The organism is Enterococcus florum (genome assembly GCF_004309355.1).
Taxonomy (GTDB): domain Bacteria; phylum Bacillota; class Bacilli; order Lactobacillales; family Enterococcaceae; genus Enterococcus_A; species Enterococcus_A florum.
This window is the reverse complement of sequence record NZ_BJCC01000014.1, coordinates 114,568-158,140: the sequence shown is the minus strand read 5'-3', so window position 1 is coordinate 158,140 and position 43,573 is coordinate 114,568. Positions and strand designations below refer to the sequence as shown.

General features: G+C 41.5%; 40 protein-coding genes (1 of these 40 cut by a window edge). 27 read left to right on the top strand and 13 right to left on the bottom strand.

The window, feature by feature from the left end:
* Positions 1 to 40: 40 nt before the first annotated feature.
* The gene (locus tag NRIC_RS09640) at positions 41 to 247 is read left to right on the top strand and encodes a hypothetical protein (protein ID WP_146622493.1); all 207 of its coding nucleotides are present in this window, start codon (positions 41 to 43) and stop codon (positions 245 to 247) included.
* A gap of 43 nt (positions 248 to 290) precedes the next feature.
* Here the strand turns inward: NRIC_RS09640 and NRIC_RS09635 are convergent, their stop codons facing one another.
* The 4 genes from NRIC_RS09635 to NRIC_RS09620 are packed head-to-tail and all read right to left on the bottom strand — an operon-like array spanning position 291 to position 2,629.
* Positions 291 to 767 carry an MGMT family protein gene (locus tag NRIC_RS09635; protein WP_146622492.1) on the bottom strand — a complete coding sequence of 159 codons (477 nt, stop codon included), beginning with the start codon at positions 765 to 767 and terminating at the stop codon, positions 291 to 293.
* 57 nt (positions 768 to 824) lie between these two features.
* Entirely contained in the window at positions 825 to 1,361 is a 537-nt protein-coding gene (locus NRIC_RS09630) for a CDP-alcohol phosphatidyltransferase family protein (protein ID WP_146622491.1), read from the bottom strand.
* Between the two features lie 55 nt (positions 1,362 to 1,416).
* A complete protein-coding gene (locus NRIC_RS09625) occupies positions 1,417 to 2,340 on the bottom strand; it encodes a LacI family DNA-binding transcriptional regulator (protein WP_146622490.1) in 924 nt (307 codons plus the stop codon).
* Entirely contained in the window at positions 2,315 to 2,629 is a 315-nt protein-coding gene (locus NRIC_RS09620) for a hypothetical protein (RefSeq protein ID WP_146622489.1), read from the bottom strand. Before NRIC_RS09620 ends, NRIC_RS09625 begins: the two co-directional genes overlap by 26 nt.
* 406 nt (positions 2,630 to 3,035) lie before the next feature.
* Here NRIC_RS09620 and NRIC_RS09615 point away from each other — a divergent pair, with 406 nt between their 5' ends.
* From NRIC_RS09615 to NRIC_RS09605, 3 genes are all read left to right on the top strand, one after another.
* The gene (locus tag NRIC_RS09615) at positions 3,036 to 3,887 is read left to right on the top strand and encodes a DUF368 domain-containing protein (RefSeq protein ID WP_146622488.1); all 852 of its coding nucleotides are present in this window, start codon (positions 3,036 to 3,038) and stop codon (positions 3,885 to 3,887) included.
* A 314-nt stretch (positions 3,888 to 4,201) separates the two neighbouring features.
* Positions 4,202 to 5,641: a proline--tRNA ligase gene (gene proS, locus NRIC_RS09610; protein WP_146622487.1), complete on the top strand. Its 1,440-nt coding sequence runs from the start codon at positions 4,202 to 4,204 to the stop codon at positions 5,639 to 5,641.
* Between the two features lie 238 nt (positions 5,642 to 5,879).
* Positions 5,880 to 6,851, top strand: a complete 972-nt coding sequence (locus NRIC_RS09605; protein ID WP_146622486.1) for a D-2-hydroxyacid dehydrogenase — start codon at positions 5,880 to 5,882, stop codon at positions 6,849 to 6,851.
* A gap of 45 nt (positions 6,852 to 6,896) precedes the next feature.
* Here NRIC_RS09605 and NRIC_RS09600 read toward each other — a convergent pair whose 3' ends face one another.
* Together NRIC_RS09600 and NRIC_RS09595 are read right to left on the bottom strand one after the other, a co-directional pair.
* Positions 6,897 to 7,832, bottom strand: coding sequence for an aldo/keto reductase (locus NRIC_RS09600; protein ID WP_146622485.1), 936 nt, complete (start codon positions 7,830 to 7,832; stop codon positions 6,897 to 6,899).
* 176 nt (positions 7,833 to 8,008) lie between these two features.
* Positions 8,009 to 8,950, bottom strand: coding sequence for an aldo/keto reductase (locus NRIC_RS09595; RefSeq protein WP_146622484.1), 942 nt, complete (start codon positions 8,948 to 8,950; stop codon positions 8,009 to 8,011).
* A gap of 427 nt (positions 8,951 to 9,377) precedes the next feature.
* Here NRIC_RS09595 and hisS point away from each other — a divergent pair, with 427 nt between their 5' ends.
* The 3 genes from hisS to NRIC_RS09580 all read left to right on the top strand — a co-directional run bounded on the left by hisS (position 9,378) and on the right by NRIC_RS09580 (position 13,460).
* Complete coding sequence (gene hisS, locus NRIC_RS09590) at positions 9,378 to 10,676, top strand: histidine--tRNA ligase (RefSeq protein WP_146622483.1); 1,299 nt, start codon at positions 9,378 to 9,380, stop codon at positions 10,674 to 10,676.
* A gap of 29 nt (positions 10,677 to 10,705) precedes the next feature.
* Complete coding sequence (aspS, locus tag NRIC_RS09585) at positions 10,706 to 12,478, top strand: aspartate--tRNA ligase (protein WP_146622482.1); 1,773 nt, start codon at positions 10,706 to 10,708, stop codon at positions 12,476 to 12,478.
* Between the two features lie 103 nt (positions 12,479 to 12,581).
* Positions 12,582 to 13,460: a YitT family protein gene (locus NRIC_RS09580; RefSeq protein WP_146622481.1), complete on the top strand. Its 879-nt coding sequence runs from the start codon at positions 12,582 to 12,584 to the stop codon at positions 13,458 to 13,460.
* A 42-nt stretch (positions 13,461 to 13,502) separates the two neighbouring features.
* Here the strand turns inward: NRIC_RS09580 and NRIC_RS09575 are convergent, their stop codons facing one another.
* Positions 13,503 to 14,339: a Cof-type HAD-IIB family hydrolase gene (locus NRIC_RS09575; protein ID WP_146622480.1), complete on the bottom strand. Its 837-nt coding sequence runs from the start codon at positions 14,337 to 14,339 to the stop codon at positions 13,503 to 13,505.
* 199 nt (positions 14,340 to 14,538) lie between these two features.
* Between NRIC_RS09575 and NRIC_RS09570 the strand changes: the two genes are divergently transcribed.
* Positions 14,539 to 16,380, top strand: a complete 1,842-nt coding sequence (locus NRIC_RS09570) for an acyltransferase family protein (RefSeq protein ID WP_146622479.1) — start codon at positions 14,539 to 14,541, stop codon at positions 16,378 to 16,380.
* Positions 16,381 to 16,401: 21 nt separating this feature from the next.
* Here the strand turns inward: NRIC_RS09570 and NRIC_RS09565 are convergent, their stop codons facing one another.
* Positions 16,402 to 16,677 carry a GIY-YIG nuclease family protein gene (locus tag NRIC_RS09565; protein ID WP_146622478.1) on the bottom strand — a complete coding sequence of 92 codons (276 nt, stop codon included), beginning with the start codon at positions 16,675 to 16,677 and terminating at the stop codon, positions 16,402 to 16,404.
* Positions 16,667 to 17,401 (bottom strand): tRNA1(Val) (adenine(37)-N6)-methyltransferase, encoded by a 735-nt coding sequence (locus tag NRIC_RS09560; RefSeq protein ID WP_146622477.1) that lies wholly within the window; start codon positions 17,399 to 17,401, stop codon positions 16,667 to 16,669. Before NRIC_RS09560 ends, NRIC_RS09565 begins: the two co-directional genes overlap by 11 nt.
* A gap of 80 nt (positions 17,402 to 17,481) precedes the next feature.
* Here NRIC_RS09560 and NRIC_RS09555 point away from each other — a divergent pair, with 80 nt between their 5' ends.
* Positions 17,482 to 18,117: a lysophospholipid acyltransferase family protein gene (locus NRIC_RS09555; protein ID WP_146622476.1), complete on the top strand. Its 636-nt coding sequence runs from the start codon at positions 17,482 to 17,484 to the stop codon at positions 18,115 to 18,117.
* A 23-nt stretch (positions 18,118 to 18,140) separates the two neighbouring features.
* Here NRIC_RS09555 and NRIC_RS09550 read toward each other — a convergent pair whose 3' ends face one another.
* Positions 18,141 to 18,869: a DUF554 domain-containing protein gene (locus NRIC_RS09550; protein WP_146622475.1), complete on the bottom strand. Its 729-nt coding sequence runs from the start codon at positions 18,867 to 18,869 to the stop codon at positions 18,141 to 18,143.
* A gap of 202 nt (positions 18,870 to 19,071) precedes the next feature.
* On the opposite strand from NRIC_RS09550, the gene NRIC_RS09545 reads away from it, so the two are divergent.
* From NRIC_RS09545 to NRIC_RS09505, 9 genes are all read left to right on the top strand, one after another.
* Positions 19,072 to 20,211 (top strand): exonuclease SbcCD subunit D, encoded by a 1,140-nt coding sequence (locus tag NRIC_RS09545; protein ID WP_146622500.1) that lies wholly within the window; start codon positions 19,072 to 19,074, stop codon positions 20,209 to 20,211.
* Positions 20,208 to 23,336, top strand: a complete 3,129-nt coding sequence (locus NRIC_RS09540) for an AAA family ATPase (RefSeq protein ID WP_146622474.1) — start codon at positions 20,208 to 20,210, stop codon at positions 23,334 to 23,336. The genes NRIC_RS09545 and NRIC_RS09540 overlap by 4 nt, the downstream gene beginning before the upstream one ends.
* A complete protein-coding gene (locus tag NRIC_RS09535; RefSeq protein WP_146622473.1) occupies positions 23,333 to 26,512 on the top strand; it encodes a DEAD/DEAH box helicase in 3,180 nt (1,059 codons plus the stop codon). Before NRIC_RS09540 ends, NRIC_RS09535 begins: the two co-directional genes overlap by 4 nt.
* Positions 26,513 to 27,766: 1,254 nt before the next feature.
* Positions 27,767 to 28,165 carry a transcriptional regulator SpxA gene (spxA, locus tag NRIC_RS09530; RefSeq protein ID WP_146622472.1) on the top strand — a complete coding sequence of 133 codons (399 nt, stop codon included), beginning with the start codon at positions 27,767 to 27,769 and terminating at the stop codon, positions 28,163 to 28,165.
* Between the two features lie 209 nt (positions 28,166 to 28,374).
* A complete protein-coding gene (locus NRIC_RS09525) occupies positions 28,375 to 29,019 on the top strand; it encodes an adaptor protein MecA (RefSeq protein WP_146622471.1) in 645 nt (214 codons plus the stop codon).
* Positions 29,020 to 29,074: 55 nt separating this feature from the next.
* Positions 29,075 to 30,070: a competence protein CoiA gene (locus NRIC_RS09520; RefSeq protein WP_175580051.1), complete on the top strand. Its 996-nt coding sequence runs from the start codon at positions 29,075 to 29,077 to the stop codon at positions 30,068 to 30,070.
* A 62-nt stretch (positions 30,071 to 30,132) separates the two neighbouring features.
* On the top strand, positions 30,133 to 31,950 hold the full coding sequence (gene pepF, locus NRIC_RS09515; protein ID WP_146622469.1) for an oligoendopeptidase F: 1,818 nt from the start codon (positions 30,133 to 30,135) through the stop codon (positions 31,948 to 31,950).
* Between the two features lie 180 nt (positions 31,951 to 32,130).
* Positions 32,131 to 33,339, top strand: a complete 1,209-nt coding sequence (locus tag NRIC_RS09510) for a class C sortase (RefSeq protein ID WP_146622468.1) — start codon at positions 32,131 to 32,133, stop codon at positions 33,337 to 33,339.
* Entirely contained in the window at positions 33,332 to 34,510 is a 1,179-nt protein-coding gene (locus tag NRIC_RS09505; RefSeq protein ID WP_146622467.1) for a class C sortase, read from the top strand. The genes NRIC_RS09510 and NRIC_RS09505 overlap by 8 nt, the downstream gene beginning before the upstream one ends.
* A 62-nt stretch (positions 34,511 to 34,572) precedes the next feature.
* Here NRIC_RS09505 and NRIC_RS09500 read toward each other — a convergent pair whose 3' ends face one another.
* Positions 34,573 to 35,223 carry a DsbA family protein gene (locus tag NRIC_RS09500; RefSeq protein ID WP_146622466.1) on the bottom strand — a complete coding sequence of 217 codons (651 nt, stop codon included), beginning with the start codon at positions 35,221 to 35,223 and terminating at the stop codon, positions 34,573 to 34,575.
* A complete protein-coding gene (locus NRIC_RS09495) occupies positions 35,220 to 35,822 on the bottom strand; it encodes a CYTH domain-containing protein (protein ID WP_146622465.1) in 603 nt (200 codons plus the stop codon). Before NRIC_RS09495 ends, NRIC_RS09500 begins: the two co-directional genes overlap by 4 nt.
* Positions 35,823 to 36,027: 205 nt before the next feature.
* Between NRIC_RS09495 and yjbM the strand changes: the two genes are divergently transcribed.
* From yjbM to NRIC_RS09470, 5 genes are all read left to right on the top strand, one after another.
* Positions 36,028 to 36,699, top strand: coding sequence for a GTP diphosphokinase (gene yjbM / locus NRIC_RS09490; RefSeq protein ID WP_146622464.1), 672 nt, complete (start codon positions 36,028 to 36,030; stop codon positions 36,697 to 36,699).
* Positions 36,674 to 37,471, top strand: coding sequence for an NAD kinase (locus tag NRIC_RS09485; RefSeq protein WP_175580053.1), 798 nt, complete (start codon positions 36,674 to 36,676; stop codon positions 37,469 to 37,471). The genes yjbM and NRIC_RS09485 overlap by 26 nt, the downstream gene beginning before the upstream one ends.
* A gap of 2 nt (positions 37,472 to 37,473) precedes the next feature.
* Entirely contained in the window at positions 37,474 to 38,367 is an 894-nt protein-coding gene (locus NRIC_RS09480) for an RluA family pseudouridine synthase (RefSeq protein ID WP_146622462.1), read from the top strand.
* Positions 38,368 to 38,377: 10 nt separating this feature from the next.
* Positions 38,378 to 39,745 carry a magnesium transporter gene (gene mgtE, locus NRIC_RS09475; RefSeq protein WP_146622461.1) on the top strand — a complete coding sequence of 456 codons (1,368 nt, stop codon included), beginning with the start codon at positions 38,378 to 38,380 and terminating at the stop codon, positions 39,743 to 39,745.
* Positions 39,746 to 39,821: 76 nt separating this feature from the next.
* Positions 39,822 to 40,262, top strand: coding sequence for an NUDIX domain-containing protein (locus NRIC_RS09470; RefSeq protein WP_146622460.1), 441 nt, complete (start codon positions 39,822 to 39,824; stop codon positions 40,260 to 40,262).
* A gap of 49 nt (positions 40,263 to 40,311) precedes the next feature.
* On the opposite strand, the gene NRIC_RS09465 is transcribed toward NRIC_RS09470, so the two are convergent.
* Positions 40,312 to 40,947: a copper homeostasis protein CutC gene (locus NRIC_RS09465; protein ID WP_146622459.1), complete on the bottom strand. Its 636-nt coding sequence runs from the start codon at positions 40,945 to 40,947 to the stop codon at positions 40,312 to 40,314.
* 93 nt (positions 40,948 to 41,040) lie between these two features.
* On the opposite strand from NRIC_RS09465, the gene NRIC_RS09460 reads away from it, so the two are divergent.
* The 4 genes from NRIC_RS09460 to recD2 form a co-directional block, all read left to right on the top strand.
* A complete protein-coding gene (locus NRIC_RS09460; protein ID WP_146622458.1) occupies positions 41,041 to 41,886 on the top strand; it encodes a methyltransferase domain-containing protein in 846 nt (281 codons plus the stop codon).
* A 300-nt stretch (positions 41,887 to 42,186) separates the two neighbouring features.
* Positions 42,187 to 42,693, top strand: a complete 507-nt coding sequence (gene trmL, locus NRIC_RS09455; protein ID WP_146622457.1) for a tRNA (uridine(34)/cytosine(34)/5-carboxymethylaminomethyluridine(34)-2'-O)-methyltransferase TrmL — start codon at positions 42,187 to 42,189, stop codon at positions 42,691 to 42,693.
* Between the two features lie 23 nt (positions 42,694 to 42,716).
* Entirely contained in the window at positions 42,717 to 43,373 is a 657-nt protein-coding gene (locus NRIC_RS09450) for a histidine phosphatase family protein (RefSeq protein ID WP_146622456.1), read from the top strand.
* Between the two features lie 15 nt (positions 43,374 to 43,388).
* Positions 43,389 to 43,573 carry the beginning of an SF1B family DNA helicase RecD2 gene (gene recD2 / locus NRIC_RS09445; protein WP_146622455.1) on the top strand. Its footprint extends 2,215 nt past the window's final position, so only the first 185 of its 2,400 coding nucleotides appear in the window; the start codon lies at positions 43,389 to 43,391; its stop codon lies off the right edge, out of view.

Below are 43,573 nucleotides of genomic sequence, written 5' to 3'. Positions count from 1 at the left end.
GTGTGCTTTGAAAACATTGATATAACAAGGGCTGATAATTATGAAATTAGCTCAGCTATTGAAAAGAGAACAAATGATCAACCATCCTAACTGTCAAGAAGCACTTGCGTTACTGCAGAGCAAAGGGGATGGACAACTGAACTATAGTGCAGAAAAAATATTTATGAAAAGCTCTTGGGTGTGCTTCGATCCGCTTCGTGCGAAGGGGGATTGGATCACTGATGAAATTCAATGGCTTTTAATGTAACCCAGCGGCCTTTCCACCATGTAAAGGAAAGGCCGCTGCTGAATTAAGTGAGGGGATAGAGACTCTTCTGATAATCATCTACGTAATAGCGTAAATTTTTTCGTCCTCGGCAAATGACTGTGTGTCCCTCGGCCTCTAGCTTAGCTTTTTGAGCATCAATTCCACCAGGGTACTTGGGATTCAGCTCCCCCTTAGTTTTTAAGGTTCGCCAGTAAGGCGTAGGGTCTTTTCTACGCTGTTCACTGGCCCAAGCAGCGATCGAAACAAAAATACCTGCAGTCAACGGCTCTGTAAAATCAGCATGGTTTTGTTTGGCTAGATAAGTTCGTATATCTGCGACCGTAATCAATTTACCACTGGGGATTTTTTTCATCACCTGATCATACATGATCGGCGGGGCGAAAAACATTTTGGCTCCGCCGTATTTTTGAATCGTTGCTTCATCTGTAAGAATTTGGGTTTTAGGCATGTCACGAGAATCATTCAGCATGGCATTAAAATCTTTTTTACTTTCGTTCATAGGATCAGACCTCCTGTTTTAAGCAGACCTCCTTGGATAAAGAGAGGGTTGTAATATTCAATGTTTGCATTTGTGTTTAAGAGAAGCTAACGACCCAATGTTTTTATTTAAATCAGTCGTCAAGAAAACGATCAAAAGCTCTTCAAATGACGCCCATAAAGCGACTAAGAAAACCAATACCAGCCAGCGGGGACTAAAAAAGAAGGGGAACAAGAAAAGCAGCAACCCAGTTAACTTGTTGCTCCACGTGTGCAAGCTGGCAAATTGGCGAAATCGGCAGGCTCCGATGATATAGCTGACACAGCGAATCAACAAAATAGCACCCAGACACCAGAAAAACCAGGCAGGTAAAAAAAGAATAGGGATCAATGTTGTACTAGCAGCTGCGAAAAAAATCAAGTCGGCAAGACTATCCAGCCAGATACCTAAACTGCTGCTCCAATTGTATTTTCGTGCAATTGGACCATCCAGCATATCACTTATTCCGCAAAGACTATAGCTGAATAAAAAGGACCGGCTGAGAGGCTCAGTGAACAGCAATAAGATAGCGAAAAAGATTCGAGCAACGCTCAGCAGGTTTGGAATTTGTTTCATAAAGATCTCCTTCAACTAAAAAAACAGGCATCCTCGATAGAGGCTCCTGTTTATTTTACCGCTTGATTAGGGTATAAGGCAATTTGATTCGAGTGATTTCTTTGGTGTAAAACAATTGAAAAGCTTTTCGTCCACAAGCATCCAGATGATGATCAATCGTAGAAAAGTTCATGACCTCACTAATCAACAGATTTTCCCGTCCAACAATCATTGGGCGAAGAGCATCTGAATAATGTTGAAGGATGACTGCGGCAACCTCATCTCCAATCGTTAAAATCCCATCGACTTCTTTTTCCACGAAAAAAGCAGCGGCCTGCACCCCATCTTCGCGAACAAAGCAATCCCAGAAAATATTGTTGGGATCAAAATCAGGAAAAATCTCTTTGCAGGATTTCTGAATCAATTTAGAGTTGCGGCTGATTCGTTTACTTCGTCCAAGAGTAACCCCAAGATTTTTGACACCTTGTTCTTTCATAAAATGCAAGGCCTCTGGGATCGAGGAGGCTAAATCGATATACACACTGCCAACATTATCCAGTGAGACATTCTGACAAAAAACGATTGTCCCATACGTCAGATAGGGCTTAAAAACATCACTGGGGTTTGCCTTAGTCGTCACGATCAACCCGTCAAATTCTTTTGCTGCAAATTGCTCTAAATAAATTTTCTCCAATTCCTGATCATAGTTCGTAGGCAGCAAAGTGATTTTATAAGAATGTAGAAACGCTTCACGAATAATCCCATTCAACAGCTGATCGAAATAGGGATGGTTCGTGAAGGGAATAATCACACCAATGTTTTTCGTTTCACCGTGGCTCAAATTTTGAGCCGTTTTATTCGGAATATAATTTAACTCGTCCATGACTTTCAAAACATGCTGCCGTTTTTCTTCCTTGACATAAGGGTAATTATTGATTACCCGCGAAATTGTTGAGACAGAATAGCCAGTAGCCTTAGCTACATCTCGGATATTTGCCATAGTCTTGTACCTCGCTTATCAGAGATAATTGATGGCACAACTCCTCAATTACAGCCAATCCATTTTGGAACACCGCATATTGCTCTTCTCCATAAGAAAAAACAATTCTTCTAGCACCAAAGTAGTGGTCTTCACCTAAATAATCGACCTTTCGCATATCGATGATTCGACGGAAGGATCGGAAAGCACCGATTGTACAAGTAAGGATCAAATGATGTTCTTGAAGCTGAATATTGGCATAGTAATAGTTTGTTTGTCCATCTCTTTGAATTTTAACATAGGTTTCCATAATGATTCCTCCTTGGATTGTCTTGTTCTGAAAAGTATTGCAGCTCTCTCTTTTTAGTTCTTGTAATGAGTGTAAAGTATGAAACGAGTTTCAACGCAAGCGTTTTATCATTTTTTTTTCAAAAAAAGTTGATGAGAACAAAATTTTTGGTAAAAAAGAGAAAGGGGGATATAGCGCTCAAGGGATGATGCTCAGAAGCGTCAAAAGGAGGTGATTGATATAATCTGTTGCAAACTAATGTTTTTTCCGAGTAAAATACTCTATTTTACAGCAGGGTTTTTCGCATCTATATTAATGCAAAAAAATCCTAAGAAATTCCGAAACCTAGTAAATTTTCTTGCAACCTTTTTTCTTTATCGGTACACTGAGTGAGGAATAATTGTGAAAAAGAAGGAGAAAATAGTTGATGGAAAATGAAAAAATAACGCCGTCTATGAAAAATGACTGGTTTTTACGCTTTATAAAAGGGATGTTTATTGGTTCAGGCTTCATTTTACCTGGTGTTAGCGGTGGGGCTTTAGCAGCTGTTTTTGGCATTTATGAGCGGATCATTTCGTTTTTAGCCCATATCACTAAGAATTTTAAGGAAAATGTTTTGTTTTTTATTCCCGTTGGATTAGGTGGGTTGACAGGGGTCTTCCTGCTGTCTTTTGCCGTTAGTTTTTTATTGGGAGAATTTGAAACGATCATCCTTTGGTTCTTCGTAGGCTGCATTATCGGAACCGTTCCTGCGTTATGGAAAGAGGCTGGAAAAAAAGGAAGATCCACCAAGGATTTAATTATTTTAGGTGTCAGCTTCGTCTTGGGATTTCTATTTTTGTGGCAGGGATCAGGCTTGTTTGGTGAAGTAGATCAGAACTTCTTTACTTGGATGATCGCTGGCGGATTGATTGGGTTGGGATTGATTGTACCAGGCTTGAGTCCATCTAATTTTTTGGTTTATATGGGCATGTATAAATCAATGGCTGACGGGTTCAAAACATTAGATCTTGGTGTGCTGGTTCCTATTGCGATCGGTGGATTAGTTACTGTACTGAGCTTGTCAAAATTGATGGATTGGGTCTTCAGTCGTTATTTTGCTCCCATGTTCCATTTTATTCTGGGAATCGTTTTTGCTTCGACGATCATGATTATCCCTACGAACTACAGTGGAATCGGGATTTTAGGCTTTATTGGTTGTGCAGTGTTATGCTTCCTCGGCGCTGCTTTGGGCTGGTGGATGAGTCGCCTAGAAGAGCGTTACGTACCGGAAGATTAAAAAAATTGAAATTTATGCTTGCTTTTTTTTAAATAACCCTTTACGATATTAGTAAGCATTTGGATCAGTAATAAATGTTCAAGGCATCAGAGAGTTGATTCACCGGCTGAAAGATCAACATGCCCGCTGAGATTTATGAACCTACCAAAGAAGACTGCTGTGAAAACGGCACGTGACTCCAGCGTTAATGGAGCTGAAAGTTGGACCAGCATCGACTGGTCAAGCAAGGTGGTACCGCGAAATGATCCGTTTCGTCCTTACATTGTTGTAGGGACGGAACGGTTTTTTTTATTATTTTTTAGGGGGAAGCGTAGATGACGGAATTACAGAAAGAAGATTTTTCAAAATGGTACTTACAAACGATTCAAAAAGCTGATTTGATGGACTATTCTCCTGTTCGAGGATGTATCGTTTTTAAACCAGACGGATTCGAGCTTTGGGAACATATTCAAGAAGATTTCAACAAATGGCTGCGAACACAGGATATTCGTAATGTGTACTTCCCAATGTTGATCCCTAAACACTTCTTGGAAAAAGAAGAAGAACACGTAGAAGGCTTCGCACCAGAATTGCCTTGGTTGACCAAGGTCGGTGATGAAGAATTAGAAGAGCCTTACGCCCTTCGTCCAACTTCTGAGACATTGATCGGAGATGCCTTCTCAAACTGGGTAAACTCTTACCGTGATCTTCCTTTAGAGATCAATCAGTGGGCCAACGTATTCCGTTGGGAGAAGAAAACGATGCCTTTCTTGCGGACTTCTGAATTTTTATGGCAGGAAGGACATACCGCTCACGAGAATGAAGAAAATGCTCGTGAACGTACGATGAGTGCTTTAGAGGCTTATGCGGATTTGATCGAAAATACATTGGCAATCCCGGTTTATCGTGGCCAAAAAACACCTTCAGAGCGATTTGCTGGTGCGGTGGACACTTATTCTGTCGAGGCAATGATGCGTGACGGGAAAGCCGTCCAAGCAGGAACGTCTCATTACCTTGGTCAGAATTTTGCGGAAGCTTTTGATATCAAGTTCTTGAACCGTAACAATGAGCATGAACATGTGTATACGACCTCTTGGGGTATTTCTACCCGATTGATTGGTTCGTTGATCATGGTCCATGGAGATGAGCAGGGGTTGGTATTGCCGCCGAAAGTGGCACCTACACAAGTTATTTTGATTCCAGTTGGTCCTTGGCAAAAGAATCCAGCGATCCTTGACCGATTGAAGGAATTGAAAGCATCTTTGACAGAAAAAGGGTTGCGGGTGCGCATCGACGAAACAGACAATACACCAGGGTTCAAATTTAATGAATGGGAACTAAAAGGTGCACCATTGCGGATCGAATTTGGTCCACGGGATCTTGAAAATAATCAAGTCGTGGTCAAAATGCGTGATTTGGATGAAAAGGTCTCTGTTTCATTGGATGGCATCGAGGGGTATATTGAAGAACAACTGGATGTAATGCAAAAACGCTTATACGAAAGTGCTCTTGTTCGTTACAAAGAAAATGAGCACTATGATATCGATACATTGGATGAGCTGAAAGCTCACATCGCCAAATCGAAAGAAGCAGGCGAAGTGCCAGGATTCATTTTGATCGGATGGGACGGGACGGAAGAAACCGAAGCGAAGATCAAGGAAGAGACCGGCTTTACGACTCGGAACATTCCATTTAGTCCACCTGTTGAGAAAAAAGTGGATATCGTAAATGGAAAACCTGCGAAACACACAGTGTGGATCGCACGTGCTTATTAGGAAAGTATCTGCAAAAGAAGTGGTTGAATAATATAAAATCCTTCAATACCTGTTCGAAAAATCAGCCGCAAGCAATACAAACAGTGAGAGTTTTTTCTATTCCCGCATCAACGACTTCTGAGCAGACTTTTAATTGAGAGTTTGAGATAATGACTGTAGATCATTATTTCGAGCTCTTTTTTAGCAGCTCTGTTACTTGATATAGAAAAATATGCGAAAACCCACGAGGAGGATATAAATGAAGATTGTTGTTTTAGACGGCTATGCCTTAAATCCTGGAGATATCAGTTGGGAAGGGCTTCGATCGTTAGGCGAGCTGACGGTTTATGAGCGAACCTCATTTACGAATACAGAAGAAATCATTCAACGCATTGGAGAGGCAGAAATCGTATTGACGAATAAAACACCGATCACACATGAAGTGATCCAAGCTGTTTCTACACTCAAGTACATCGGTGTTTTAGCAACTGGATATAATGTGGTAGATCTCGCGGCAGCTGCAGAATCAGGTATTGCGGTGACAAATATTCCTGCATACGGAACAGACGCAGTTGCCCAGCACACCTTTGCTTTGCTGCTGGAAATTGCTAATCAAGTAGGAATTCACAATGAATCTGTCCATCAAGGAGAATGGGTCAATAGCCAAGATTTTATGTATTCAAAGACTCCATTGATCGAATTAAGCGGGAAAGTTTTCGGCCTTGTCGGCTATGGTGCCATTGCCCAAGCCACGGCAAGGATCGCTCATGCGTTCAATATGCAGGTCATCTATTATAATCACCGGGAGAAACCAGCTCAAGGGGATTGGGATCGACAGGTCGCTTTAGATGAATTATTTCATCAAGCAGACGTCGTGAGTCTGCATGTTCCGGAAACAGATGAAACGAGAGGCATGATCGATCTGCAGGCTCTCCGACAGATGAAATCAACAGCGATCTTATTGAATACAGCTAGAGGCGGTTTGCTTAATGAGCTGGAAGTTGCCGAAGCATTGAATGAGGGAAGGATCGCAGCCGCGGGTATCGATGTGCTCTCCAAAGAACCTATGCAAACAGGGAATCCACTGCTTGAAGCCAAACACTGTGTGATCACTCCGCACATTGCTTGGGCTGCTCGTGAAGCCAGAGAGCGGTTAATGGCAATTGCTGTAGAAAACGTCGCTTCATTTATCACGGGAAAAACTAAAAATGTAGTCACCGCAAAGAAATAGAAAAAATCCTCCAAACGATAGACTTTGTTTGGAGGATTTGCTTTTTTACTTGAACAACTGATCGATATGAACAAAGTCCTCATCTGACAAAGTTAACCCAAGAGATGTTATATTCGCTTCGACCTGTTCTGGTTTTTTCGCTCCAGGAATAACGACACCCATTACAGGGTGTTTCATGTACCATGCCAAAACAAGCTGAGTAACGTCTGTATTGTAAGCAGCCGCGATAGGTTTCAATTGCGCCACTTTTTCAAGGATTTCTTGGAAACGGGCACCTTTGAAGTCCGGATTTTTACTTCTCAAGTCATCGTCAGTAAAAACCGTCTCTTTTTCGTATTTGCCGGTTAACAAGCCAGAGTCAAGAGGGTAGTAAGGAATAAAGCTGATTTTATTTTCTACCAGATAAGGAAATAGTTTCGCTTCGTGCTCTCGATGGATCAGGCTGAAGCGTTCTTCCACTACATCGACATAGCCGTATTTGTTTGCTTCCTTTAGTTGCTCTAACGAAAAATTAGAAACCCCGATGGCGCGTATTTTCCCCGCTTCGCGCAGCTTTTGCAACGCTTGAACAGCTTGGTCCTTGGGTGTGGCTTCATCTGGAAAATGAATGTAAAAGATGTCCAAGTAATCTGTCTGCAGTCGGTTTAGAGACTCCTCTACCGCGTTCGTTAAAAATTCGGGAGAGTTATTGAATTTCCCGTTTTGCCTCATATCGTGCGCAGCCTTTGAGGCAACGATCACTTTGGAACGATCAAATTCATTTTCTTGCAACACTTCACCAATCAATTCCTCGGAACGCCCACGGCCATAAGAAAAGGCTGTATCAAGCAACGTGATACCGTTTCTAAGAGCCGTTCGAATAACTTCCTTGCCGACATTCTCATCTAAATTCGGATAAAGATTATGTCCGCCGACAGCGTTCGTCCCTAACCCTAGTTTGCTGGCGTAGACCTCTGTTTTTCCGATTTTTACTTCAGTCACTGCAAATCCCTCCTTTTGTTGATGCAAGATCCGTTTACTTCTTTATTATACGTGACTGGTAAAGAGATACTAGTATTTTCAGCGTTCGTTCTATTGTTTTTATCTATCAAAATCGTGAGTTTTTCATATAGGTATGAAAAAAAAGACCAGCAATTGAAGAAAGCTGGCCCAGTAAATTATTCTTCTTTAAACCGTTTATCGATCGTTGTATAGTCAGCTTCAGACAAACGCACATTGACTGACTGAGCATTGGCTTCGACCTGTTCAGGACGTTTAGCACCGGGAATCACAACATCAATGAAAGGATTTTTCATATACCATGCGAGTATCAATTGAGCTACGGTGATGTTGTATTCTTTCGCCATTGGTTTCAAAGCATCTACTCTTTCAACGATTTGCTTAAAGCGATTACCTTGAAAATCTGGTTTGCTGGAGCGAGGATCGGATGAATCAAAAACATCCCCCTTTGTATACTTTCCGGTCAACAAGCCAGAAGCTAGTGGAAAATAGGGAACAAAGCTGATCCGATTTTCCTTCAAATAAGGCAGCAATTCTACCTCAGCTTCTCGGTGAATCAGGTTGTAATGATCCTCTACGACATCGACATAGCCGTCTCGATTTGCCTCCTTGACTTGGTCCAAAGAGAAATTAGAAATCCCGATCGCTCTAATTTTGCCGGCTTCCTTTAACGCATGCAAAGCTTTTACAGCTTCATCCTTTGGTGTGTTCTTATCAGGAAAGTGGATATAGAAAATGTCAAGGTACGACGTTTGCAGCCGTTGCAGGGCATCCTCGACAGACTGGGTCAGAAATTCTGGACTATTATTGAAACTGCCATCCTTTGCAGGATCGTGAGCAGCCTTGGTTGCGAGAATAACACGAGAGCGATCGTAAGCTGGTTCTTGCAATACTTCACCGATCAATTCTTCTGAACGTCCATTGCCGTATGCGAAGGCCGTATCAAGCAAGGTGATTCCATTATCTAAAGCAGCTCGAACGACCGCTTTTCCTTGTTCATCTTTTAGGTTGGGAAACAAATTGTGTCCGCCGACAGCGTTGGTTCCTAATCCTAGATCAGAAGCATAAACACGTGATTTACCAATTCGTACATCTGTCATCAAAAAGTCACTCCTTTTTTAAGCTGTTGATCAAACATGCGCTGGGGTTCACTTGATCTGATCAGCAACGTTTGTACTTCTCAGTGTAAGGTTAGTGGCGAAAAAAGTGAAATAACTTGCTTTTTCTAGTTGACTTTCCAAGCCATTTTTAGTAGGTTAAGAGGTGATAATAATTTGTCTGTGAAAGAACAAGTAAGCTGCTTGATGGAGTCAGAGAGAATTGCCTAGGCTGCGAGCAATTCCAATTCGAGTTTCTGAAAGACATTCTGGAGATGAGCGCGTGCAAAGCCGCTCCGTGTCGCAAGCGTTAATTGCCAGAGGAAAAAGTAAATTTTTTCAAAAAATAGGTGGTACCGCGATCCATTCGCCCTTGTTCAATATGAGCAAGGGCTTTTTTGATGTTATTTGGAAGGAAAGAGGTAAAAGCATGAATTATCAGCGACCAAAAGGGACCAACGATATTTTACCAGGTGAAAGTGAAAAGTGGCAGTTTATTGAGGAAACTGCTCGACTGCTGTTCGGGGATTATCAATACCAAGAAATACGGACCCCCATTTTTGAGCACTACGAAGTAATTGCTCGAAGCGTTGGAGATACAACCGACATCGTTTCAAAAGAAATGTATGATTTTTATGACAAAGGGGATCGGCATGTGACCTTGCGTCCGGAAGGCACTGCTCCGATCGTTCGTTCGTATGTCGAAAATAAATTGTTTGGACCTGAATTCAAAAAGCCTTACAAAGTGTATTATACTGGTCCAATGTTTCGATATGAGCGCCCTCAAAAAGGTCGATTGCGTCAGTTTCATCAGATCGGCGTGGAAGCATTTGGCAGCGAAAATCCAAGTTTGGATGTAGAAACCATGGTGATGGCGATGGATTTCTTCAAGCAGTTGGGTATTCGTCACATTCGTTTAGTGATCAATACTTTAGGAGATAAGGAAACTCGTGCAAACTATCGTCACGCATTGATTGATTATTTGGAAAGCCATGAAGCGGCTTTGAGTGAGGATTCAAAGCGTCGCCTGCATGAAAATCCATTGCGGGTCCTCGACAGCAAAGACAAAAAGGATCAGCCGATCGTGCAGGGTGCTCCTAGTATTCTAGATTACCTGACAGATACGGCAAACACACATTTTGAAACTGTCAAGAAAACATTGGATCATTTAGGTGTAGCGTATGAGATTGATCATCGGATGGTACGTGGATTGGATTATTACAATCATACGATTTTTGAGATCATGAGCGATGCGCCGGGGATGGGGGCTCAAACAACGATCTGCGGCGGCGGCCGTTATGACGGCTTAGTGGAAGAACTCGGTGGACCAGCAATACCTGGTGTAGGTTTTGCGATGGGGATTGAACGAATTTTGCTGACGTTGGATCAAGAAGGGGTCATCGTTCCTTCGGCTGTTAATTTGGATGCCTATGTTGTCGGAATCGGTGAAGCTACCAACATGGAAGTGTTGAAAATAGTTCAAGCTATTCGAGGCTTTGGGTATTCAGCCGACCGTGATTTTATGCAGCGAAAAACAAAAGCGCAGTTCAAATCAGCGGACAAACAAGGAGCGCAATTAGTGTTAACACTTGGTGAAGATGAACTTTCTCAAGGAAAAATCAACGTAAAATCAATGAAATCTCACAAAGAAAAAACATTTTCTTTAGAAGAACTCTATCAGGATTTCAATGAAATCTATGATGAAATGCTGACATTTATTATCGAATAAAATTATCTGAGAGAATAAGGAGTAGAGAAATGGCTAAGAGAACAGTATATTGTGGTTTGGTTTCAGAGCAGTATTTAGACCAAAAAGTAACCTTAAAGGGTTGGGTCCAAAAACGTCGGGACTTAGGAGGGTTGATTTTTATCGATCTTCGTGACCGGGAAGGGATCGTCCAAGTGGTTTTTAACCCAGAAGAATCAAAAGCGGGTTGGGAGGTTGCTGATCAATGCCGCAGCGAATATGTCGTAGAAATTACTGGAACGGTGATTCGTCGGGATGAAAACTCGATCAACCCTAAGATGACCACAGGCGATTATGAAATAAAAGGCGAAGATATCACTATTTTGAATGAGGCGAAAACACCGCCGTTTTCTATTGAAGACGATCAAAACATCAGTGATGAGGTTCGCTTGAAGTATCGTTATATGGACCTTCGTCGTCCGAAAATGACCCAAAATATGATACTGCGTCATCGTGTGACGAAATCAGTCCGTCACTTTTTAGATGAAAACGACTTTCTGGATATCGAGACCCCCTATTTGGCAAAATCAACACCTGAAGGAGCTCGCGACTATTTAGTTCCTTCCCGTGTACATCCAGGGCACTTTTATGCGTTGCCTCAGTCGCCGCAAATTTTAAAACAATTGTTAATGACGGCCGGCTTTGATCGTTACTACCAGATTGTTCGTTGTTTCCGTGATGAAGATCTGCGAGGAGATCGCCAGCCTGAATTTACTCAGATCGATATTGAAACGAGCTTTTTAACAGCGGAAGAGATTCAAGAATACACTGAGAAAATGATCGCACAAGTCATGAAGGATGTACTTGATATCGAAGTGAGCTTGCCATTTCCTAGAATCACTTGGGATGAGGCAATGGAACGTTACGGTTCTGATAAACCCGATACCCGCTTTGACATGGAGTTGGTCGATGTGACAGAAATCGCTTCAGCTACTGATTTTAAAGTCTTCCGCATGGCAACGGATAATGGCGGTGTAGTCAAAGCGATCAATGCTAAAAAAGCGGCAGATCACTATTCCAGAAAAGAATTGGACCGACTTGGACAGTTTGTTGGTCAATTCGGTGCAAAAGGGCTTGCTTGGATAAAAGTCGATGAGAACGGTGAGTTGACTGGTCCGATCGCCAAGTTCATGGGTGCTGTGGCGGATGAATTAAAAGTGGCTCTACATGCGGAACCTGGGGATGTGTTAATGTTTGCGGCGGATCAGTTCTTGACAGCTGTAACGGCATTAGGTGCTGTTCGATCGAAGGTCGGTAAAGAAATGGGTCTTATCGATGAAAGTCAATTCAACTATCTTTGGGTCGTGAATTGGCCGCAGTTTGAATATGATCAAGAATTGGGACGTTACGTTTCTGCTCACCATCCATTTACAATGCCAAATGACGAGGATATTCCTCATTTGAAGGATCATCCAGAAAAAGTTTATGCTCAAGCTTATGACATCGTTTTGAATGGCTATGAGCTTGGAGGAGGATCTTTGCGTATTCATACCCGTGATCTGCAAGAGCAAGTCTTCGAAACCTTGGGCTTCACTCGGGAAGAGGCAAATGCGCAATTCAGCTTCTTATTAGAAGCATTGGATTATGGATTCCCGCCAATTGGAGGGATCGCATTGGGCTTGGATCGTTTCGCTATGCTGTTAGCTGGAGAAGACAATATTCGAGAAGTCATCGCCTTTCCTAAAAATGGTAAGGCTGCAGATCCAATGTCGGATGCACCTAGCACAGTTTCGCCATTGCAGCTTTACGAGTTAAGTATTAATACAACCAATATAGAAGAATAAGAAAACACTAAGAAAAGCGGCTCTCAGTTGAAGGTCGCTTTTCTTTTATTTTGAAACTCCGTATAATGTGAATGGAATTAGCCGAAAAGAGGATTCGAACACTATGAAAAAAAAAATCGAGGGCTGGCCATATCATGACTTTGCCACTCGCTTATCTGTTGCCGTTGTATATGCTTTTTTAGCTGCGATCGCTGTCAATTTTTTTTATCAGCCAGGCCATATTTATTCTAGTGGACTCACCGGGTTTGCTCAGATTCTGACGACCTTATCCATGCAATGGCTGGGACACACGATACCTGTCTCTATTACATTATTTGCGCTGAATATTCCTTTGTTTGTTTTAGCGTGGTTCAAAATTGGGCACAAATTTACGATATTCACCTTTATTACCGTTTTTTTGACCTCCTTTTTTATTCACATCATTCCAGAGACCCGCTTGACAGACGATCCAATTATCTGTGCAATTTTTGGCGGAGCAATCATGGGTGTGGGGATCGGCTTTGCTTTGAAAAACGGTCTGTCCTCTGGAGGATTGGATATTCTAAGTATTACGATTCGGAAAAAAACAGGTCGTTCAGTGGGCTCCATTTCGATCATCTTTAATGTGATGATCATGCTGATGGCAGGAATTTTGTTTAACTGGCAATACATGTTTTATTCAGCACTGTCTATTTTTATGAGCGGTAAATTGACAGATGCGATGTATACAAAGCAAAGAAAAATGCAAGTGATGATCGTGACGAAATGCCCTGATCGTGTGATCAATAGTATCCAAGAAAACATGCGTCGCGGAATCACCATTATCAATGAAGCCGAAGGTGCTTACAAACATGACAAACAGACTGTTTTATTTACTGTCGTAACGCGATTCGAATTGCCTTTGCTGGAATCGATTATGAAGGAGACCGACCAAGATGCGTTTGTCAGTATCTCTGAAAATGTACGAATACTTGGCCGATTTTATGAAGAATCATTAGATTAAAAAGGACCGTTGAGATTTGATTCTCAATGGTCCTTTTGCGTGTTAATGGGCAAGAGCAGCCAGCTTCTCTTTGATCGTATGATCTGCGATCGCTTCAAGAATATCTAGTAAATCTCCGGTATCGTTCGAGCCCAATTGATAGCGTGCGGCCTCTTTTATGTCGTCGCGGGCATTTTCCATTGCAAAGCTGTATTGGGTGTGTGCCAGCATCTCAAGGTCGTTGCCACTGTCTCCAAAAGCAGCCATTTCATCAGGAAGAATGCCCCAATAATCTCCTAAGCGCTGCAAACCTCTGAATTTGTGTACACCTGGAATGATCAAATCAACATCACCATGCCCACTAGGGACAGCTACCAGCTTCCCTTGCAGCTCCTTCTGAAGTACCTGAAGTTTTTGGTCCATTTCTTTCGTTTCAAAAAACAAAGCGATTTTAAACAAATCATCGGGTTCATTGACAACCGAATAAAGATCCTCCAACCGTTTTAGGCGGTGGTAGTAGAAAGTATAAGGTTCGATGATTTCCTCGGAAATATGTCTAGAGGCATATGCACTTTTTTCCCCACATACGATCGTAGTCAAAGGAGACAGCTTTTCCAACAAATGCAACGTATCCAAAATGACAGCGGGGTCTAGTACAGCATGATAAAACGGCTGCTCACCTATCAAGATATTAGCCCCGTTTTCTGCGACAAAAGCGATCTCAGAATAATCATCCGGAAAAAAACTACGCAATTGATAGTACTGGTTTCCACTAGCAACGACAAACCGAATATCCTGCTCCTTAAGTTGTTTAAAAATTTGCTTGAATCGTTGTTGATCGTAGGTGTTACCAGAGTTAAGAAACGTTCCATCCATGTCGACTGCGATCAATTTGATCATTGTTTAGCCACCTTTCCTTATTCCAGTTTACCAACTGAGACGCGTCTCATGTCAAGTATATTTATCTAGAAGAACGGCGTCACTCTTTTTTAATATAATTGATTAGAAAAAAAGTAAAATTAACAAGTTAGCCCTTGCACTTTAAATCAATTGAACGTATAGTGGAATGTGATTCTAGAGTAAAGTTGGAAAATAAATTATGAAAAAAAGACTAACGAGCAGCCGGTATATCACTGGGTTTGATGGGCTTCGTTCCTTGGCAGTGATCGCCGTTATTCTCTATCATTTACTGCCTTCTCATATGAAAGGTGGGTTTTTAGGAGTCCCTGTTTTCTTTGTCGTGTCTGGTTATTTGATTACAGACCTGCTGCTGCAGGAATGGAAGCAAAACGGGACGATCAGTGTCAAACAATTTTATATTCGTCGAATGAAACGATTGTATCCAGCCTTGATCGCCATGCTGGTGGCCTCATCGGCCTACATCACGCTTTTTCAACGAAATCTGTTGAATAATCTGCGAGGAAATGTCATTAGTAGTTTGTTTTATGTCAATAACTGGTGGCAGATCGACCATGGGTTATCTTATTTTGATCGATTTGCAGCGGAATCGCCGTTTACCCACATCTGGTCCTTGGCGGTAGAGACCCAAAACTATTTGATATGGCCGCTGATCTTCTTGATCCTGATGAAGGTCGTAAAAAAGCGAGGAAAGATCTTTTTAGGAATCATGGGTGTTTCGCTGCTTTCGGCAATTTGGATGGCAATACTATTTACTCCAGGGCAGGACCCTACAAGAGTATACTATGGGACAGACACTCGGATATTTTCGATTTGGCTGGGTGCAGGGCTCGCTTTCATTTGGCCAAGTACACGGTTAAAGCAAGAGATCCCAGCTCAAGCGAAAAAAGTGTTGAACATTGTTGGTGTATTTTCTTTATTGGTGATGATTCTATCTTTTGTGTTCATGCATGATGGAACGACCTTCCTGTATTATGGCGGTATGTTTTTGATCAGTATCGTCTGTATGCTTTTGGTTGCGATCACTGCTCATCCTGGAGCTAGTCTCAATAAATGGCTGACCAATCCGATTTTCAGCTGGTTGGGTAAACGTAGTTATGGAATCTATTTATATCAGTATCCTGTGATGATTTTTTATGAAGCGAAGGTGAATGTCGCCGAGCATATCTTATTACACACCACGATCGAGATCATTCTGATCTTGGTGATCACGGAGTTGTCGTATCGATTCATTGAACGGCCAATGCGTGTCTTCCCTTACAAAGAAAGCCTTCGAACAATTCGATCAGCAATAGAAGCTCCTTGGAAGAGTCGACGTAAAATTTCTTTAGCTGCTACCGGCTTGGTAACAATGGTTGCGATTATTGGACTAGTTATCGCTCCAACCAACCAAGTCGATGCAGAACAAGAGCAACTTCAAAAACAGATCGAACAAAGTAAAAAGGAAACCAACGAGGCACAGCAGACAAAAGATTCTCAGGATGCTGAACAAATCCAACAGATTGCGGACAAATATGGATTGACTAGTCGTGAGGAAACGAAAGCTCAAAGTTTGGAGATCACAGCTTTTGGAGATTCCGTTTTGTTAGCGGGAGCAAATGGATTGAAAGAAATTTTTCCTCAAATGTATGTGGATGGTGAAATTGGACGCCAGGTTGACGGAAGTGCGGCATTGATCGACCAGTTGAAGGAAGAGGGAAAGCTTCACGATACAGTGTTGTTGAGTTTAGGAACGAATGGTGCGTTTACAGATGAGGGGTTTAACGCAATCATGAAGGCGATCGGCAGCAAACGAAAGGTTTACGTTATCAATGTTCATTTACCCACACGCCGTTGGCAAAATCAGGTGAATCAAGATTTGGCCAGAATGGCGGATCAATATAAAAATATTACATTGATTGATTGGTATGATCATAGTCTTAACCAAGATAGCTGGTTTTACGAAGATCAGGTGCATCCCAATGACGAAGGGATGGTCCACTACGGATCATTTATTGCTAAAGCAATTCTGCAAGGAAAATAAAAACGTTTTGTGAGAGATGACTCACAAAACGTTTTTTTCTTGGTTCTGAATCAGGTAACGGTCCTTTTGTTTTCGATTTAAGCGCTTGAAGGCCGCTTCAGCTTTCATGGCGGCACTTCGGGTTTCAAAACTTTCGGCATGGATCATTTCGACAGGCCGGCGTTTGGCAGGGTGTGTGTATTTAGCTCCTGTCCCGGCATTGTGTTCGGTTAGACGGCGGGATAGGTCAACGGTATAGCCGCCATAATAAGACCGGTCTTTACAAGATAAAACATAAAAGAAAAACTTATTTTCCATAAAGCATCTCCTTGATAGCCGGGGTATATTGGCCTTGTGAATCATAAGTGAACAAGGGTGGTAAAAAGCGCAATCCTTCATCTTTGCCATACTTGATGCCTTCGATCAACAAAATGTTGGCTTCTTTTTCTTGTTTAGGATAGACGAACTGGATCCTTTTTGGAGCGATGCGCCAGCTTCTCAAACAGTCTATGATCTCTAAAAAACGGTCTGGTCGGTGAACCATCGCAAAATGACCATTGGTTTTGAGCAGTTTGCTGCTGGTTGAGACCACATCTTCTAACGTCGCGTGGATTTCATGCCGTGCTGCGGCAAGGTAAGGGTTTGGATTTTTCTGACCATTCGGCTGCTCCTTAAAATAAGGGGGATTGCAAACGACCAAATCAGTGTTGTCAGTTTTAAACGTCGGAAAGATCTGTTTTAGATCCATTTCGTGCATTTGAATTTGATTTGTTAAATGATTCAGCTCGATGCTGCGTTTTCCCATGTCAGCTAAACGCGGCTGCAATTCGATCTGATCAATAGAAGCGTCTGTTTGCTTACTGATGAACAAACCGACAGCACCATTCCCAGCGCAGAGATCGATGATTTTCCCCCGTTTTGGTATTCTTGGGAAATTGGCGAGCAATACGGCATCTAATGAAAAGGAGAAGACTTCAGAACTTTGAATGATTTGAACATCTTGTGCATAAAGCTGATCGATTCGTTCGCCTTTTTTTAACATTTCATTATGCCCCCTTAAAAAATTCATGCGTTTGTATTATACTACGTTTAGCTATGTTAGAAAACCGAAAGGAAGAAAAGATGTTTTTTAAATTTATTCGAGGAGTCGTGCGGATCTTACTGGCATTGATCAACGGTAACAGTCAATTCCAAAACCGTGAGGTACTTCCGCAGGACGAAAACTATATTTTAGTTGCTCCGCATCGAACATGGTGGGACCCTGTTTATATGGCTTTAGGCGCATCACCGAAACAATTTGGCTTCATGGCAAAAGAGGAATTATTTAAAAATCCGATTTTACGGTTTATTCTAAATCACTTGAACGCGGTTCCTGTGGACCGAGATAAGCCCGGTCCGAGCGTTGTCAAGCGTCCAATCAGGTTGCTGAAGGAAACCGATAAAAGCTTGATCATGTTCCCCAGTGGCACCCGACATTCGACAGAATTGAAGGGGGGAATGGCACTGATTTCTCGCTTGGCAAAGGTGAAGATTGTTCCTTGTGTTTATCAAGGCCCTTTGAAATTTTCACACCTGTTTAAGCGAACACCAGTTATCGTTCGTTATGGAGAAGCAATCGATGTCAGCGACATCAAAAAACTAGACAAGGCAGGATTGGCCGTGATCGAAGAGCGGGTTCAAAATGCCTTTAACGAGTTGGATTATCAAGTCGATCCTAATTATCGTTACACCCCGAGCAAAAAGAACGTTGAGCAATAAGTGCTGCAACGTTCTTTTTTTCTTTATAGCAATGGTAAGATGATAGTCATCCAAAACCAACTAATCGGCATCACTAAAACCATGGCGGGAATCATATCAGCAGTTGGAAATTGTTTAACTTGAATCATGCGAAAAGAAGTAGCAATGATTAAAATACCGCCGCAAGATTTAAAATCAGCGACCATTTCCGGGGTAGTTAACGGGAAAATGATTCCAGCTAACAGGAACAGTGAAAGAAAAATGAAAAATTGCGGCACCGCAATCATGGAAACAACATACCCCAAATTGCAAGCAAAAATCGCTGCAGTAAAGAAATCGAGCACCGATTTAGCGATCAATACAGTGTGGTCGCCAGTCATTCCCGCGTCCAAGCTTCCATAAATGCCTGTTCCGCTGGCACAAAATAAGACGATGATTGTCACCAGCCGATGCACAAACTCATTGTGAGAGAGGGCTAATTGTTCTTTGGGAAAGAGATTGCTGATCGGCCGTTGCATCCATTCTGCTGCACGATTGATTCGGTGCTCAAGATGGACCGCCATTCCAATCGAGGTTCCCAGAATGACGGCTAAAATGACAGCAGGTAAATGAACAGTACCATTTACAGCAGGGATTCCCATAGCCATGGCACAGAGTCCAAAAATCAATTGAATTTCCGTTTTAAATCGTTCAGGAAGCAGATGCCCTAAGAGCCCCCCCGCAATTCCCCCAAGAAAAATCGAAAACGAATTTATGATAACGCCTAAAGGCACATAAATCCTCCTTTCTAATCAAAAACTCATCGTAAAAACACACCTATCGTATCGTATATTGCCAGAAAAGGATAGTCTTTTTTTAGATTTATGCTCCAATAAATAGTGCAAGGCTTTTCAAAAACTCCTTCGTTGTAAGCAGAAAAAAGCCGGTCCACGTGGTATAATTGTGGGAAGGACTAAAATGGAGGAAGAGGATCGAGTGAAATTTTTACATACTGCCGATTGGCATATCGGCAAAAAGTTAGCAGGCTATGACTTGCTGGAAGATCAAAAAGCTGTTCTTAAACAAATAATAGAAATTGCCAAAAATGAAGAAGTTGATGCGATTGTGATTGCTGGAGATATTTATGATCGCTCTGTCCCTTCTGAGGAGAGCGTGCGGTTGGTCAATCAGACGATCGCTCAAATCAATCTGACTGAAAAATTTCCCTTGCTCGTGATCTCAGGCAATCATGACAGCAAGACACGTTTAGCCACAGGAGCACCGTGGTTTAGCCGTTCTGATTATTTTTTACATACTCGTTTAGAAGAGGCCTTCACTCCAATCGTAATCAAGGATACTGCTTTTTTCCTGTTACCTTATTTCGAGCCTGTTGATGCGCGGATTTACTTTGATGATCCTGATATTCGAACGATCCAGCAAGCCATGCCGCGAGTCCTCGAAAAAATGAAGGATCATTTTTTACAAAACCAGCGTCACGTGCTAGTCAGCCATTTTTTTGTTGCAGGCAGTATGAAAACCGATTCGGAAACCAAACTTGAGGTCGGCGGTTTGGATGGAATTAATGGTCAACTGTTGAAAGACTTTGATTATGTTGCTTTAGGGCACCTGCACGGTAAAAATGCATTGAATCTGCCGAATGCTCGATATAGTGGTTCACCGATCAAGTATTCGTTGTCTGAGAAAAATCAGGAAAAGGGTGTTTGGATCGTCGAGACAGCTGAAGAAACCACTTTTCAATTTATTTCGGTATCTCCTTTTAGAGATGTTCGGGAGCTCCAGGCGGAGTTTTCGCAATTGTTGGATCCCGGATTTTATCGTCAACAAAATCGGGAAGATTACCTGTCTATTCTTTTAGAGGATCGTCAAGTCATCCCTAATATGATGAATCAGCTGCGTCAGATCTATCCTCGAATTCTGCAAGTGGAACGGATCAATGGGCGCGAAGGCAATAGAAGAAAGTCTTGGAAAGCACAAGAGATCAAACGAAAATCGCCGATCGATTTGATCCATGAGTTTTACAGAGCCATCAATGATGAATCAGTAACGGTTCACCAGCAAAAATGGATCGAAGAAACCATGCATGATTTGATGAAAAAAGGAGGCGATCTCCGATGATTCCTAAAAAGATCGTGATGGAAAATTTTGGCCCTTTTCTGCATGAAGAGGTGGATTTTCAAGAATTTCACACCTCTCCTTTGTTTTTGATCAGTGGAAAGACTGGTGCCGGCAAAACAACGATTTTTGATGCTTTAACATTTGCTTTGTTTGGTGATGCTTCTGGCGGTGTCCGCAATGCTAATGAAATTCGTTCGGATTTTGCCGACCCGACAGAAGAGACAAGAGTATCTTTTACGTTTGAACATCAGGGGCATCAATATGTCATCGTGCGAAGTCCCAAGCAAACGCTCCAAAAAAAGAATGGAAAAGGAGCAACTGTAAAAAATCAAAAAGTCCAGTTAACTGTGCTGGACGATACCGGAAGGGAAGTAGAGGCCTATCAAAAGGTCGAGACAGTTCAATCCTATATTTATGACCTGCTGCACTTAACCAAAGAACAGTTTCGACAAATATTGATGCTGCCTCAGGGAGAATTTCGGACCTTTTTGATCGCCAACAGTACAGAAAAAGAAGCTGTTTTGCGCAGTCTTTTTGGAACAGCGATTTATCGTCAATTTAATGAAAAGCTAAAATTGAAAAAGCAGGAGCTCGAAAAAAGCGTTGCGGAAACTGCGACCCGCATTGATCAGCTGTTTCAACAGATTCCGATCGAACAAGGTGCAAGTTATTTAGAATCGATCGAGCAGACAAAGCAATACTTGGAAGAAGAAAAGGAGAAAACTGTAAAATTGGCGGCAGACTTGCAGCAAAAAGATCACGAGTTAAAAGAACAGCAGCAGGCTCTGGAACAGGCGAAACAATTAGCCGATCAATTTCAACAATATGAAAAAATCCAAAAGGACTGGCAAGAATTGCAGCAGGAGCTACCTGTTATTGAGGAACAGCGAAAGCGGCTGAACGAAGGAGAAAAGCTTCAACAGATTCGCCCACCTTATGAACGAGTGAACGAGTTGGATGCTCTTCTACTCTGGAAAGAAAAAGAAATTCAAGAAAATCAGGCGTCATTAAAACGTCTATCTGAGGAAAAAAGAATTTGGCAAATGCAAGAAGCTGCATTAGTCAAGGAAGAACAAAAGTGGGAGCAAGAAAAAGCAGAGTTGGTTCGTTTATCTGATTTACTGCCAGCGGTGCAGCAATATGCTCATCTGATGAACGATTATCAGAAAATGAATCACGAGCAGCAGCAAAGAGAAGCGGAGCAAGCCGCTTATGCTCAAACGCTCGAACAGCTGTCTGACCAGTTGAACACGTTGAAGAATCAGCAAGAAACCAAATCTTTTTGGATCGAACGACGCTACAAGAACGAACAGTTGATCCAGCAAGCTCAAACGCAAGTGAATACGGAGCAGAATTTGGAGAAATTAGAAGAACAAATGGAGGAAGCGCAGATCCATTTGGCTGTCTTGGTAGAGAACATCAGCCAAACAAGCAAACGATTGAATGCAGCGAATCAAGAGGTCAAAACCTTGAGAGATCGCTGGGCACGTTCGGAAATCGCTCGATTAAGTATGGATCTGATTGATGGAGAGGCTTGCCCAGTCTGCGGATCGAAAGATCACCCTGACCCTGCATTGCATGAGACGCTTTCGGGGGAGAGCCTTAAAGAGCTCCAGCATGATCTAGAAGCAAAAGAAAAAAATTTTGCTGAGTTGCAGAAGGTAAAAGAAACTTATGAAACCAAGCGCGAGTTTCAAGAAAAACATTACGAAGAAGTAAAACAAAAATTTCAATTGGAGCAAACCCAAACACAGCTTAAACAACAAGAGTTAAAGAAGGCTGTTGCCTCGTTGTATCAACAAACGATCCCAGAAGAACTACCAGAACTTGTGCTGTTCCTACAAAAAAAACAGACTGAAGCGCAAGCAGCCTTGGAACAGCTGACAGCAGCAGAACTAGAAATTGGAGTGTTAACGGAACAGCAAAATACAGTTTTAGAGCAGCACCAGTCAGTCAGTACCAAGTTGTCGGAATTGACAGAACAAGTACAAATGCTGAAAGGGCGACTTGCCTTGACGAAAGAACAGGTCAAGGATTGGGAAGCTGCTTCGCTGGAAGAACATATTCATGAGCGAACGATTCTGATGAAAGAGTATCAGAAAACGTTGAAACGTCATGAAGAAGAAGGGAAACGAATGTCCGCAGAGGAAGTTCGTCTGGAAGAATCGAAGAACCAATTAAGCAAGCAATATAAGACACAGTTAGCAGAGCAAGAAAAGTGGCGTGACGAACTGGATCATCTGATTGTCAAGTTAGGCTTAAATAAGGAATCTATTTCGGAACAGCTTAGTCATCAACCGCAGTTAGAAGAGCTGAGACAAGCTATTCAGGAATTTCTAAATCGTCAGTTGCTTTTGTCAGACCAAAAGGAACGATTGAAGCTGGCATTGGCCGATCAAACGGAGCCTCCGCTGGAACAACTGAGTGCTAAAACTACCCAAATGGAGGAAGCTTTTCAAGAACTTCAGCAAGTATATTACCAATCGGAGAACCAGCTGCATACACACTCACGGATTCTGACAAACATTGAATCTCTGCATCAAAATGGCGAGGAACAACTCAACCAGCTTAGCGAGATCACTCAGCTGTATCAGACGATAAACGGAGACAATCCAGAGAAAATCAGCTTAGAGCGTTACATTTTACAGAGTTATTTAGAAGAAATTCTACAAGCTGCGAATCAACAGCTGTCCCAATTGACCAAAGGACGATATCAATTCGAGTTGAACGATCAAATTGGTCGATCCAAAGGGAACACTGGTTTAGAGATCAATGTTTATGATGACAACTCTGGAATAGCCCGTAGTGCTCAAACTCTTTCTGGAGGAGAGAGCTTTATCGCGGCTTTATCACTGGTATTAGGGCTGGCTGAAGTGATCCAAAATCAATCGGGTGGGATCACTATGGAGACATTGTTCATTGATGAAGGTTTCGGTTCACTTGACGAGGAAGCGTTGGAAATTGCATTAGAAGCTTTGGCGGGGATTGAAAACCACGGAAGGATGATCGGTTTGATCAGCCACGTCAAAGAGTTAAAAGAACGTATCCCGCAACAAATAATCGTACAAACCACTGGAACAGGGCAAAGTACGATTCACTATCAATTAGAGGAGTGGCATAAATGAGATGGAGTATTCCCGAGAAGGTCATTGAAAGAGGGCGGACCTACTTAAAAGAGGGTCGTGTATTGTCTGTTATCCCAGATGCTGCTCGTCGCGTTTGGCACGGAGAGGTTCTAGGCAGTGAATTATACTTGGTAGACCTTGACGGCAGCGGAAAAGAAAACGACATTTGCGAGTGTCCTTATTGGGAGGAGCACGGCTATTGCAAACATACAGTCGCTGTGGAATTGTACCTGCGGGATAAGGGGCTTTCTCGTATCGTACAAGCATCACAAGAGCTGCCTGAAAAAAAGGTAGAAAGCAGCGTGTCTTTTGCGGACATTTTGAATCAGGGGTTTTCTCGGCTGGAGCAAGCCAAGGAACCCGTTCAACCATTGCTGGTCGAATTTGTTGTAGAACCACTCCCCACCAATCCTTATCACCCTGAATTAGATGTTCTGGCTGTTTCTTTGCGAATCGGTAATCGTAACAGTAAACGTACGTACATCGTTAAAAACCTTTACGATTTTTTGCATGCCTATCAGATTGATGCAGCGTATACGGTGAACAAAGAATATCGTTTCCAAATTGAAGCAGGAGCTTTCGAGCCCGCATGCCGCGATATCATTGAGGATTTAGTAGGAATCAGTGAGACTTACCAGCTTTTAGGGAAAACAGGACTGCAGGTCAAGGGAAAATTAGATAAGCGGTACTTGCTTTTGCCCGTTCACAGGCTCCAGCGATTATTGAAACGAATGGAAGAAACAGGGAATCTGACTGTGAAGCTGGGTGAAAAAAAATATCACTATTTGTATGAGGGGCAGGAATTGCCGCTGACCTTCGAATTATCTAAAAACGAAGATCATTTTGAATTGATGATCGAAGATGCCTTCACGACTTATTTTAGCAATTATTTTTTGGGTTTTTCGCAGAATGCGCTCTATGCAATGAGTCATGAGCAGCAAGATAGTTACATGACATTGAAGCAATTGATGAAACGCTTGAAGGAGCCTGTGATCGTTTATCAGCAACAGCAGCTTCCAAGATTATTCACAGACGTTTTTCCTTATTTGCGAAAGATCGGTCGTGTGGTCATTGCCGAAGAGGTAGCGGAGATTGTTCAGGAGGAAACCTTGAAATCCGTTGTGATTTTCCGCAAGATCAAAGGGATGATCAGAGCCGAGGTCGAGTTTCATTATGGACAGGTGTATTTCACGACGAATGAAGCCCACCAACCTGCTCTGCCACAAAAAATCGAAATTCTGAGAGACCGCAAGCAGGAGAAACAGCTGTTGGATCTTTTTACTAAATACCGCTACCAATCGATTGAGACTGGTTATGAAAAGACGATCCCATCTAAAGAAGGCTTGTTTTATTTCTTTAAACAAGAAATTGCTGATTTCAGAAAGTTGGCTGAAGTGAAAATGGGCAAGAAACTCCGCCAGCTTTTTTTAGACGGAGAGGAATTCCAACCGATGATCGAAGTTGACCAAACTGGTTCATGGCTAGATATTCGGTTCGATGTTTCCGGCATCGGAGACTCAGAGATCGATCAGGTATTAGACAGTCTTTTGCGCAAGGATCGCTTTTATACTTTAGACACAGGAGAAGTTTTATCTTTTGATTCTCAGGCATTTCAACAAACTAGTGAGTTGATCAGTCAGTTAAGAGATCGGATCAATCCTGAAAAAGGGGTGGTGCGGGTTCCGAAAAGTCAGGGATTATTGATCGAGCAACGTTTAGAAAATAACTCACACGCGCGATTCAGTGATAATTTCAAAGCAATGGTCAATGATTTAACACATCCTGAATCCTATCCGGTCGAGGTACCAACGGCATTGAACGCAACACTTCGGCCCTACCAAGAAACTGGATTTCGATGGCTTAAAATGCTCAAGGCCTATGGGTTTGGCGGCATTTTGGCTGATGAAATGGGGCTGGGGAAAACGTTACAGGTCATTACCTTTTTATTGTCAGAAAAATCCCAACAGAGGATCAAAGCGGTGATCGTTGCACCAGCCAGCCTCATTTACAATTGGCAAGCGGAGATCAAAAAATTTGCACCAACGCTTGAATCAGTCGTATCTTCTGGCAGTCGAGATGAACGGGAATCGTTGATTGCAAAAGGGGCAGAAATCATTATTACCTCTTATGCTAGTCTGAGACAAGATATTGATCTTCATGAACAACAGGATTATCAGTATTTAATCTTGGATGAGGCTCAAATGGTAAAAAATGCAGCAACGAAAACGTCTTCGGCTTTGAGACAATTGCACATCCCGTATCGTTTTGCTCTAAGCGGAACACCTATTGAAAACAATCTAGAGGAATTGTGGGCGCTGTTTCAAACGGTGATGCCAGGTTTCTTCCCAAGCATTGGGCGGTTTCGCCAATTACAGGTCAAAGAAATTGCAAAAATGATCCAACCCTTCGTTTTACGCAGAGACAAGGATACTGTTTTGGATGATCTTCCAGAGCGCATCGAATCAAACGTGCTGAGCAGCTTAACAGAAGAGCAAAAGACGGTTTACCTTGCTTACCTCCGGCGTATGAAGCAGGAAGTTGATCAAATGGATTCTGCCACCTTTAGGAAGCAGCGAGTCAGCATTTTAGCTGGATTGACCAGGCTTCGCCAAATCTGTGATGACCCTCGGCTATTCATAGAGGACTACCAAGGAGGCTCTGGTAAACTTGAGCAGGTAAAGGATTTAATCCAGGCTGCAAAAGAAAATGGGCGAAGGGTCTTATTATTTTCGCAGTTCACGAGTATGCTTTCTATTTTAGAACAAGAATTGGCAGACCTTGGGATTACCAGTTTTTACCTTCGAGGAAGTACGAAAGTGAAGGATCGATTGACGATGGTCGATCAGTTCAATGCTGGTGAAAAGGATATCTTTTTGATTTCATTGAAAGCTGGAGGAACGGGACTAAACTTGACTGGTGCAGACACAGTGATTCTTTATGATCTGTGGTGGAATCCTGCAGTAGAGGAACAGGCGGCTGGTCGAGCGCATCGAATCGGCCAGAAAAAAGTCGTTGAAGTTTGGCGGATGATTGCCGAGGGAACGATCGAGGAGCGAATGAATCAGCTTCAACAAGAGAAACGTGAGCTGTTCCAAAAAGTAATCCAAGGTAATGAGGAACAAGCCAATAAATTGACAGAAGAAGACATTCGAATGATTTTAACCTTAGGAGAATAAGTTATCTAAGCGAAAAGGACGAGCCTATATGAAGCTCGTCCTTTTTAAATGATTAAAACCTTCAAAGAATTGGATTTTTTGAGTAAAGATCGCAGCTGTCAGGGCTGTAAGTTGAGTGGCAATAAAGTCAGCAAATATACCCCCCTCCCTGTTTTTTAGATCAACTGATTCATCTTCAAAATAAAGCAGAGTTTCTAGTGAACAATCAATTTTGGATCATCAGCTCACAAAAAAGACGGCCCTCCTTTGATTCCATACTAATGTAAGAGTCGTGGATTTAGTTGTTTTCAGTGCAAAAGAATTCTGGATCTTTTTTTTGACGAACGATTGGTTCATTCGTTAAGATATCAGAAGAAAGCTTGTATAAAGCTGAATATCGCATCTATCTCAAAATAAAAGACTTTTGCTCATCTCAACAGACTAAACCGTTCAAGGTCAATAAATCTTAATGCAGGTGTCGATTTTTCTCTTTTTCTAAGTCAATTCATCACTGATTACTTTTTCTTACAGACGATGATTGGTGCGACCAATTATATCGAAATCGAAAAAAGGAAGTTGATTTTACAAATGTTATCTTATATTCAGGGATTTTTGATCAAAAAAACACGGATCAATATCAATCAAAAAATATTTCAGAAAAATAAATAATGATTGAATTAAAAAAAGCCTGCCCCTTAGAGAGCGGAATTCGACTTACAAATTGTATGTAAAAGAATTGAAAGTATGTGAAATTATTGAATAAAACCTATTATTTTTTTCATTTATTTTATCATTTTTAATAATCTTGAACGTTATAACAAAACATAAGGGAACAGAAATAAATTTTGTTTTTAGTTATTTTTAAATAAACATGATTATTAAGTTGGGGAGAGTAAAACTTGGCAAATGACGTAAGTCAAGAGTTTTTAATGAAAGAGAATTGAAGTAAAAAAGGAAGGAAATGATTTATAACACACATTATTTTTATTAAAAATAAATATTTTGAAAAAAGAATCTAGAAAATTGATACAGTTTTTTGCTATTGTTACGGAAAAGTAAAAAATGAAAAATAAATGATGACTTTTTAAGGCAAAATTTGTTTTGGCCTTCAAAGTAATAGATAGTAAAGTTTTTAAATTAAATAACATTAATGTTCGTAAAGCAAATTAATGCGTACTCTTTTTTTTGTTACGTTTTTTTTGTATAATGGGAACAGATAGAAGAGTTAAACATCTTCTGTTATAAGCTATAGTCAAGAAAAGGAGTGATACATGTATGTTAACAATATATACTTCCCCAAGTTGTACATCATGTCGGAAAGCACGTGCTTGGCTGCAAGATCATGAGATTCCATTCTTGGAACGAAATGTATTCTCAGAACCATTAACGATTGAAGAATTAAAAGATATTTTACAGATGACTGAAGATGGAACAGAAGAGATTATCTCGACTCGTTCGAAGGTATTCCAAAAGCTGAACATGGATTTAGATGAACTGCCGCTTAAAGATTTATTGACCCTAGTCAGAGACAACCCTGGCCTTTTGAGAAGGCCGATCATGATTGATGAAAAAAGACTGCAGGTTGGTTTTAATGAAGATGAAATTCGTCGCTTTTTACCCCGTGACGTACGCCAATATGAATTACGACAAGCTCAACTGATGGCTGGCTTATAAATTGTGTTTGACCTCGCTTAACGGCGAGGTTTTTTCTATTTTATGTAACGAATCCGCAGAGACTGCTTTTGCTTCATTTGATTCCTGCACTCATTGGTAAAAATTTGTCTTATTAAAGTCTAAATAAAATTTGGTCGGCTTTCTTTACTTTTGTTGGGAATCGGTTAAAATGAAGGTAGATCCTTATCTATTGAAATGAGGTGTGTGCGATGGAGATGGAACACATCAATGAAAACACCATTCGTGTGATGATAGGCAATGAAGACTTAGCAGAACGGGGTATTACGTTTTTAGACCTGTTAGGCAATCATCGCGAAATCGAATCCTTCTTTTACAGTATTTTAGAAGAGGTTGATGTCGAAGACGAATTTAAAAGCAGCGAAGCAGTCACTTTTCAGGTACTGCCCAAAAATGATGGGTTAGAACTGTTTATTAGTAAAAATCTTTCGAACGAAGAATTGAATCGATTTTCCAATTCTGGTGATTTTGAGAATGATGAGCTGGATCAGTTGATCCGAGAACAAGTTCTGGCTACGCAGCAAAGTATTTTAGAGGATGAATACTTAGATCATTTGCGTGTGTTCAAGTTGGCAGATTTCGAAACGCTGGTTGAGTTAGCCGGCTATTCTTTCCTTGAGGATGTTTGGTGTGATCTGTATAGTTACAACGATCAATACTATTTGCAGGTGTACTTTGATACGGATAATTTCGGTGAAGAGTCTATTTCTGATACGATTGCCAAGCTTTTGGAATATACAGAGGATACCGAGGTAACACCAGAGCTCTTAGAAGAATACGGAAAACTGCTGATGCAAAAAGATGCTATTGAGATTACCCGCAGCTATTTTAATTAAGAAGCCCATTCGACGGCTTCTTTTTTTTTGCGTATTTTTACTTGAGGTGATGAAAATGATGTTTGCCTACGACGACAATCGGCAATTAATCTCAGCAGAAACAGCGAAAAGTAAAATACAACACTATTGCCCGGATTGTGCGGAGCCTGTTCAATTGAAACAAGGAAGCATTCGAATTGCTCACTTTGCACACTTGCGCGAAAACAGCTGTCAAGGGCTTAGCGAATCAGAAAGTCAGGAACATCTTGGGTTAAAAAAATTATTTTTTAAAGCCGGCAAAATCTTCGATGAAGCTTGGGAAATCGAACATCCTATTCAAAGACTTTCCCAACGACCTGATCTACTGTTAGAAGAACTAGCGGTCGAGATCCAGTGTTCAACCATAAAACTTTCACGGTTGGCTGAACGAATGGACGGCTATCGAAAGGCGGGCTTTCAGGATTGGTGGCTCTTGGGTACGAAGCTTTGGCCCAAGAAGAGCTGGACAGCTTTGCACAAATATATTTGCTCTTATCACCCTCAAAAAGGGATTTATATCTGGATGATTGATGCGCAAAAAATATATTTGCGTTACCAGATCAAAAAAATGGAAGGAGAGGTTTCTTTTCTCGAAAGGACTTGGCGACTTGGAAGCACTGCTCCGACTAAGATTTTTTATAGTGTACCGTTGACAGTTAAAAAAATCAGGTATCAGGAAATCATGGTAACAAGGCAAAGACACTCTTTAGAAAAAGGCATAGTGCGAGCAGATCTGCAATTGAGACCAGTCCAGCAATTTTTTTATGAGCAGCGGCAGCATATCCTTCACTTGCCGCACTGGTTTTATCTTCCCAGTGAGTTTGGGTTTCTATTGGGAGAGGATATCTTAGTTTTTAGGTATTTATTTGCAAGGCACAAAGGGGACCCAAAAGATATTATTTCTGGTTTTGTGAACTATCGGAAAGCTGCTGATCATTTTTGGCAATTTCCAAGAATCTCCAAGTCCGAAATTATTAAAGCACTCTATCGGGAAACCACACAGTTGTCTCGCATAAAAATTTTTAGAAAATAATTTTGGCTGACTTCTTTTTTTAAAAAATGTGTTAAGATAATGCAAAGGATGGGAGTGTTGTTATGAGTAAAGCAAAGCAATTGCCAAAGCGTGATGAGGTCCCAGAACAACTGACATGGGATTTGACAAAGATTTTTTTGAATGAAGAAGCTTTTGAGAAAAGTTTTCAAGCGCTGTCTGAAGAATTAGAGGGGGCCAAACACGTAAGAGGTACACTTGGTCAGAGCGCTGAAAAATTTCTGGCAGGGATCGAATATGTTCTGGATATTTATCGCAAGGCGGAAGTCATTTATGTGTATGCACATCTTAAAAATGACCAAGATACAGCAAACACAGTCTACCAAGCGCTTTATGCCAGGGCCTCAAGCTTAGTTGCACAAACAAGTGAGGCTGTCAGCTGGTTCGAACCGGAGGTCTTGTCATTATCGGATAAAACCATATGGGCCTTTTTTGAAGAGGATTCTCGGCTGGTGATGTACCGTCATTTTATTGAGCAGATTTTGGATCAGCGAGCGCATGTGCTGCCTGCCGAACAAGAAGCACTGCTTGCTGGAGCCAGCGAAATTTTTGGCAGTGCCGGAGATATTTTTTCTGTTATGAACAATGCAGATCTGAAGTTTCCAGTCGTTACCAATGAAGAGGGACAGGACGTTCAATTGACTCATGGAATCTATGGTCAGTTGATGGAAAGTACAGATCGCGACGTTAGAAAAAATACGTTCGAGGCGCTGTATTCGGTGTATCAACAATTTAAAAATACCTTTGCTTCTACCTTGGGCACACATATAAAAAGCCATAATTATAAGGCTAAAATTCGAGGATACTCCTCTGCAAGGGAAGCATCGTTGAGTCAAAATCATATTCCAGAAGATGTTTACGATACATTGGTCTTAGTCGTCAATCAATTTTTACCGCTGCTGCACCGTTATGTTGAGCTGCGGAAAGAGTTGTTGGGTGTAGAGGAGCTGCATATGTATGATATGTATACCCCTTTACTAGCAGAAGCACCGATTCGTTTTACATTTGATGAGGCAAAGCAAAAGACGTTGGAAGCATTGAATCCTTTGGGAGAGGACTATTTGTCTGTTGTCAGAAAAGCGTTTGATGAACGATGGATCGATGTCGCAGAAAACCAAGGAAAGCGCAGCGGCGCGTATTCTTCAGGCGCCTATGATACCAATCCATACATTTTGTTGAATTGGCATGATCGTTTGGATGAATTATATACATTGGTCCACGAGATGGGGCATAGCGTGCACAGCTATTTTACCCGCAGCAATCAGCCTTATGTTTACGGAGACTACTCGATTTTTCTAGCTGAGATCGCTTCAACTACCAATGAAAATATTTTAACGAGTCATCTTCTAGAAACGGAAACCGATCCAAACGTTCGAGCGTATATCTTGAACCATTATTTAGATGGCTTTAAGGGTACGATCTTTAGGCAGACTCAGTTCGCAGAATTTGAGCATTTTATTCATACCGAAGATGCGGCGGGAAGACCGTTGACTAGCGAGCATCTCAGCAAGTTTTATCGGGAATTGAACGAAAAGTACTATGGTCCGATCGTGGAAAAAGATGAAGAGATCCAGTACGAATGGTCACGAATTCCACATTTTTATTACAACTATTATGTTTATCAATATGCTACCGGTTTTTCGGCTGCGAATGCTTTGGCAGCAAAGATTGTCGCAAAGGAACCTAATGCTTTGGACAACTATTTGACTTATTTAAAATCTGGAAGCAGCGATTTTCCAATTGAGGTAATGAACAAAGCTGGTGTGGATATGACAAAACCAACATATATCGAGGATGCTATGGAAGTTTTTGCGCGTCGATTGGACGAATTAGAGGTTCTGATCGAAAAAATAAAAAATTAACCGAAAAACCTGTTTTTGGAGTGACCTTAAAGAAGATAATTTTTTTACGGAGTAGAAGAGTCTACTCCGTTTTTTTGTATTTAGACAGCATTTAACAATCCAAATTAATAAAAAAAATTCCTTAATTGGAATTTCTCTTTTTAATTTTTCTATGAGAAAATAAGCATAGGAGGGTTACTTATGAAGAATAAACCAACTCGAACAGATAAAGTCAATTTAGGATTAAAAATTTTGATGGCCGTGATGTTTATTATTGGCTTCCTGATTTTTATGTATCCCTTTGTCGTTGACGCAGTAAATAACTATGTCGACCAGCAGCGTTTAACGCAGGTAGAACAAAAAATGGCTAAGCAAAGTGAAAAAGAACGAAAAGCTCGTATTGAGGAATTAAGAAAAAAGAATGCGGAAAATAAGACGAATATTCCAGGAGCGGGAGATTTTGAAGATCCATTTGAGCATGCTCTCAGAGGGACGAAAAGTCCTAAGAAGGAATATTATGAAGAACATACAGTTGGAGCGATATTCATTCCTAAAATCAATGTTAGTCTTCCAATCTATGATTTAACGAATGATATTCTTTTAGATAAGGGAGCTACGATCCTGCAAGGGACTTCTTTTCCAATCGGTGGAAAAAATACCCACTCAGTTGTTACAGGGCATACGGGGCTACCAGATAAAAAACTGTTTACTGATTTAGTAGAATTAAAGAAAAAGGATACATTCTATTTACATATTGAAGGTGAAAAATTAGCTTACAGAGTAGAAAAAATCAAAACGGTGAAACCTAATGAATTGGATGATTTAAAAATTATTCCAGGAAAGGACTTAGTTACACTGTTGACATGTACACCTTATGGGATCAATAGTCATCGTTTACTAGTGACCGGTCATCGGACAGCTTATCCGAAGGAAGCTGCGGAGAAGGAGATCAAAAAGGCTCAAAGTTACCATCGTTGGCGTGTTGTCTTGCTGATCATTTGTTGCATTTTCTTCTTAGGATGCTTTTTCTATTTTGTTTGGCGAAAGACGGTGCTGTATCAATCGAAAAAAAGAAATTTCGATCTGGTCTTTTATTTATTGGAAAACGGCCAACCTGTCGCAGGAGTGCCTTTCCAGTTGACCACGCGTCGTGGAAAAGATCCAGTGTATATCGATGGGGAATTGCAAAATACGGTGAGTGACAGTGAGGGACGTATCTTATTTGAAAATATTCCAGGAGATATTTATCATCTGATCAGCGAAAATGAAGTACCGAAGATCAAGGGGAAAGTTTGGAAGTTATCCGATAAGCAATTTAAGATCATCACACAAAGAAAGTATCTAATAAAAGAAAAGGTCGAAAAACAAATGATTTATCAAGTCGATCGGAAGGGGAAGAAACATGGCTAAGAAAAAACCGCCAAAGGGATCAAGAAAGCAATTAGTCAGCAAAATGGTGATGATCTTTATCTTTCTAGCGGGAATCTTAGTAATGCTGTATCCATTCTACAGCAATGCGATCAATGATTTTGTAGACCGTCAGCGATTAGAACAAGTCCAACAGAAAAATGAAGTGCGCAGCAAAGAAGAAAAAGCCAGAATCAAGGCCGAAATGAAGAAAAAAAATGAAGAACTTGCGGTCAATGGACTAGTACCTTCAGCAGATCCTTTTGACGAGAACGCTGAACAGAAGATCATCAGCGACGATTATGCCACGGAACATTTGATTGGTGCCATCAGTATCCCGTCCATTAAGATTACGATTCCTTTGTTTGATCTGACCAACGACAAATTGTTGCAGATTGGGGCGACTATTTTGCAAGGGACCTCTTACCCTACTGGTGGTCCAAGTACTCATTCAGTCATATCTGCACACAGCGGTCTTCCAGAGAAAAAATTATTTACGGATGTCGAGGAGTTGGAAAAGGGAGATGTTTTTGTTCTGACTGTTTTGGACGAAAAGCTGGCCTATGAAGTGGAGCGAATCGAAGTCGTGAAGCCAAATGACACATCCAAGCTGGTGATCGAAAAGGATAGAGATCTGGCTACCTTGTTGACCTGTACCCCTTATATGATTAATAGTCATCGTTTACTGGTCACGGGACATCGGGTTCCTTATACAGAAAAAATTGCGAAACAAATTGAAAAAGCGGATCAGGAAAGAACCTTGTTAGACAGCCTGCTTTTAGCTGGAGTCATCTTGGCAGTCCTCATTTTGCTGTTTGGGATCTACCGAGCCTTTGCTGCTTATCTATTGAAAAAGGAGCGCTTTGATTTAATAATCAAGCGTGTTGATGAGACCGGAGCACCTATAGAAGGTCTTGAGCTGGCTTTGTATACGAAATCAGGCAAAAAGGCCATTATCCGTGATCAAGTACCTGTCACAGGAAAGACTGACTCTGATGGAACGGTTATATTTAAGGATCTGCCAGGTGCTGTTTATGCAATCAAGGAAGCTGGACAGCTGTATCGATTAAAGGCAGGAATTAAAAAGCGCAAGCAGCTGAAAGCCAAAGCCTATCCGACGAGACGCCAAACTTTTGCAACGAACCAGACGGAAGAGATCCTCATTCGGAAGTAATTGAGTCCTTTTTCTAAAAAACGTCCTGCGGGGATCCTCGCAGGACGTTTCTATGTATTCAATCAAATTAGTAGAGATAGATGTTTGGGATCGCTGTTTTTCTTTGGCTGTTCGATCGCTTTCAGCTTTTTAAAAAATTCAAGCGTTGATTCCTTGGTTCCGAAAGAATCGATCACGTGTTGAATTGAGTCACAACCTTCTATACGAACGCCTGAATCATCATCACTGACACAATTATAAATTACAGCAGAAGGGTGCTGTGTGATGTCCATTTCGCGAGCGATCTGCTGGTCAGATACGAAGGCGTCCAAAATAAATTCTGAGGAACGATCCTCGCAGAAGGTCTCCATGTCACCGCCCACCTCTTTAAACAGGCTTCTTGAGAGTTCAGGAGAATAAGGAAGCTGATTGATCGCAACTTCTTCTTGCAAGCGCAGCAAAAAGTCACGGCCTTTTTTCTTGCCCTGCAGCTGAGCTGCTTTAACATCCAGACAAGCAGAATAAATATTCTTTGATAAAGCGTTTCGTGCAGCGATATCTTGCTTGGAAAGACCCTTTCTTTCCATGAAATCTGTGATGGTGTGAAGATTCATTAACGGAATTAGGCGTAGTTGAATCTTTAAATCGTGTTTGTCAATCAACTCAAGTATTTTTCGTTCCAGTCCATAGCACTTTTCCCCAATAGGGTTTATGAACAGGTAGATTTCAATCACTGAAGGTCCTCCTTTTCAATATGTTTTCTTGCAGAGATGGCACGAACGATTTTATTCTTAGCAGGTCGATAGCTGATAGCCAACTGGTTCAATAAAGACAAAAAGTCATCAAAACGTTTCCCTGTTTCCTGGACTTCTAATTCCAGTTCAAAGTCGTGGTGGTCTGTATACCAATTTTCGTCTAAAGCCAACTTTCCAGCTTCGATCGTAAGTTCAGCCCGCTTAGTAACAAGATCACCGATCAATCGAAGATCCTTTATGTATATTTCCTGCTCTGCTAAATATGAAAGCACCTTTTCTGCAAAGTGTGTAAAAGATTCAGAGCGTTTTGCCAGATCAACCTCGCTTAAAGGCACATCATCAGTAATCTCTAATAATCCTTTTGCTTGAGGAACCTTTAACGTAGCTTCAGCACGGGTTTTGAAATAGCGAATACGCAGCCCCATGCCTAAAGATTTCAGCCGAAAGTCTTTAGTATCAAAATACAGATTGGTTTGGATTATAAATGATTCAGCTGAAATTTGGAAGTGTTCCATCAAATAAAAGAATTCTTCTTCAGTTAACATCGTCTTGTATTCAATCTCTATGTTTTTGCTCATCTTCATTGTACACCCGTTTCGATTATTTGCCTAATACAAACGTATAGTTACACAAAAACCTAAGTGACGTCAAATGATACTAGAGGTTTTGATGAATTGTTAGAAAATTGCAACATTTGTATGAAGAAGAGCGAACGATAGATTTTTTCTTGTATGTAGTTTGTGATAAGATAAGTAGGAATGGAAAAAGGAACGAGGGATTTTGATGGACAGAGACTGGGAAGCTTTTCTGGCCCCTTATGAATTAGCGGTTGCCGAACTAAAAATCAAGCTTCGTGGCTTAAGAAAACAATATCGCGAACAAGGAGAACATGTTCCAATTGAGTTTGTTACCGGCAGAGTAAAGCCTGTAGACAGCATTTTGAATAAAGCAAAACTTCGCGGAATTCCATTGACCCGATTGGAAGAGGAAATGTCTGATGTGGCAGGTATGCGAATCATGTGTCAATTTGTTGAAGACATTCATCAAGTCGTTCAAATCATTCGTAATCGCAAGGACATGAACGTGGTACAAGAACGTGACTATATTACGAATCGGAAAGCTAGCGGCTACCGCTCGTATCATTTAGTTGTCGAGTATCCTGTACAAATGTTAGATGGAGAAAAAGTTTTGCTGGCCGAAATTCAGATCCGCACGTTAGCTATGAATTTTTGGGCAACGATCGAACATTCTCTTAATTATAAATATCAAGGACAGATTCCAGAAGCTATCGGTGAACGATTGTTCCGTGCTGCGGAAGCTGCGTATCAATTAGACGAGGAAATGTCCAGCATCCGTGACGAAATACAAGAGGCGCAACATGTATTTTCATATCGAAAAGATCAAAGAGAGGAAGTAAACAAGCGTGACCCTGAGGATAGGAATCATCCACAATAACGAACAAAAATCTTTGGATGTTTTTCAACGGCTTGTACCGTTGATTGAGAAAAAAGCTGGAATCAAGCTTGTAGAACGAGATCCTGAACTAGTGATCACCATCGGTGGAGACGGCACGCTGCTGTCTGCTTTCCATCGCTACAATCACAAATTATCTGATGTGCTCTTTCTGGGCGTCCATACGGGCCATCTTGGATTCTACACCGATTGGCGTGATTATGAATTAGAGGAGTTAACGGACAGTCTTTGCAGAAACCGGGGAAAAAGTGTGAGTTATCCCCTACTGGATGTTGTTGTCAATTTTTCCGATGGGCGTTCAAAACACTTTTTGGCATTGAATGAATCGACGATCCGCAAGGGGAGTCGTACGATGGTGGCCGATGTGTATATCAAGGAGGAAAGGCTGGAACGATTCCGGGGGGATGGCCTTTCTGTATCGACGCCAACGGGTTCGACAGCTTATAACAAGAGTGTTGGTGGTGCGGTTTTGCATCCGAGTATCAGTGCTTTGCAGTTAGCCGAGATCGCTTCTTTGAACAATCGCGTTTTCCGGACGTTGGGCTCTCCAGCGATCATCGGGAATCAAGAATGGATCGAAGTCAAGCTCAGGAGTCAAGGCAACCACATGATCACGGTAGATCAGTTAGATGTCAGCGGCCCCGAGATCTCCTCGGTCAAATATAAAATTGCAGAAGAACGTATTCATTTCGCTTCTTACCGACATATGCATTTTTGGCATCGTGTCAAGGATGCTTTTATTCGTGAGGATTAGTCGTGAAATTTGAATGGATTTTTAAAAAGGAAGAGCCTCAGCTTTTACGAGGATTTCTAAAACAACAAGGGATTTCCAAGAAATTGTTAGCGAAAATCAAGTTTCAAGGGGGCAAAATTTTTGTCAATCAGCAGGAACAAAACGTCTTGTTTTCTTTAAGTACCCATGATATTGTTACAGTTGTGATTCCAGACGAGCAAGCACATGAAACCCTATTAGCTGATGATGCTCCTATTGACATCGTTTTCGAAGATGAACATTACCTCTTAATCAACAAACCAGCCGGGATTGCTTCAATTCCTGCGCAATATCATCCTAGAGGTACGATGGCGAATCGAGTAAAGAACTACTATATAAAACAAAATTACGCCAATCAGGTTGTTCATGTCGTGACACGTTTAGACCGTGATACATCTGGTTTGATGCTCTTTGCCAAGCATGGTTTTGCACATGCACAAATAGATCAAGAGCTTAGAAAAAAGCAGGTTACTAAAAAGTATCAGGCACTGGTATCTGGTGAGTTGGAAAGACTTCTAAATCATGGAATGATCGAGCTGCCGATCGGTCGAGATTATTCCTCGCTATTGAAGCGAAAGGTTTCTCATGAAGGCCAGACAGCGCTGACGGAATACTGGATCAAAAAGAAAAATCAAGAAATTGCATTAGTCGATATTCAACTACATACAGGGCGGACACACCAAATTCGTGTCCATTTTTCTGCCATGTCATGTCCTTTACTAGGAGATGAGATGTATGAAGGAAGAATGGATTTAGGAATTTCACGTCAGGCCTTGCATTGCTATGCCCTGCAATTCACGCATCCTTTCACGAACAAACGGCTGGCATTTGAATTGCCGTTGGCAAAGGATATGGGGGATATCGCAAAAGAGATATGAGGTGAACGTCATGGATGAGAATCAAGAAGAATTGGAACGTCATTTCCAACAATTAAGAGAAGAACTCCATCAAAATGATTTGCAAGATTTTCGTGAACATTTTTTGGAGATGCATATCTATGATCAGGGACAATTCTATCAAGGATTGGACGATCAGGAGCGGCAGCTGGTCTACTCATATCTTTCACCCAAAGAATTGGCAGATATGTTTGATGTAATCGAAGAAGATGACGAACATGTAGAAGAATATCTTTCAGAAATGCGTCCGCATTATGCTGCAGACATGTTAGCGGAAATGTACACGGATAATGCGGTGGATATTCTAAATGAGTTGAACAAAAAACAGGTTGCTAAATACTTAAGTTTAATGGAACCTGAGCATGCCAATGAAATTCGTGAACTGCTTCATTATGAAGATGATACCGCTGGTTCTTTGATGACGACAGAATATGTGTCGATCGTCGCTAATCAAACAGTGCGATCCGCCATGTATGTATTAAAAGCAGAGGCTCAAATCGCGGAAACGATCTATTATACGTATGTTGTTAATACAGATAATCAATTGGTAGGGGTTATCTCTTTGCGTGATTTAATCATCAATGATGATGATGCCATGGTCTTAGATGTAATGAGCGAACGAGTCATCGCAGTTCACGTTGGAGATGACCAAGAGGATGTAGCCCAGATGTTTCGTGACTATGACTTCTTGGCGTTGCCAGTCACGGATTATGAAGACCATTTGTTGGGAATCGTTACCGTCGACGATATCATCGACGTCATCGATGACGAAGCTGCCAGCGACTATTCCGGTTTGGCCGGGGTCAATGTGGAGGAGGTCGATGAGAATCCTCTTAAGGCTGCTTCAAGGCGATTGCCTTGGCTGATCACTCTTTTGTTTTTAGGCATGTCTACAGCGACGTTGATCAATCATTATGAAGCATTGGTTAGTGAAGCTAGCATTTTAGCAGTATTTATCTCGTTGATCACTGGTACCGCTGGTAATGCGGGAACCCAGTCGCTGGCTGTTGCAGTGCGCCGATTGGCGATTTCTGATGACAAGGAAAAAAACTTCTTGAAGCTGATCATTGGTGAAATTTTAACAGGGGTAGTCACTGGCTTGGTTACAGGCTTGACGATTTTGGTCATCGTAGGTATTTGGAAGCACAATTTTGTCTTAGGTTTTGTGATCGGAACAGCGATGATGGCTGCGATCACTGTTGCTAATTTGGCAGGAAGTCTGATTCCTATGGTGATGGAGAGGCTCGGGTTTGATCCTGCGGTCGCCAGCGGGCCCTTCATTACTACCTTGAGCGACCTGACCAGTGTGTTGATCTATTTCAATATTGCGAGCTTGTTTATGGAACGTTTTATCGGTTGATGACGATAAGCAGTTGACAGAAGTTTTTGGGAAAAGTAAAGTAAAGTTAAGACATACACTGAAAGTAGTGAAAAAAGTGAAAAAAGCTTATGCGATCATTATACGCAATGGGTTGATATTGTTGGTCAGGCGTCCAGGTGTATTGATTTGGGAGCTCCCAGGCGGTCAATTGCTGCCAAACGAAGGGGAGCGCGAAGGTATCAAACGGATGATCGACGAAGATTTAGGATTCAAAAGTGAAATTCTCGAACTGGTGGGCATTTATTCAAAGGAATCCGAAGAGGATATCACCTATGTATATACAGCAAAGGAAGCACAATCACAAAGCAATATGGATTCACATATGTACGTAGCCTTCAGTTTTTTCGATATTCACAATTTGCCGTTAAATATCTTTTTTGACCAGAAGCGTCAAATTCGAGATTATTTATCTGGGAAATATCCGGTCCGTCTCCGATTAAAAGAAAGTAAGCTTACTGTTTGGCTGAAGACAAAATTAAAGCAGAAAAAAAAGTGATCATGTTCCGCTTTACAAGCGGAACATGATCACTTTTTCTTTCTATAATCTATAATGAAACGATCTTTGTTCCGTGGGCTTCGGATACACCGAGCTTACCGCAGAGGGGCTCCACAGTCTTGCTGGTGATTCCGCCCCCGGGCAGAATAATGATTCGTCCGTCTGCATAGTCGATCAGTTCCTTTAAATGAGCGAGATTTTCTTCGATTGGACGTGATAAAGGTCCGCCATGGGTCAGAATCCGGTCAATACCTAATTTTACAAACCAGTCAATCGCTTCAAACTGCTTTTCATTAGTCAGCTGGTCAAACGCCATATGATACGTAGTCTGCAATCCAGCGCTGTTGCCCAGTAAAATTTCCAATGCTTCCTCATCCACTTCCTTTTCAGGAGTTAAACAACCGAAAACAACGCCATCTGTTCCTGCATTTTTCGCATGGATCAAATCCTGCTCCATGATTTTTAATTCCAAATCATTATAGCAAAAATTTCCGCCTCTTGGACGAATCATGGTCATAACCGGCACATGCTTTTCTCCAGCATAAGCCAGTGCTTCTTCAATGACGCCCAAACTGGGGGTCGTTCCACCAACAGCTAGATTGTCGCATAATTCTATTCGATTTGCTCCAGCAGCGATTGCGGCCGGAATATCAGTGAAATTTTCTGCACAAAATTCTTTGATCATTCTATTCCCTCCAATGTCCATAGTGTAGCACATGTTTCCAATAGTAGGAACGTTTTGATTGTGCTATTATATCAGAAAGAAGGAAGTGAATACATGCTGAAGAAAATTGACCGAGGGGCTGTGTTCCTGCAAGAGCACGCGGCGTTGTTTCGCTGTCCAAATTGCCACAAAAAAATGAGTGCCAAAGAAAAAGGGTTGATTTGTGAGGCAGGCCATCAGTATGATTTATCGAAAAAGGGAACACTCTTTTTTTTGGATCACCAGATCAAAACAGAATATGATCAAGAAATGTTTATACCTAGAGGCAAGATGATTCGGTCAGGAATGTATCGACCAGTCATTGAGACCATTCATGACTGGCTGCCTGAAGGCTCGCTGCTTGACGTAGGATGTGGAGAAGGAAGCTTCATACAGCAGCTTTCTCAGCTGAGGGCGCCTGCTTTTTCCATCGGGTTCGATCTATCTAAAGAGGGGATTTATTTAGCTACCAACCAACCAATATCGGCCTTTTGGTGTGTTGCTGACTTAACCAATCTGCCCTTTGCGGACCAACAGTTTGATGCAATTTTGAATATTTTTTCTCCTTCGCATTATCAAGAATTTGAACGAGTATTAAAGAACACAGGGAGCATCATCAAAGTAGTACCGCAGGCGGATTATCTTGCAGAGTTAAGAGCGGCTTATCGACCAAACGGGGCCCCTTACTCAAATCAAGCAGTGATCGAACGATTTGACATGGAGATGTCAATCGAAAAACGAGAACGTTTAACTTATGAGTTTACCATTCCGGAAGAAAATCAGCTGGATCTCTTGGAAATGTCGCCTTTAGAATGGCAGGTAGATCCAAAAATAAAACAGCAATTATCTGAGAATCCACTTAAAAAAATTACAATCGACGTTGATGTATTAAAGGGAAATAAAAGGAAACGTTTTCAATAGATGAAATGGAAATAAATGGTTGCATTTCTAACTTCATGGTGATATAGTAACAACAAGTTGTTTTTCATTGGTTTTTATCAGTCTCCTGTTCTGATAAAAGTTAGTGAAAAGTGCTTCACTAACGTAGCAACTCGCCGTGCTGGACACCGAGTTGGTACGTTTTTTTGTGTCAAAATCAAGTTTTTATAAGATGAAAATAAATTGATAAAAATGAGTAATTCTTTTTCGGGATACACGACCTGAAAAACAGCCGTGCGGAATCGAGTTTTACACCGTATGGCTCTTTAAGGAGGAGCAAAAATGACCAATCATATTGTTTTGTTTGAACCGCAGATTCCTGCAAACACGGGAAACATTGCACGGACTTGCGCTGCTACGAACACACCACTTCATTTGATCGAGCCTCTAGGGTTTTCGACAGACGATAAACATTTAAAGCGAGCTGGATTAGATTACTGGCATGACGTTGAAATCACCTACCATAGCAGCTTGAATGATTTCTTGCTCTATGTGCAAAAACGGCCGCTGCATTTGATCACTAAATTCGCAAATCAGGTTTATTCGGAGATAAATTATAACGATCAGCAAGATCACTTCTTCTTATTTGGAAAAGAAACGACAGGACTGCCGGAAGATTTTATGCGTGAAAATTCTGAGAAATGTTTGCGGATTCCAATGAACGACCAGCATGTTCGTTCATTAAACTTATCTAACACTGCGGCGTTAGTCATCTATGAAGCATTGCGTCAACAGGACTTTCCTCAGTTGGAGCTGACTCACCACTACGACAACGACAAATTGGATTAAATCGAATGATTGAAGGAGCAGGCATGAAATTATACTTTACACGTCATGGAAAAACAGAATGGAATAAAGAACGACGCTTTCAGGGAATGATGGGAGATTCTCCTTTATTGCCGGAAAGTTACTTAGCGATCGAAAAACTGGGACAGACATTGGGGGAGATCCCTTTTGAGGTAATTTACAGCAGCAGTTCAAAACGTGCGTATGTTACTGCTGAAGGTATTCGTGATCAGTTAAAGCATCCAGTTGAAATCGTTCGAACAGACGAATTGAAGGAGATGGGATTGGGCGACTTAGAGGGCCGTTCGATTGAAACGATGCGCAAACGATATGGAGAAAACCTAGACCATTTGCGTCACCATCTAGATTGTTATGACCCGACTCCCTTCGGAGGGGAAAAAGTGGATCAAATGCTGGAACGTATGACACGCACGATCAAACATGCGGTCAAAAATGCTAAAGAAGGCCCATTGTTGTTTGTTGGACACGGCTCATCCATGACCGCAGCAATTCAATATTTGTCCGGTAAGCCTGTCGATGCGTTAAGAGCACAAGGTGGATTGTTCAACAATAGCTTGTCGATTCTTGAAACTCAAGGAAGCAATCAAGCTTACAAAATGGTAAAATGGAATGATATTGATTTTTTGAATGGCTTAGGAGACACACCTGACGCTATTTTATAATCAGGAGGTGGCAAAATGTCGGAGGAATCAACGTATATCACGGGAACATTGAAAGCTGTTTTCTTTCAAAATCCAAGCAATTTTTACAAGGTTCTTCTAGTGGAGATTCGAGAAACCAACAGCGATTTTTTAGAACGGGAAATCGTAGTAACCGGAAATTTTGGAGATGTGCAGGAAGATGAAGAATATCGTTTTATTGG

Coding starts and splice junctions, on each gene's coding strand:
- NRIC_RS09640 (WP_146622493.1), top strand. CDS start 41: ATGAAATTAGCTCAGCTATTGAAAAGAGAACAAATGATCAACCATCCT.
- NRIC_RS09635 (WP_146622492.1), bottom strand. CDS start 767: ATGAACGAAAGTAAAAAAGATTTTAATGCCATGCTGAATGATTCTCGT.
- NRIC_RS09630 (WP_146622491.1), bottom strand. CDS start 1,361: ATGAAACAAATTCCAAACCTGCTGAGCGTTGCTCGAATCTTTTTCGCT.
- NRIC_RS09625 (WP_146622490.1), bottom strand. CDS start 2,340: ATGGCAAATATCCGAGATGTAGCTAAGGCTACTGGCTATTCTGTCTCA.
- NRIC_RS09620 (WP_146622489.1), bottom strand. CDS start 2,629: ATGGAAACCTATGTTAAAATTCAAAGAGATGGACAAACAAACTATTAC.
- NRIC_RS09615 (WP_146622488.1), top strand. CDS start 3,036: ATGGAAAATGAAAAAATAACGCCGTCTATGAAAAATGACTGGTTTTTA.
- proS (WP_146622487.1), top strand. CDS start 4,202: ATGACGGAATTACAGAAAGAAGATTTTTCAAAATGGTACTTACAAACG.
- NRIC_RS09605 (WP_146622486.1), top strand. CDS start 5,880: ATGAAGATTGTTGTTTTAGACGGCTATGCCTTAAATCCTGGAGATATC.
- NRIC_RS09595 (WP_146622484.1), bottom strand. CDS start 8,950: ATGACAGATGTACGAATTGGTAAATCACGTGTTTATGCTTCTGATCTA.
- hisS (WP_146622483.1), top strand. CDS start 9,378: ATGAATTATCAGCGACCAAAAGGGACCAACGATATTTTACCAGGTGAA.
- aspS (WP_146622482.1), top strand. CDS start 10,706: ATGGCTAAGAGAACAGTATATTGTGGTTTGGTTTCAGAGCAGTATTTA.
- NRIC_RS09580 (WP_146622481.1), top strand. CDS start 12,582: ATGAAAAAAAAAATCGAGGGCTGGCCATATCATGACTTTGCCACTCGC.
- NRIC_RS09575 (WP_146622480.1), bottom strand. CDS start 14,339: ATGATCAAATTGATCGCAGTCGACATGGATGGAACGTTTCTTAACTCT.
- NRIC_RS09570 (WP_146622479.1), top strand. CDS start 14,539: ATGAAAAAAAGACTAACGAGCAGCCGGTATATCACTGGGTTTGATGGG.
- NRIC_RS09565 (WP_146622478.1), bottom strand. CDS start 16,677: ATGGAAAATAAGTTTTTCTTTTATGTTTTATCTTGTAAAGACCGGTCT.
- NRIC_RS09560 (WP_146622477.1), bottom strand. CDS start 17,401: ATGTTAAAAAAAGGCGAACGAATCGATCAGCTTTATGCACAAGATGTT.
- NRIC_RS09555 (WP_146622476.1), top strand. CDS start 17,482: ATGTTTTTTAAATTTATTCGAGGAGTCGTGCGGATCTTACTGGCATTG.
- NRIC_RS09540 (WP_146622474.1), top strand. CDS start 20,208: ATGATTCCTAAAAAGATCGTGATGGAAAATTTTGGCCCTTTTCTGCAT.
- NRIC_RS09535 (WP_146622473.1), top strand. CDS start 23,333: ATGAGATGGAGTATTCCCGAGAAGGTCATTGAAAGAGGGCGGACCTAC.
- spxA (WP_146622472.1), top strand. CDS start 27,767: ATGTTAACAATATATACTTCCCCAAGTTGTACATCATGTCGGAAAGCA.
- NRIC_RS09525 (WP_146622471.1), top strand. CDS start 28,375: ATGGAGATGGAACACATCAATGAAAACACCATTCGTGTGATGATAGGC.
- NRIC_RS09520 (WP_175580051.1), top strand. CDS start 29,075: ATGATGTTTGCCTACGACGACAATCGGCAATTAATCTCAGCAGAAACA.
- pepF (WP_146622469.1), top strand. CDS start 30,133: ATGAGTAAAGCAAAGCAATTGCCAAAGCGTGATGAGGTCCCAGAACAA.
- NRIC_RS09510 (WP_146622468.1), top strand. CDS start 32,131: ATGAAGAATAAACCAACTCGAACAGATAAAGTCAATTTAGGATTAAAA.
- NRIC_RS09505 (WP_146622467.1), top strand. CDS start 33,332: ATGGCTAAGAAAAAACCGCCAAAGGGATCAAGAAAGCAATTAGTCAGC.
- NRIC_RS09495 (WP_146622465.1), bottom strand. CDS start 35,822: ATGAGCAAAAACATAGAGATTGAATACAAGACGATGTTAACTGAAGAA.
- yjbM (WP_146622464.1), top strand. CDS start 36,028: ATGGACAGAGACTGGGAAGCTTTTCTGGCCCCTTATGAATTAGCGGTT.
- mgtE (WP_146622461.1), top strand. CDS start 38,378: ATGGATGAGAATCAAGAAGAATTGGAACGTCATTTCCAACAATTAAGA.
- NRIC_RS09465 (WP_146622459.1), bottom strand. CDS start 40,947: ATGATCAAAGAATTTTGTGCAGAAAATTTCACTGATATTCCGGCCGCA.
- NRIC_RS09460 (WP_146622458.1), top strand. CDS start 41,041: ATGCTGAAGAAAATTGACCGAGGGGCTGTGTTCCTGCAAGAGCACGCG.
- trmL (WP_146622457.1), top strand. CDS start 42,187: ATGACCAATCATATTGTTTTGTTTGAACCGCAGATTCCTGCAAACACG.
- NRIC_RS09450 (WP_146622456.1), top strand. CDS start 42,717: ATGAAATTATACTTTACACGTCATGGAAAAACAGAATGGAATAAAGAA.